At 58.0% G+C, this 57,671-nt stretch carries 55 protein-coding genes and 1 pseudogene (1 of these 56 only partly in view); 34 read left to right on the top strand and 22 right to left on the bottom strand.

Annotation, left to right across the window (positions count from 1 at the left end):
• The 11 genes from PspR84_RS09310 to PspR84_RS09260 all read right to left on the bottom strand — a co-directional run.
• A protein-coding gene (locus PspR84_RS09310) for a transglutaminase family protein (RefSeq protein WP_102901166.1) crosses the window boundary here: on the bottom strand, nt 1–201 show its 5' end (the start). The gene continues 603 nt to the left of window position 1, outside the view; 201 of the gene's 804 nt are visible here — the first part of the coding sequence; the start codon lies at nt 199–201; the stop codon falls past the left edge of the window.
• Nucleotides 198–1,148, bottom strand: a complete 951-nt coding sequence (locus PspR84_RS09305; protein ID WP_016982907.1) for an alpha-E domain-containing protein — start codon at nt 1,146–1,148, stop codon at nt 198–200. Before PspR84_RS09305 ends, PspR84_RS09310 begins: the two co-directional genes overlap by 4 nt.
• A gap of 12 nt (nt 1,149–1,160) precedes the next feature.
• Complete coding sequence (locus tag PspR84_RS09300) at nt 1,161–2,570, bottom strand: circularly permuted type 2 ATP-grasp protein (RefSeq protein ID WP_007914061.1); 1,410 nt, start codon at nt 2,568–2,570, stop codon at nt 1,161–1,163.
• 487 nt (nt 2,571–3,057) lie between these two features.
• Nucleotides 3,058–3,405: a ribonuclease E inhibitor RraB gene (locus PspR84_RS09295; RefSeq protein WP_007914059.1), complete on the bottom strand. Its 348-nt coding sequence runs from the start codon at nt 3,403–3,405 to the stop codon at nt 3,058–3,060.
• A gap of 209 nt (nt 3,406–3,614) precedes the next feature.
• Nucleotides 3,615–3,848 carry a hypothetical protein gene (locus PspR84_RS09290; protein ID WP_093441755.1) on the bottom strand — a complete coding sequence of 78 codons (234 nt, stop codon included), beginning with the start codon at nt 3,846–3,848 and terminating at the stop codon, nt 3,615–3,617.
• Nucleotides 3,849–4,020: 172 nt separating this feature from the next.
• Nucleotides 4,021–4,896 carry a polyamine aminopropyltransferase gene (gene speE / locus PspR84_RS09285; RefSeq protein ID WP_016982904.1) on the bottom strand — a complete coding sequence of 292 codons (876 nt, stop codon included), beginning with the start codon at nt 4,894–4,896 and terminating at the stop codon, nt 4,021–4,023.
• A 239-nt stretch (nt 4,897–5,135) separates the two neighbouring features.
• Nucleotides 5,136–5,327, bottom strand: coding sequence for a PLDc N-terminal domain-containing protein (locus PspR84_RS09280; protein ID WP_007914053.1), 192 nt, complete (start codon nt 5,325–5,327; stop codon nt 5,136–5,138).
• Between the two features lie 71 nt (nt 5,328–5,398).
• Complete coding sequence (locus PspR84_RS09275; RefSeq protein WP_160057015.1) at nt 5,399–5,929, bottom strand: hypothetical protein; 531 nt, start codon at nt 5,927–5,929, stop codon at nt 5,399–5,401.
• Between the two features lie 86 nt (nt 5,930–6,015).
• Nucleotides 6,016–6,534, bottom strand: a complete 519-nt coding sequence (locus PspR84_RS09270; RefSeq protein ID WP_160057013.1) for an ankyrin repeat domain-containing protein — start codon at nt 6,532–6,534, stop codon at nt 6,016–6,018.
• A 97-nt stretch (nt 6,535–6,631) separates the two neighbouring features.
• Nucleotides 6,632–8,470 carry a long-chain-acyl-CoA synthetase gene (locus tag PspR84_RS09265; RefSeq protein ID WP_160057011.1) on the bottom strand — a complete coding sequence of 613 codons (1,839 nt, stop codon included), beginning with the start codon at nt 8,468–8,470 and terminating at the stop codon, nt 6,632–6,634.
• A gap of 105 nt (nt 8,471–8,575) precedes the next feature.
• A complete protein-coding gene (locus tag PspR84_RS09260; RefSeq protein ID WP_160057009.1) occupies nt 8,576–8,809 on the bottom strand; it encodes a hypothetical protein in 234 nt (77 codons plus the stop codon).
• Nucleotides 8,810–8,860: 51 nt separating this feature from the next.
• Between PspR84_RS09260 and PspR84_RS09255 the strand changes: the two genes are divergently transcribed.
• Complete coding sequence (locus tag PspR84_RS09255) at nt 8,861–9,139, top strand: DUF3509 domain-containing protein (RefSeq protein ID WP_008080936.1); 279 nt, start codon at nt 8,861–8,863, stop codon at nt 9,137–9,139.
• A gap of 442 nt (nt 9,140–9,581) precedes the next feature.
• Nucleotides 9,582–10,577, top strand: a complete 996-nt coding sequence (locus tag PspR84_RS09250; protein WP_160057007.1) for an IS110 family transposase — start codon at nt 9,582–9,584, stop codon at nt 10,575–10,577.
• Between the two features lie 33 nt (nt 10,578–10,610).
• Here PspR84_RS09250 and mtnC read toward each other — a convergent pair whose 3' ends face one another.
• From mtnC to aroC, 5 genes are all read right to left on the bottom strand, one after another.
• Nucleotides 10,611–11,294: an acireductone synthase gene (gene mtnC / locus PspR84_RS09245; RefSeq protein ID WP_160057004.1), complete on the bottom strand. Its 684-nt coding sequence runs from the start codon at nt 11,292–11,294 to the stop codon at nt 10,611–10,613.
• A gap of 4 nt (nt 11,295–11,298) precedes the next feature.
• Nucleotides 11,299–11,844, bottom strand: coding sequence for an acireductone dioxygenase (locus PspR84_RS09240; RefSeq protein ID WP_039763876.1), 546 nt, complete (start codon nt 11,842–11,844; stop codon nt 11,299–11,301).
• Between the two features lie 94 nt (nt 11,845–11,938).
• The gene (locus tag PspR84_RS09235) at nt 11,939–12,565 is read right to left on the bottom strand and encodes a methylthioribulose 1-phosphate dehydratase (RefSeq protein ID WP_129391306.1); all 627 of its coding nucleotides are present in this window, start codon (nt 12,563–12,565) and stop codon (nt 11,939–11,941) included.
• On the bottom strand, nt 12,562–13,707 hold the full coding sequence (locus PspR84_RS09230; RefSeq protein WP_160057002.1) for an MFS transporter: 1,146 nt from the start codon (nt 13,705–13,707) through the stop codon (nt 12,562–12,564). Before PspR84_RS09230 ends, PspR84_RS09235 begins: the two co-directional genes overlap by 4 nt.
• Before the next feature lie 31 nt (nt 13,708–13,738).
• The gene (aroC, locus tag PspR84_RS09225) at nt 13,739–14,830 is read right to left on the bottom strand and encodes a chorismate synthase (RefSeq protein WP_007914036.1); all 1,092 of its coding nucleotides are present in this window, start codon (nt 14,828–14,830) and stop codon (nt 13,739–13,741) included.
• Nucleotides 14,831–14,960: 130 nt separating this feature from the next.
• Between aroC and PspR84_RS09220 the strand changes: the two genes are divergently transcribed.
• Together PspR84_RS09220 and PspR84_RS09215 are read left to right on the top strand one after the other, a co-directional pair.
• Nucleotides 14,961–15,914, top strand: coding sequence for an alpha/beta fold hydrolase (locus tag PspR84_RS09220; RefSeq protein WP_160057000.1), 954 nt, complete (start codon nt 14,961–14,963; stop codon nt 15,912–15,914).
• A gap of 99 nt (nt 15,915–16,013) precedes the next feature.
• Entirely contained in the window at nt 16,014–16,805 is a 792-nt protein-coding gene (locus PspR84_RS09215) for a hypothetical protein (protein ID WP_150794495.1), read from the top strand.
• A gap of 89 nt (nt 16,806–16,894) precedes the next feature.
• Here the strand turns inward: PspR84_RS09215 and prmB are convergent, their stop codons facing one another.
• On the bottom strand, nt 16,895–17,803 hold the full coding sequence (gene prmB, locus PspR84_RS09210; protein ID WP_160056998.1) for a 50S ribosomal protein L3 N(5)-glutamine methyltransferase: 909 nt from the start codon (nt 17,801–17,803) through the stop codon (nt 16,895–16,897).
• A gap of 238 nt (nt 17,804–18,041) precedes the next feature.
• Here prmB and PspR84_RS09205 point away from each other — a divergent pair, with 238 nt between their 5' ends.
• The 3 genes from PspR84_RS09205 (at nt 18,042) to PspR84_RS09195 (ending at nt 19,715) form a co-directional block, all read left to right on the top strand.
• Nucleotides 18,042–18,632 (top strand): cysteine hydrolase family protein, encoded by a 591-nt coding sequence (locus PspR84_RS09205; protein ID WP_007914026.1) that lies wholly within the window; start codon nt 18,042–18,044, stop codon nt 18,630–18,632.
• 130 nt (nt 18,633–18,762) lie between these two features.
• Nucleotides 18,763–19,083 (top strand): hypothetical protein, encoded by a 321-nt coding sequence (locus tag PspR84_RS09200; protein WP_007914024.1) that lies wholly within the window; start codon nt 18,763–18,765, stop codon nt 19,081–19,083.
• A gap of 74 nt (nt 19,084–19,157) precedes the next feature.
• Nucleotides 19,158–19,715: a Smr/MutS family protein gene (locus tag PspR84_RS09195; RefSeq protein ID WP_127926454.1), complete on the top strand. Its 558-nt coding sequence runs from the start codon at nt 19,158–19,160 to the stop codon at nt 19,713–19,715.
• 142 nt (nt 19,716–19,857) lie between these two features.
• On the opposite strand, the gene PspR84_RS09190 is transcribed toward PspR84_RS09195, so the two are convergent.
• Nucleotides 19,858–20,478, bottom strand: coding sequence for a hypothetical protein (locus tag PspR84_RS09190; protein ID WP_238785241.1), 621 nt, complete (start codon nt 20,476–20,478; stop codon nt 19,858–19,860).
• Nucleotides 20,479–20,727: 249 nt separating this feature from the next.
• On the opposite strand from PspR84_RS09190, the pseudogene PspR84_RS29590 reads away from it, so the two are divergent.
• From PspR84_RS29590 to PspR84_RS09180, 3 genes and pseudogenes are all read left to right on the top strand, one after another.
• A pseudogene (locus PspR84_RS29590) lies at nt 20,728–20,977 on the top strand (site-specific integrase); the annotation flags it as partial.
• Nucleotides 20,978–20,999: 22 nt separating this feature from the next.
• Entirely contained in the window at nt 21,000–21,545 is a 546-nt protein-coding gene (gene folE / locus PspR84_RS09185) for a GTP cyclohydrolase I FolE (protein WP_019826593.1), read from the top strand.
• Between the two features lie 104 nt (nt 21,546–21,649).
• Nucleotides 21,650–22,021 (top strand): glutathione S-transferase N-terminal domain-containing protein, encoded by a 372-nt coding sequence (locus PspR84_RS09180; protein WP_160056996.1) that lies wholly within the window; start codon nt 21,650–21,652, stop codon nt 22,019–22,021.
• A 161-nt stretch (nt 22,022–22,182) separates the two neighbouring features.
• Here the strand turns inward: PspR84_RS09180 and PspR84_RS09175 are convergent, their stop codons facing one another.
• A complete protein-coding gene (locus tag PspR84_RS09175) occupies nt 22,183–23,349 on the bottom strand; it encodes a PLP-dependent aminotransferase family protein (protein ID WP_160056994.1) in 1,167 nt (388 codons plus the stop codon).
• Nucleotides 23,350–23,431: 82 nt separating this feature from the next.
• On the opposite strand from PspR84_RS09175, the gene PspR84_RS09170 reads away from it, so the two are divergent.
• From PspR84_RS09170 to PspR84_RS09135, 8 genes are all read left to right on the top strand, one after another.
• On the top strand, nt 23,432–23,878 hold the full coding sequence (locus PspR84_RS09170; protein ID WP_160056992.1) for a MarR family transcriptional regulator: 447 nt from the start codon (nt 23,432–23,434) through the stop codon (nt 23,876–23,878).
• Between the two features lie 291 nt (nt 23,879–24,169).
• Nucleotides 24,170–25,519, top strand: coding sequence for an NCS2 family permease (locus PspR84_RS09165; protein ID WP_160056990.1), 1,350 nt, complete (start codon nt 24,170–24,172; stop codon nt 25,517–25,519).
• An 88-nt stretch (nt 25,520–25,607) separates the two neighbouring features.
• A complete protein-coding gene (locus tag PspR84_RS09160) occupies nt 25,608–26,237 on the top strand; it encodes a LysE family translocator (protein ID WP_038366975.1) in 630 nt (209 codons plus the stop codon).
• A gap of 230 nt (nt 26,238–26,467) precedes the next feature.
• Entirely contained in the window at nt 26,468–30,013 is a 3,546-nt protein-coding gene (locus PspR84_RS29585; RefSeq protein ID WP_238785239.1) for a calcium-binding protein, read from the top strand.
• A gap of 172 nt (nt 30,014–30,185) precedes the next feature.
• The gene (locus PspR84_RS09150) at nt 30,186–32,036 is read left to right on the top strand and encodes a hypothetical protein (protein ID WP_160056988.1); all 1,851 of its coding nucleotides are present in this window, start codon (nt 30,186–30,188) and stop codon (nt 32,034–32,036) included.
• A 230-nt stretch (nt 32,037–32,266) separates the two neighbouring features.
• Complete coding sequence (locus tag PspR84_RS09145; protein WP_160056986.1) at nt 32,267–33,997, top strand: hypothetical protein; 1,731 nt, start codon at nt 32,267–32,269, stop codon at nt 33,995–33,997.
• A 93-nt stretch (nt 33,998–34,090) separates the two neighbouring features.
• Nucleotides 34,091–35,941 (top strand): hypothetical protein, encoded by a 1,851-nt coding sequence (locus tag PspR84_RS09140; protein WP_160056984.1) that lies wholly within the window; start codon nt 34,091–34,093, stop codon nt 35,939–35,941.
• A 49-nt stretch (nt 35,942–35,990) separates the two neighbouring features.
• Complete coding sequence (locus PspR84_RS09135) at nt 35,991–37,865, top strand: hypothetical protein (RefSeq protein ID WP_160056982.1); 1,875 nt, start codon at nt 35,991–35,993, stop codon at nt 37,863–37,865.
• 166 nt (nt 37,866–38,031) lie between these two features.
• Here PspR84_RS09135 and uraH read toward each other — a convergent pair whose 3' ends face one another.
• Nucleotides 38,032–38,385: a hydroxyisourate hydrolase gene (uraH, locus tag PspR84_RS09130; RefSeq protein ID WP_160056980.1), complete on the bottom strand. Its 354-nt coding sequence runs from the start codon at nt 38,383–38,385 to the stop codon at nt 38,032–38,034.
• A 420-nt stretch (nt 38,386–38,805) separates the two neighbouring features.
• On the opposite strand from uraH, the gene puuE reads away from it, so the two are divergent.
• The 8 genes from puuE to PspR84_RS09090 all read left to right on the top strand — a co-directional run bounded on the left by puuE (nt 38,806) and on the right by PspR84_RS09090 (nt 46,976).
• A complete protein-coding gene (puuE, locus tag PspR84_RS09125; protein ID WP_034151757.1) occupies nt 38,806–39,732 on the top strand; it encodes an allantoinase PuuE in 927 nt (308 codons plus the stop codon).
• Nucleotides 39,729–40,244 (top strand): 2-oxo-4-hydroxy-4-carboxy-5-ureidoimidazoline decarboxylase, encoded by a 516-nt coding sequence (uraD, locus tag PspR84_RS09120; RefSeq protein WP_034151758.1) that lies wholly within the window; start codon nt 39,729–39,731, stop codon nt 40,242–40,244. Before puuE ends, uraD begins: the two co-directional genes overlap by 4 nt.
• Before the next feature lie 87 nt (nt 40,245–40,331).
• Complete coding sequence (alc, locus tag PspR84_RS09115; RefSeq protein WP_007913974.1) at nt 40,332–41,327, top strand: allantoicase; 996 nt, start codon at nt 40,332–40,334, stop codon at nt 41,325–41,327.
• Nucleotides 41,328–41,474: 147 nt separating this feature from the next.
• Nucleotides 41,475–41,978 (top strand): ureidoglycolate lyase, encoded by a 504-nt coding sequence (locus tag PspR84_RS09110; RefSeq protein ID WP_034151759.1) that lies wholly within the window; start codon nt 41,475–41,477, stop codon nt 41,976–41,978.
• 51 nt (nt 41,979–42,029) lie between these two features.
• Nucleotides 42,030–43,343, top strand: a complete 1,314-nt coding sequence (locus PspR84_RS09105; RefSeq protein WP_160056978.1) for a urate hydroxylase PuuD — start codon at nt 42,030–42,032, stop codon at nt 43,341–43,343.
• 166 nt (nt 43,344–43,509) lie between these two features.
• Nucleotides 43,510–44,868 carry a nucleobase:cation symporter-2 family protein gene (locus PspR84_RS09100; protein ID WP_160056976.1) on the top strand — a complete coding sequence of 453 codons (1,359 nt, stop codon included), beginning with the start codon at nt 43,510–43,512 and terminating at the stop codon, nt 44,866–44,868.
• 162 nt (nt 44,869–45,030) lie between these two features.
• Nucleotides 45,031–45,816, top strand: a complete 786-nt coding sequence (locus PspR84_RS09095) for an outer membrane protein OmpK (protein ID WP_122843380.1) — start codon at nt 45,031–45,033, stop codon at nt 45,814–45,816.
• Nucleotides 45,817–46,190: 374 nt separating this feature from the next.
• Nucleotides 46,191–46,976: an outer membrane protein OmpK gene (locus tag PspR84_RS09090; protein WP_095119997.1), complete on the top strand. Its 786-nt coding sequence runs from the start codon at nt 46,191–46,193 to the stop codon at nt 46,974–46,976.
• A gap of 88 nt (nt 46,977–47,064) precedes the next feature.
• Here the strand turns inward: PspR84_RS09090 and PspR84_RS09085 are convergent, their stop codons facing one another.
• Together PspR84_RS09085 and PspR84_RS09080 are read right to left on the bottom strand one after the other, a co-directional pair.
• Nucleotides 47,065–48,222 (bottom strand): patatin-like phospholipase family protein, encoded by a 1,158-nt coding sequence (locus tag PspR84_RS09085; RefSeq protein ID WP_160056974.1) that lies wholly within the window; start codon nt 48,220–48,222, stop codon nt 47,065–47,067.
• Nucleotides 48,223–48,257: 35 nt separating this feature from the next.
• Complete coding sequence (locus tag PspR84_RS09080; RefSeq protein WP_095050911.1) at nt 48,258–49,190, bottom strand: lipid A biosynthesis lauroyl acyltransferase; 933 nt, start codon at nt 49,188–49,190, stop codon at nt 48,258–48,260.
• A 117-nt stretch (nt 49,191–49,307) separates the two neighbouring features.
• Between PspR84_RS09080 and minC the strand changes: the two genes are divergently transcribed.
• The 8 genes from minC to PspR84_RS09045 all read left to right on the top strand — a co-directional run bounded on the left by minC (nt 49,308) and on the right by PspR84_RS09045 (nt 57,447).
• Nucleotides 49,308–50,045 (top strand): septum site-determining protein MinC, encoded by a 738-nt coding sequence (minC, locus tag PspR84_RS09075; RefSeq protein ID WP_026000431.1) that lies wholly within the window; start codon nt 49,308–49,310, stop codon nt 50,043–50,045.
• A gap of 169 nt (nt 50,046–50,214) precedes the next feature.
• The gene (gene minD, locus PspR84_RS09070) at nt 50,215–51,027 is read left to right on the top strand and encodes a septum site-determining protein MinD (protein ID WP_007913953.1); all 813 of its coding nucleotides are present in this window, start codon (nt 50,215–50,217) and stop codon (nt 51,025–51,027) included.
• Entirely contained in the window at nt 51,027–51,281 is a 255-nt protein-coding gene (gene minE, locus PspR84_RS09065) for a cell division topological specificity factor MinE (RefSeq protein WP_003223146.1), read from the top strand. The genes minD and minE overlap by 1 nt, the downstream gene beginning before the upstream one ends.
• A gap of 90 nt (nt 51,282–51,371) precedes the next feature.
• Nucleotides 51,372–52,007: an RluA family pseudouridine synthase gene (locus tag PspR84_RS09060; protein WP_016982865.1), complete on the top strand. Its 636-nt coding sequence runs from the start codon at nt 51,372–51,374 to the stop codon at nt 52,005–52,007.
• Nucleotides 52,008–52,184: 177 nt separating this feature from the next.
• Entirely contained in the window at nt 52,185–53,474 is a 1,290-nt protein-coding gene (locus PspR84_RS09055) for a M18 family aminopeptidase (protein WP_034151767.1), read from the top strand.
• A 166-nt stretch (nt 53,475–53,640) separates the two neighbouring features.
• The gene (locus PspR84_RS29460) at nt 53,641–53,817 is read left to right on the top strand and encodes a hypothetical protein (RefSeq protein WP_162835980.1); all 177 of its coding nucleotides are present in this window, start codon (nt 53,641–53,643) and stop codon (nt 53,815–53,817) included.
• A gap of 77 nt (nt 53,818–53,894) precedes the next feature.
• Nucleotides 53,895–56,048 carry a mechanosensitive ion channel family protein gene (locus tag PspR84_RS09050; RefSeq protein WP_160056972.1) on the top strand — a complete coding sequence of 718 codons (2,154 nt, stop codon included), beginning with the start codon at nt 53,895–53,897 and terminating at the stop codon, nt 56,046–56,048.
• A 64-nt stretch (nt 56,049–56,112) separates the two neighbouring features.
• Nucleotides 56,113–57,447 carry an amidohydrolase gene (locus PspR84_RS09045; protein WP_160056970.1) on the top strand — a complete coding sequence of 445 codons (1,335 nt, stop codon included), beginning with the start codon at nt 56,113–56,115 and terminating at the stop codon, nt 57,445–57,447.
• The last annotated feature ends 224 nt before the right edge of the window (nt 57,448–57,671 follow it).

Genomic DNA, 57,671 nt, shown 5'->3' with positions numbered 1-57,671 from the left:
GTGCGGTTCATCCATGGTCAGCACATGCAGGATATTGCCGAACGGATCGAGTTGCGCACGCACCGGGCGCGGCAGGTCGAGCTGCCAGCTCAACACGTGCTGACGCTCGCTGTCGTGGGGTGTCAGCCGCAGGTACTGGATGCTCGCCCGCACCTGATCTTCGTAGTGATAGGTGGTTTCGTGGCTTATGGAAAGTCTCATGCAGCCTCCAGGTATGAACTGTGAATGGCGTTACCCAACTGGCGCACCAGCGGGATGAATTCGGTCAGCCAGGCGTGCAGGCCTTCCTCGAGAATTTCGTTGATGCCGGTGTAACGCAGGCGCGCGTCCATCTCTGCCGCCAGACGTTGCGCCGGACGACCGTTGGCACCGGGCAGTTGCGCGAGGATCTGATCAATCTCTTCGGTGCAGGCACGCAGTGAGCGCGGTACATCGGCGCGCAACAGCAGCAACTCGGCGACGTGACGGGCGCCGGGCGCATCGCGGTAGATTTCGGTGTAGGCCTCAAAGGAAGACAACGCACGCAGCAAGGCACTCCACTGATAATAGGCGTGGGCAGTGCCGTCGCTGACCGCTTCGGCCTGATCACCGGCCATTTCATAACGGGCATCGAGCAGTCGCAAGGTGTTGTCCGCGCGCTCGATAAACGTCCCGAGACGAATGAAACGAAACGCATCGTTGCGCATGATCGTGCCGTACGACGCACCACGGAACAGGTGTGAACGTTCCTTGATCCACTCGCAGAAACGGCTCATTCCATAGCGACTGAGACCCTGTTCGGCGATCCCGCGAATCTCCAACCATGTCGAATTGATGTTCTCCCACATATCCGCCGTGATGCGCCCACGCACCGCATGGGCGCTGGCCCGCGCCGCGCCGAGGCAGCTGTAAATGCTCGCCGGGTTGGCGGCGTCGAGGGCAAAAAAGTGCAGCAGGCGTTCGGCATGCAGCGCGCCGTGACGCTCCAGATAATCGTCGAGGGTGCCAGTGATGAGCAGCGGCATGGCGAGTTCGTGCAGACCGTCACCACGGCCGTCCTGCGGCATCAGCGACAGCGAATAACTGATGTCGAGCATCCGTGCGAGGTTTTCCGCCCGCTCCAGGTAACGCGACATCCAATACAGATCCGAGGCAGTTCTACTTAACATGGCAAGCTTCCTTCAATCCTCGACCACCCAGGTGTCCTTGGTTCCGCCGCCCTGGGAGGAATTCACCACCAGGGAGCCTTCGCGCAGTGCCACACGGGTCAAACCGCCAGGCACCACGCGGGTTTCGCGCCCGGACAAGACAAATGGACGCAAGTCGATATGGCGCGGGGCGATGCCGTTTTCGACAAAGGTCGGACAGGTCGACAGCGACAGCGTCGGTTGCGCGATGTATGCGTGCGGCTTGGCTTTGATGCGCTCGCGGAAGGCGTCGATTTCGGCCTTCGTCGATGCTGGCCCCACCAACATCCCGTAACCACCCGAGCCTTGGGTTTCCTTGACCACCAGATCTGGAAGATTGGCCAGGACATGGGAAAGTTCAGACGGGTTGCGGCATTGCCAGGTCGGCACGTTCTTCAGGATCGGTTCTTCGTCGAGGTAAAAACGGATCATGTCGGTGACAAACGGATACACCGATTTGTCGTCCGCCACGCCGGTACCGATGGCGTTGGCCAGCACCACGTTGCCCGAGCGATAGGACGACAGCAGCCCCGGCACACCAAGCATCGAATCAGGATTGAACGCCAGTGGATCGAGGAACGCATCGTCGAGGCGGCGGTAGATCACGTCCACCGCTTTCGGGCCGTCAGTGGTGCGCATGAAAACCTTGTCGTCACGCACGAACAGATCCGCACCCTCGACCAGCTCCACGCCCATTTCCCGCGCCAAAAAAGCGTGCTCGAAGAACGCACTATTGAAGCGCCCCGGCGTCAGCACCACCACGCTTGGGTCATCGATCGGACTTGAGCTTTTCAGGGTATCGAGCAACAGGTTCGGGTAGTGATCGATCGGCGCAATGCGCTGGGCGGCGAACAGCTCCGGGAACAGGCGCATCATCATCTTGCGGTCTTCGAGCATGTAGCTAACGCCGCTCGGCGTGCGCAGGTTGTCTTCGAGCACGTAATACGTGCCGTCGCCATCACGCACCAGATCGACGCCGGAGATGTGCGAATAGATATCGCGGTGCAGATCCAGGCCTTGCATCGCCAACTGGTATTGCTCGTTGGCCAGCACCTGTTCGGCGGGAATGATCCCGGCCTTGATGATGCGCTGCTCGTGATAGAGGTCGGCGAGAAACATGTTCAACGCTTTGACGCGCTGGATGCAGCCGCGCTCGACGATCCGCCATTCACTGGCAGGGATGCTGCGCGGAATGGTGTCGAAAGGAATCAGGCGCTCGGTGCCCTGCTCGTCGCCGTAGAGCGTGAAGGTAATGCCGGCGCGATGGAACAGCAGATCGGCCTCGCGTCGCCGTTGAGCCAGCAGTTCGTCAGGCGTGTCGGCCAGCCAGCGGGCGAACTCCCGATAATGCGGGCGAACCTGGCCGCCGGCATCGTACATCTCATCAAAATAGGTGCGGATCATGCCGTACTCCTTGTCACCCGGACATACAGGCCTTCGCAAGGCCCGTGCCATCGGCATAAACGCTTTGATTTCAATCGGTTGGAAATACACGCCGCAGGCACCGCACCATTCCTGTGCGGCAAATGCCCCAACCGGATTGCCCCCGCTTCATTGCGACGCACTGCATCGCCTATCACCAGCATAGTCAGAGTTGATTTCACTGCCCGGCGCTGCCTGCGGATAATCCGCGCATTCGCTGCAAAACTTCCGCGTGCACAGCGCCGCGAAGTCGCCAGCTCAACTGATCTGGACTGCCCTCGCAGCCCGCCCCGCTGTAACCCTGACCGGTTTCCTCTCCTTGTCGGTCTTCCCTTTTAGCCACCCTCTCCGGTGGCTCTTTTTTGCCTCGGTTTCTTGTTTCAGGGTTTTGCCACGGCGCTTTGCGTACGCCGGAAACGACAACGGCCAACCCGAAGGTCAGCCGTTGTTCAACCATTGAAATCAGAGATCAGTTCAAACGGTGGCGATTGCGCACCTCCTGCTTCACGCCCCAGCCTTCGATGATGCCGCCCAAAGGTTCAACCACGGCAGAGAATCCCTGCTCGAAGTCGCCGATATCGTCATACGTCGCGTACATCACTTTGCTCAATTCCAGCGCCCACGCACCGTCATCACGCACGCTGACCTGAGCATTGATGGATTCACCGCGAAATTTGCCTGCCGCCCTGCGCGCCCGCTCCTCGTCCGGGAAAATTGCGTAGAACTCGATGGGATGGAATCGGGAAAAATCGAAACCGCCTTCTTTCATGCGGCGCAGAACATTGCTGCTGATGTCTTCTTGATAGGCTGTGCTCATGAATCGTCCCCCTCGCATAGATGGATAGACTTTCCGTATTCCCGCCCCGGGCCTCTGGCCAAAGTACTACGGCAACGTGGTTGCACGCGGGAACAAGCATGTAGCTGACAAGACCAGACCTTAGCGATCCGTTCGCTGATCTCGCTTGCAGAGTAGCCCCAAGTTAGAGCCGCTGCCAAGGCCTGGTGTGAAAGGTGTCAGGAAGAATGTCAGACGGGAGTAATGCTGCGGATTTCGATGCTGTTCTGGGTTTTCAGGTTTTTCACGCCCGCATCGGCGGTGCGCCCTTCCAGATCGTTCAGGTCCAGTTCGGCGGCGACGGGCAGAAGCCGTGCCTTGATCAATCGAGCGGCCTCATCGTCGCTGGGACATTCCGCGCGCTCGAACACCTCATCGACAATTTCACCATGATCGTCCACGAAAGTGACTTTCCACTTTTGCATCGGTGCCTCCTCGATCAAACCCGCAAATGGGCTTACACCTATCTCGACTGTGTACGCCGAAAGTTGGTTCAAAAGGATTACAGCGGGCAAAGATGAAAAAAACGACATCTATCGTGGGGGGCAAACAAATGTGGGAGCGAGCCGGCTCCCACAGGGGAGTTGCAGTGTTCTTTTAGTCGTTGCTTGGCTTGTTGATCGCCTGCAGCACGTATTGCGGCAAGGCGAAGGCGCCGATGTGGATTTCCGGGTTGTAGTAGCGGGTAACGATGCCGCTGCCGATGAAGCGCTGTTGCAGGGTTTCACGGCTGAGCTTGCGGTAGGCCGGGTTGGTCGAGCCCCACGCAAATGTCATCGAGCCGCCGATGTAGGTCGGTACGGCCGCCTGATAGAAGTGCCAGTCCGGGAACAGGCTGTTGAGGCGACCGGCGGTGGTTTTCACTTCGTCGATCTGCATGAACGGCGTGCCGTTCTGGGTCACGAGGATGCCGCCCTCGTTCAGGCAGCGGTGGCAGGCCTGATAGAAGTTTTCCGAGAACAGCACTTCGCCCGGGCCGATCGGGTCGGTGGAGTCGGAGATGATCACGTCGAATTTTTCCGTGGTGGTGGCGACGAAACGCATGCCGTCGTCGATCACCAGGTTCAGACGTGGATCGTCGTAGGCGCCGCTGGAGTGGTTCGGCAGGAACTCTTTGCACATGTCGACCACGGTGCCGTCGATCTCGACCATGGTGATGTGCTCGACACCGGCGTGCTTGGTCACTTCGCGCAACATGCCGCCGTCACCGCCACCGATGATCAGCACGCGCTTGGCACTGCCGTGAGCGAGGATCGGCACGTGGGTGAGCATTTCGTGGTAGATGAATTCGTCGGCTTCGGTGGTCTGGATCACGCCGTCCAGCGCCATGACACGGCCCATACGCGGGTTCTGGAAGATCACCAGGTGCTGGTGTTCGGTGCGCACTTCGTGCAGCAGTTTTTCCATGCGAAAACGCTGGCCGTAGCCTTCGTAGAGGGTTTCCAGGTACTCGCTGGTTTTGGTGACGGTCATGGTCAAGTGCTCCGATGAATGCGCGGGCGCCAATCGTGGGGACGATTGCCCGGGAAAGGCGCGCATTCTACGTTGCCGAAGATGACAGGTCGAACCTCACTTCATCGGCAAACCATAATCCCTTGTAGGAGTGAGCCTGCTCGCGATAGCGGTTTTTCAGTCACTGACTCATTGACTGGAAAATAGCTATCGCTAGCAGGCTCACTCCTACAGGGTATTGCGGTGTTCTCGGGATCGGGTCAGATCCGCACGTTGCCGCGCGGCCCGGCGATCGCCCAGATGATCAGGCCCAGCACTGGCAGGAGGATGATCAGCAACACCCAGACGATTTTCATCCCGGTGGTCGCGCCGCTTTTCAGCACATTGATGATGGCCCAGATGTCGAGGGCAAGGATGATCAGGCCAATCAGACCGTTGAACGTGGAACCCATGGTGTCGCTCCAGAATAGTGGCATGCACTTTTAGGATAGACGGTCGCGCGCAGGGTTCCCTTTTATTACGTTCAGACGTGAACGGCGATCTTCAAGGCTTCCAGCGAAGGCGCGGCGGCGATGCCGACTTCGGCGCACAGTTCCAGCACCCGAGGCACGTCGTTGCCGAAAACCAACACCATTTGCAATTCGTCGTCGAGCAATTGGCTGAAGTTCATCAGCGTGTAGCCGCCGTTTTCCTTGTTCATGCTGCTCATCTGCACCTGGATGCGGTTGAGTGCGACCAGCGCTTCGGTCTTGGCCAATTGCTTGGGCTTGAGGTTGAAATCCACGCCTGGGCCGAACGAGGCGACGATCTGCGCGAACAGGTCGCCATAGGTGTCTGCCTGGAACAGCACGGTTTCCGGCAAGCTACCGACCACGACCCACTCGCCCAGCGGGATCGGGAAGGTGTCGTCGTAGTTGATGTCGGGGTTGGCTGCCAGAAAAGCATCGGCATCGGCGTAGGCCTGTGCCGCTTCGTCGGCGACTTTCACGATCTCGTCCTCGCCCATGCAGCCGGAGCTGATTTTGCTGATGAGTTCGACGAGTGCAGCTTTCATGAGGGCGGATCCTGTGGCGAAGGTGAATTTCGAGGGCGCGAAGGATAGCGCATTCTCTCCTTCGCCACAGTCCATCAGAAGGGATTTCAACCCGACAGCTTTTCCAACTGAGCAGTGGTATCAACCGCGCCCATCGTCCGGGCCGCGTCGAGTGCAGTCACGCCATTGGCGTCCTTGGCCTGCGCGTTGGCGCCTTTGCTGATCAGGTATTCAACGATTTCAACACGGTTGAACATCGCTGCCATCATCAGCGCCGTACGCCCGTCAAATGACGAGCCCTCAATCTCGGCACCCGCCTCGACCAGCGCCTTGACCACTGCCAGATCACCTTTGAACGCCGCACCGGCAATCGGACTCTGGCCGTTGCCATTGCGCATTTCCGGGTCGGCCTTGTGTTTAAGCAGCACTTGCACCGCATCCACATGGCCGTAGTAGCTGGCCAGCATCAGCAATGTGTCGCCCTTGCTGTTTTTCAGGTTCACCGGCAAACCGGCCGTGACCAGACGATCAAGCATCTCGGCATCACCGTCGCGCGCCTTGTTGAAAACCTGCTCGGTGAATTCGGCAGCTTCTTCAGGGGTCATCTGGCGGCTTTGGTCGGACATGGTGCAACTCCACTTTCGGTCAATCGGAAAGCCGACAGTTTCCCGAGCGAGACGCTGGCTGTCACCCCCTTTTTCTCAAGTCGCGCCATAGCCAGATTCAATAACGATGCTTGCCCTGATGAATTTCCGCCAACACTTCGTCGGTGACTCGTACGTAAGTCTGCGTGCCGGGCAGCCAAGCGTAAATCGGGTCATCGCTGGTCTGGCCGGGGTCGAAGCCTTCATTTTTCAATCGGGTTTTCTGGTATTTGAAGGTACCGGTGGTTTCCATTTTTACCTTCACCCGCAGGAACAACGGCACCGCGTAGGCCGGCATACGTTCGCGGGCAAAGGTCAGCAACTCGGCGAAATCCAGCGTCGCCAGGGACTCCGCCGGCGTGATAGCCGCCATCCCGGCACGGCCGTTGGTATTGCGAATTTCCACCCCATAGGCCACCGCTTCGGAGATGTGCGGGTGTTGCAGCAACAGGTTTTCGACTTCAGTGGTCGAGACGTTTTCGCCCTTCCAGCGATAGGTATCACCGAGTCGATCAACAAATTGTGCGTGGCCGAAACCGATGTTGCGCAGCAGATCACCGGTGTTGAAAAAGCGATCGCCTTTGCTAAACACGTCGTGAAGGACAACTTTGGCGGTTTTTTGCGGATCGGTGTAGCCATCCAGCGGCGCCTTTTCGTCGATTCGCGCCAGCAGCAAGCCCTGCTCGCCCTTGCCGACCTTGCGCATGAAACCGTCGGCACCGCGCAGCGGCTCTCCGCTGTCATGATCGTAAGCCACCAGCTCCCAAGCCATCAGCGAGAAGCCAATGGTGTTGTCGAAGTTGAGGATGTTGGTAAAACCAATGTTGCCGTCGCTCGCCGCGTACAGCTCACAGATGTGCTCGACGGCAAAGCGCGTCTTGAACTCAGCCCAGGCGCCGGGGCGCAAGCCATTGCCGATCATCTTGCGCACCTCGTGGCGGCTGTCATCGGCGCTGGCCGGTTGATCGACCAGATAGCGGCACAACTCGCCGACGTAACCGATGGTCGTCGCGCGATAACGACGCACGTCGTTCCAGAACTGGCTGGCGCTGAACTTGCGACGAATCGCGAAGCCCGAGGCGCCGTTGACTGCCGAGCCCCAGCACACGCAAAGACCGGTGGCGTGATACAGCGGCAAGGTGCAGTAGACGACATCGTCGGGGCCCATGTTGAGGGCGATCATGCCGAAACTGGCGGAGCTGCGCATCCAGCGCCCGTGCTTGAACACCCCGGCCTTGGGCAGGCCGGTGGTGCCGGAGGTGTAAATGTAGAAACACGGATCGTCGAAAAACACCTGCTGACTGCTCGGCGGATTATCACTGGCGGCGTCGGCACTGGCGCTGATCAGATTGACGTAGCCTTCGGGCGCAATGCCCGGATGGCTATAGGTGTCCTGATCGGCGACAAACCAGGTGCGCGGCGTGGTAATCGCCACTTGCTCGCGAATCGCCGCATACGCCGGAAGCAGTTCTTCGCCGACGACAATTGCCACCGGCGCCACCAGATTCACACTGTGGATCAGCGTGTCGCGAGTCTGCGAGGTATTGAGCAGAGCACTGACCGCGCCGACCTTGGCCAGCGCCAGAATGGTCACCAGCAACTCCGGGCGGTTTTCGATAAACACCGCGACCACGTCGCCCTTGCCGATGCCCTGCCCGTTCAGATAATGAGCAATGCGGTTGGCCCACTGATTGACCTGCGAATAGGTCAGCGATACATCGCCCTGCAATAACGCCGGCCCCTCGGGATTGCGCAGTGTCGCTTGCTCGAACGTCCAGCCAAGGCCACAGCTTTGGGTCGGATCCGTGACGTTGGCCACCTTCATGCCCTTGACCACCCGAGGGATAGCTTTGGCGATCATCGGCAGTTTGCGGAGCATCATGCCCCAGGTAATCGTGTCGCTTGGCGCGTGGCTCATAAAAGCTCCCCGTCCGACCTTGGCGTGCAGGTCGATGTTTTTATTTTTCGGGCTTTGGCTTGCAGTAACCGACGCGTGCGAGCGCGGGTCGAGATCGAAAATACGTCAGCGCTTCTCAGACTGTACACGCGGTTTTTGCAATGTTTTGTATCCGCTGATCGGCCGAGGGCGGCGATGATCATCGGGTAAGCGATTGGTTCCGTTGTTTCGATAACGATCCCGCAAAATGCAGGATGCACGATGGCCATTCATGCAGTTTGCACGACGACCTGAATTTTCATTATTTATAACTAATTGATTTATAACGATAATTTTATTTTTAAATGCTGGCACAATCACTGCAACCTCCTTTGCATGCTTGCCATTCAAGTGCATACGGAGCTGAAAGACATGAGCCTGATCCAAGAAAAATTTACCTCCCTGTTCTCCAACTTCGACGTCACCACTGCGCCACGTCCCGATGGCGGGATCCTGCTGACTCTGCGCAGCAGCGACGGCAAAGTGTTTAAACGCGCACTGACTTATCAACAACTGCATGCCGGCGACCAACTGTCGTGGGCGATCAGTGCAATTCGCCGCGACCTGGCTGAACAGGCCAGTGAACTGCCGCAAATTGCCATGCTGCAGAGCCAGCAGCGTTTTGCCCTGCCGACTTATCACTCGCTGTAACTTCTAAAGCGCTTTAAACAAAACAGGCCGTGGAGCTCTCGCTTCACGGCCTGTTTTTTTATGCGCGATCTCCATCGCGATCGCGAACTCTTTGTAGGAGCTGCGGAACGCTGCGATCTTTTGATCTTTTTTTTAAGATCAGAATCAAAAGATCGCAGCCTTCCGCAGCTCCTTGTATGTTGCCCTCACACCAGTCAATTGAGATCTAAGCTCGCTGGTGCGGACATACGAAGATGTGTTTCTGGGGGAGACCGATCGCTCCTAAAGGCAGGACTTGCTCCTGACCTTGTCTGTAGAGAGGTCCCCCCGCCTCATTGCCCACCACGAAGAGTATCGAGAAGCCGACAAGTCGGACTTCGCATTACAAGGTTGCAGTGGCATGAAGTTCGAGGTCAGGGGAACCAGGATGCATTTCTAACCCAGTTCACTCGGAGTTGAAAGCATGAGCATGCATGTCGGTTTGGATGTGGGGTCTCGCACGACCGCCATGGGCTGGCGCAACGACGGCCGTTTTGCAGGGGCCTGCAACATCGACCAAACACCCGCCGGGCGCAAAGCAGCGGTCAACAGGTTGCTCGAGCTCAAGCCTTTATCCGTAGTGATGGAGGCCACCGGCATCTATTACCTGGATTTGGCCATGGAGCTCACCGCGGCGGGTTTGCCCGTTTCGGTTATCAACCCGAAGAGCTTTCATAACTTTGCCAAGCTGATGCTGAAAAACAGCAAAACCGATGCGATCGATGCCCAGTTGCTAGCCGAATACGGCGAACGCATGAGCCCAAAATTGTGGACGCCGCCCACGACCATACAGTTGGAACTGCGGGCTATCGGAAGGCATATCAATCGTTTGACGTGTCATCGCACCCGAGCCAAGAACGAGCTGCATGCGCTGAAAGCTACTCAAACAACCGTGAAAATGCTGATTGAAGACGAAGAAGAAGCCATTGAAGCTTTTGACAAGCGAATCGAGCGTTTCAGGCTCGCAGGTCGGGCGCTGATCGACAACTGCCCGACGCTAAGCGCCCAGTTTGGGCACATGATCGCAGCGCCGGGCATGGGCGAAATTTCAGTATTTGCGGCACTGGCTGAATTGACGACCTTGCCAGTGACACTTAAGTCCGCGCAGGTCAGCCGACATGCAGGACTCGATGTGCGGCTTACGCAATCAGGTACCAGCATCGATAAACCTGGGCGGATAAGTAAGGGCGGAAACACCTACCTACGTTCAGCGATGTACATGCCAGCGCTGACTGCCATACGTTGCGACAGCAACGTGAAAGCCTTTTACGAAGCGTTGATCGGGCGAGGGAAGAGAAAGATGCAGGCTATCGTCGCCGTCATGCGCAAATACCTGACCGGCTTGTGGGCCTGCATGCGAGCCGGCGAAGATTTCAATACGGCCAAGCTTTTTTGCGCAAAAGATCTCGCAAAAGCTTGACCGTGAACAGAGTATCTACAGGGATTGTGTGGGTTAGAAGGCTTCGGGTTCGATGCCGGTGAAGGTGTCGACGGTGATGTGGCTGCCCAGCTCGCCGCCTTCGCGAGCCAAACCGCAGGTTTGCAGGCCGGCAGACTGCGCGGCGTCGAGTTCTTCGACGATATCCGAGAGGAACAGGATTTCTTCGGGTTCGACGCCAATGGCTTTCTGGATATTGGTGTACGACTGCGAATCGCGCTTGGGCCCCGACGTCGTGTCGAAATAGCCGCTGAACAGCGGTGTCAGATCCCCCGCCTCCGAGCAGCCGAAAATCAGCTTCTGCGCCTGAATCGAGCCCGACGAGTACACAAACAGTTGATAACCCGCCTGATGCCATTGCTTGAGCGCTTCAACGGCATCCGGATAAACATGCCCTTTCAACTGCCCGGCGTGATAACCCTGGGCCCAGACCATGCCTTGCAAGGCCTTGAGCGGAGTGGCTTTGCGATCTTCCTCGATCCAGCTCAAGAGGATTTCAACAACCCGTTCAACATCCGCCTGCGGTGCATTGCTGTCACGGCGCACGGCATCAAGTTGCTCGGCGACATCGGCACGCTCGGCGTTCTGACGGACAAAGTCCGGCAGGTGTTTAGCGGCATACGGAAACAGCACGTCGAAGACGAAACTCACCGCGCTGGTGGTGCCTTCGATGTCAGTGACAATGGCTTTGATCGACATCGAATCAGTCCTCCAGTCGCGGGAAACGACCGGCGATGTCTTCGCCGGTGAAATTGGCAACCCAGCCTTCAGGGTTGTTGAACAGACGGATCGCGACAAAGTGCGGATGCTCGCCCATGTCGAACCAATGCTTGGTGCCGGCCGGCACTGAAATCAGGTCGTTCTTCTCACAGAGCACGGCGTAAACGTAATCGTCGATGTGCAAGGTAAACAGCCCACGGCCAGCAACGAAAAAGCGTACTTCGTCTTCGCCATGGCGGTGTTCTTCAAGGAACTTGGCGCGCAGTTCGGCTTTTTGCGGGTGATCACTGTTCAGGCTGATCACGTCGACAGTAATGTAACCGCGCTCGGTCATCAGCTTGTCGATCTGCTCTTTATAAGCGCTGATCACTTCTTCCTGGGTGGCGCCGGGCTGGATCTTTGCGGCGGCTTGCCAGCGGTCGAAGCGCACGCCCTGTTCGGCCAGGGTCGAGGCGATGTCTTCAAAGTGGGTCAGCACTTTGTTGGGAATCTCGGGGCTGGAGACGTGATAGACGGACAGGCTGCTCATTGGGGCAATTCCTCGGTATCAGCCTTGCCGTCCGGTTCTTGCAGACCGGTCGGGCACAGCATTTCATCAGGCAAATGGGCTGCTTCTGGTGAAGTCAGCCTTGGCGGTTCATGACGCTGCGGGTTTTCAACTCGCATTCAAACAAAAATTCAAAAGCCTCGATCTGTCGCAGCGCGTCGTTCATCTGCGCACCCCAGGTGTAGAGGCCGTGGCCGCGAATCAGATAACCGACGCAATCGGGATGGGCGTCGAGCCAAGGCTGCACCTTGGCGGCGAGGCGCGCAATGTCCTGATCGTTGTCGAAAATCGGCACGCGCACCCGCGATTCGTGGGTCGAGATGCCGCTGAAGGCTTTTTGCAGTTCGTAGTCTTCGAACTCGATAAAGTCTTCCGGGGTCAGGCGCGACAACACCGTGGCGTTCACCGAATGAGTGTGCAGCACTGCGCCGATCTCCGCCCGCCAGCTGTAGAGCTGGGTGTGCAGCAGGGTTTCGGCGGACGGTTTTTTACCCGGCTCCAGACTGTTGCCGGAAAGGTCCGTGGCGAGCACATCGTCCAGGCCCAACTGGCCCTTGTGCTTGCCGGATACGGTCAGCAGCGCTTCGCTCGGCGACAGGCGCGTCGAGTAATTACTGCTGGTGGCCGGCGACCAGCCGCGACCATAAAGAAAGCGCCCGGCGTCGACGATTTGCTGGGCGAGTTGTTCACGCGTAAGGCTCATGGCCTGTCCTCTTGCATACGTGTGGCAATGATAACGGCAGCAGCGAGCGCCGCGAGACTGGCAATACTAAAGGTCAATGTCGCGCCGAGGGCATTCCAGCTGTAACCGGAATACAACGCGCCGAGCGCACCACCGGTGCCGGCCAGTGCTGCGTACAACGCCTGGCCCTGCCCTTGCTGGCGGGCGCCGAAGCTACGTTGCACGAACGCGATGGCAGCGGCGTGAAAACTGCCGAAGGTCGCCGCGTGCAGAATCTGCGCGAGCAACAGCACCCACAGAAACTCGGCGAACGAACCTAGCAGCAACCAGCGCAGCGCCGCCAGCAGAAAACTCGCCATCAGCACGCGGCGCAGGGAAAACCGCGCAAGAATCCGGCTCATGGCCATGAACATCAGCACTTCGGCGACCACGCCCACGGCCCAGAGCATACCGATGGTGCCGCGTGTGTAGCCGAGTCGTTCGAGGTGCAAGGTCAGAAAGGTGTAATACGGGCCGTGGCTCATTTGCATCAGCGCCACACAGCCATAGAACGCCAGCACGCCGGGATTGCGCAGTTGCTTGAGGAAGCCCTCACTGCTCGGCCGATTGCCTTGCGGCGGTTGCGCATTCGGCACCCACAGGCTGCTGAGGACGATGCCGGCCATGATCAACACCAACGCCGCCGGATAAATGTCGAGGCTCAGCCATTCGAACAGCCGCCCCAACACAACCACGGTGATAATGAAACCGATCGAACCCCACAAACGAATCTGGCTGTAACGCGAGGTCTGCCCTTGCAAATGCGCCAGGGTGATGACTTCAAACTGCGGCAGCACCGCGTGCCAGAAGAATGCGTGCAGCGCCATGACCATCGCCAGCCAGGCGTAGGTCTTGCTGACGAAAATCAACGAGAAGGTCAGTAGTGTGCACACCGCGCCAAAGCGCACGATGGCCAGGCGTCTGCCGGTGTAATCGCCGAGCCAGCCCCAGATGTTCGGCGCCACGCAGCGCATCAGCATCGGAATGGCGACCAGCTCACCGATGCGCGCCGGACTGAAGCCGAGATGGTCGAAGTACAGCGCCAGAAACGGCGCTGTCGAACCGAGCAAGGCGAAATAGAACAGATAGAAACTGGACAGCCGCCAGTAAGGGAGCGCCGTCACGGTTATGCCGCGACAGCTTTAGAACCTGCCATCAAAGCTGACCCAGCACCGGCGTGCTCACGCGCACATCGGCGTTCTGGCCACGGTGACGCAGCAGGTGATCCATCAGCACAATGGCCATCATCGCTTCGGCGATCGGCGTGGCACGAATGCCGACGCAAGGGTCGTGACGCCCCTTGGTGATCACGTCCACCGGATTGCCGTGGATGTCGATCGATCGACCCGGGGTGGTGATGCTGGAAGTCGGCTTCAACGCCAGATGCGCAACGATCGGCTGACCGGAGGAAATACCGCCGAGAATGCCGCCGGCGTTGTTGCTGAGGAAACCTTCCGGAGTCATTTCATCGCGGTGTTCGGTGCCGCGCTGCGCGACCGAGGCAAACCCAGCGCCGATTTCCACGCCTTTCACTGCGTTGATGCTCATCAGTGCGTGGGCCAGTTCAGCGTCGAGGCGGTCGAAAATCGGCTCGCCCAGACCTGGCATGACGCCTTCGGCGACCACGGTGATTTTTGCGCCGACCGAGTCCTGGTCGCGACGCAATTGATCCATGTAGGCCTCAAGCTCAGGAACCTTGTCCGGATCCGGGCTGAAGAAGGCGTTCTCTTCCACCGAATCCCAAGTCTTGAACGGGATTTCGATCGGACCGAGCTGGCTCATGTAGCCACGAATGACGATGCCTTGGGTTGCCAGATATTTCTTGGCAATCGCACCGGCCGCTACGCGCATCGCGGTTTCGCGGGCCGAACTGCGGCCACCGCCACGGTAGTCGCGCTCACCGTATTTATGGTGGTAGGTGTAGTCGGCGTGGGCCGGACGGAACAGGTCCTTGATCGCCGAGTAGTCCTTGGACTTCTGGTCGGTGTTGCGGATCAGCAAGCCGATCGAGCAACCGGTGGTGCGCCCTTCGAACACGCCGGAAAGGATTTCGACTTCGTCGGCTTCCTGACGCTGGGTGGTGTGGCGGCTGGTGCCTGGCTTGCGGCGATCAAGGTCGCGCTGCAGGTCTTCGAGGGAGATCTCCAGGCCCGGCGGGCAGCCGTCGACAATGGCGACCAACGCCGGACCATGGCTTTCGCCAGCGGTGGTGACAGTGAACAACTTGCCGTAGGTATTGCCGGACATGCAGGACGCTCCGTGAAATCAAACCCAAATTCGTGATGCGCGCCAGTATACGCAGGCTAACCGAGTAGTTCATCCTCGAACCTTAGTGGTGCTGGCGAGTCCAACCGGCACCTTGGCGAATGATGGCGTGATGATGCTGCGAGTTTTGATCTTGAGTCTTACCCTGTTTACGGGCTTTGCCCAAGCGACGGTCCTACAACGCCCGGTCACTTTGGATACCGGCACCGGCGAACTTTTCGGTTCGCTGCTGCTGCCAAAATCTGACAACCCGGTGCCGGTTGTCCTGATTATTTCTGGCTCGGGTCCTACGGACCGTGACGGAAACAACCCCGACGGTGGGCGCAATGACAGCCTCAAGCGCCTGGCCTGGGTGTTGGCCAAACACAACATTGCCAGCGTGCGTTACGACAAACGCGGTGTTGCCGCGAGTCTCGCTGCGACGCCGGATGAGCGCAATTTGTCGATAGAAGCCTACGCGGCGGACGCGGTGGCATGGGGGCAGAAGCTCAAGGCCGATCCGCGTTTCGGCAAATTGATTCTGCTCGGGCACAGCGAAGGCGCGCTGATTGCCAGCCTCGCTGCGCCGAAAGTCGATGCAGCGGCGGTGATTTCTCTGTCCGGCAGCGCCCGTCCGGTCGATCAGGTGATCCGCGAGCAACTGGCCCGCAGCCTGCCGCCACCGCTGATGCTGCGCAGTAACGAACTGCTCGACAGCCTCAAGGCTGGCCACACCGACGACAATGTTCCGCAGCCGTTGCAGGTGATTTTCCGCCCGAGCGTGCAGCCGTATCTGATTTCACTGTTCCGCCAGGACCCGGCAAAAGCGTTCGCGCAATTGAAGATGCCGGCGCTGATTGTTCAGGGCAGCAACGATATCCAGGTTGGCACCGAGGACGCGAAACGCCTCAAAGCCGTCAAACCGGACGCCGATCTGGTGGTGATCGAAGGCATGAACCACGTCATGCGCATCGTGCACAACGATATGAAGCGGCAATTGGCTTCGTACAAGGATCCAAATTTGCCGCTGGCGGCGGAACTCGGCGCGAAGATCATCGAGTTTATTGACGGACTTCGCACCCGTTAAGCGCGGTTTACCCTCTAGTCCTGCAAAAAACGGCCGATAAGCCTTTGTCGCCAGCGCAATGGCTGGCGACAAGCAGGGCTTGGACAGGATCTCGCCGTTATGACTGATACCCCGACTTCACCCGACACCACCGCTGAAAAAGACGCACCGCCAGCGGTCGAGCTGCCGTGGGCGGATGTCCACGTCGAGCACCACAAGATGCTCCGCCTGGCCCCGCTGCAGACCGACCGCAACACCGGCGGTCGCCCTTTGCGCTTCGTCGAATTCGGCTATGCCGAGCGCAACAGCAAAGAAAAAAGCCTGATGCGCATGGCCATCAAACTGCCCGGCCAGCGTGTGCGCAAAGAGCAGAATCAACTGGACGTGTGGGTTGATCACACGACCAAGCGTGTGCACTTCGGCCCGGACAGCGGCTTGCAGATCGAACCGATGAACCGTGGCATTGGCCGCTATATGGCCGCGCAAGGCATCAATTGGGCGAAAAAGCGCTGGCCGACCTACACCGTCGACGGCATGGATTTGAACAACAAGGACGCGCTGAACGAAGACACGCGTCTGCGTCGCGATCATTTCCTGCGTGTGCATGGTTTTGATGTGGTCTATGCCGATGCCCAGCATTTGAAGGGTAGCGTCAAGGAAGTGCAGGTTGGCGATCTGCTCGGTGACTGGAACAGCGAAAAGCTGCAGATCGTCGAAATTCTTGAAGCGGCGCAGATGCTTCAGCAAGCGGAGCAAAATCTGGCCGAGCAGGAAGTGAAGCTGAAGAAGCAGGAAGACAAGGTCAGCAAGTTCAAGCGTGAAGACGCCGGGCTGCGTTTCACCATCACTTGTCTGGTGGCGTTTGCAGTGTTTCAGGCAGGGTTGTTGATCTGGATTGCCACGCACCGGTAGATCAAAAGATCGCAGCCTTCGACGGCTCCTACACGGGATGGTGTACCCCCTGGAGCTGCCGAAGGCTGCGATCTTTTGCTTTTAACGGGTCAGACGCGGGAAGCGAACAAGGCCTGATGATCGCGGCACTGCTCCGCCGTCAGCATGAACACGCCATGCCCGCCGCGCTCGAACTCGAGCCAGGCGAAATCGACTTCCGGGTACAGCGCGTCAACGTGTACCTGGCTGTTGCCCACTTCAACGATCAGCAAGCCCTTCTCGGTCAGATGATCGGCCGCTTGAGCCAACATCCGTCGAACCAGATTCAGACCATCATCGCCACACGCCAGACCCAGCTCGGGCTCATGTTGATATTCGTCCGGCATGTCGGCGAAATCTTCCGCATCCACGTAAGGCGGGTTCGACACGATCAGGTCGAAACGCTGACCCGGCAAACCATCAAATCCATCGCCCTGCACGGTGTACACGCGCTCATCGACACCATGACGCTCGATGTTCTGATTGGCCACTTCCAGCGCTTCGAACGACAGATCCGCCAGCACCACTTCGGCGTCCTGGAACTCGTAGGCGCAGGCGATACCGATGCAACCGGAGCCGGTGCACAGGTCGAGAATCCGCGCAGGTTCGGTGCCGATCCACGGGGCGAAGTGTTTTTCGATCAATTCGCCAATCGGCGAACGCGGGATCAACACACGCTCATCGACGATAAACGACATGCCGCAGAACCACGCTTCACCCAACAGATAAGCGGTGGGAATGCGTTCTTCGATGCGGCGCTTGAGCAGTCGCTGCAGGTTGACCAGCTCGTCGTCTTCCAGCGCGCAATCGAGATAGCTGTCGGCGATTTCCCACGGCAGGTGCAAAGCTCCCAGCACAAGCTGCCGGGCTTCGTCCCAGGCATTGTCGGTGCCATGGCCGAAAAACAGATCCTCCCCATGGAAGCGGCTGACGGCCCAACGGATATGGTCACGCAGGGTACGAAGGCGGGAAGTGATCACGGCGCAGAACTCCAGAAAAAACGACTGGCGATTCTACCAGCCAAAACGCCTGACGACGACGCGGGAAAAACATCGCGCGACAGTAGGAGTTTTCTGTTTTTTGCATCAGCTATTGAACAGAACGTGTAACTTGACAAGGCTGCAGGCCAATAACGACGGTGCCTACGATGGTAGCGATTCACAGAACCGCTCAGCCAGAGGACAATGTCGCAAAAGCCCCACCCCAAGGAGCCCCAGAATGTCCGTTCCAAAAACGATGTTTCAACTCAGCGGTCGCGGTTACGCAGCGGCCACACTGAGCCATGCCACCGTGGTCATCATCGATGCCCAGAAAGAGTATCTCAGTGGCCCGCTGGCCCTGAGCGGCATGGACGCGGCCGTCGCGAACATCAAACAAGTGGTTGCCGCAGCCCGTGCAGCCGGTCGGCCGATCGTGCACGTGCGTCATCTCGGCACCGTCGGTGGCCTGTTCGACCCACAGGGTGAACGCGGCGAATTCATCCCGGGCCTCGAGCCACAAGGCGATGAAACCATTATCGGCAAACTGCTGCCGAGCGCCTTCCATGGCACCGAGTTGCTCGATCGTCTGCAAAACCTTGGCTCGCTGGACTTGATCGTCTGCGGGTTCATGAGCCACTCCAGCGTCAGCACCACCGTGCGTGCGGCGAAGAACCTGGGTTTCCGTTGCACCCTGGTGGAAGACGCCTGCGCCACCCGCGACTTGCCGTTCAAGGGCCGCGTGCTCAGCGCCGCCGTGGTGCAGGAAGCGGAAATGGCGATCATGGCGGACAACTTCGCCACCCTCGCACTGACTCAAGACCTGATCTGATCTGCTCTGATGAGCGGCTCAGCACGCCGCTCATCCGCAAATTCCTCTCATTTGCCGCAAATGCCATAGCCTCAGGAACAACCCGGTCAACTCCCGGTCGAAGGGCCGATACCCATTGAGGAAGGTCGGAATGAAGTTATCCGATGGATTTGACGCACGCCGCTTGCGGCCCAAAGGCCAAAGCAACTGGCGTTTTCGATTCGGCGCGGCGATCGCGGCCATTCTGGCGACGTTTGGCGTGCTGCTGGCGATGGCCGGGGCGGCCAGCCTGCTCGGGCGCCCACCAGCGCTCGGTGACTTGAATGCCACGCCAATGGGCTCGGCAATCATTCTGGCGGTCGGTTTGCTGTTTCTGTATTTCGGTGTTGCTCTGTGGCGCCGCTGCCGCCGTCGCGCGCGGCAATCGCGGGAACTGAACATGTCCCCGCACCTGATGAAAAAACACGACTGAATCACCGGCCTGGCTTTTTGCCGGGCCGTTTTGTTTCGACTTGGGTAAACTGGCCGCCCTTCGCGGAGGCTGACATGCAAGACGACGATTTTTCCCTGTTCAAAAGTGCGATCCAAGGCGTCAAGCCGATCAAGCACGACCGCGCCGACACCGGCAAACCCAAGGCTGACCGCGCACAGATTGCCAAGCTGCGTCAGTCGGCCACCGTGCGCACTGACACCGCTACCGTTGATGGTCTGTCCGATCAGTTCGTGATAGACGTCGGCCCGGAAGACGAGTTGATGTGGGCTCGTGACGGGGTGCAGGAAAGTCAGATGCGCAAACTCAAGGTCGGCCAGATTCCGTTCGAGGGCAGCCTCGATTTGCATGGCATGAGTGTGGAAAAAGCCCGGGAAACCCTTTGGGCGTTTCTTGCCGAAGCGACCAAATTCGAAATCCGCTGCGTACGCGTCACCCACGGCAAGGCTGTGCGTCTGGACGGCAAGCGGCCGATGATCAAAAGCCACGTCAACACCTGGCTGCGCCAACATGCGCAGGTGCTGGGTTTCTGCTCGTGCCAGGCCAAACACGGCGGTGCCGGCGCGGTTTACGTGATGCTTAAACGCACGATGATGGAAGGTCGCGACGAATAATCCGCCCCCTCTGAAGCCCCGCATCGTTAGTCACGATGCAGGGCTTTCACTTTGCTGAAGCTGTTCGAATGGCGTTGCTGAACGGCAGCTCTCGGCAGTCGGCTTTGCACCCACTGCCAGCGCCCTTCGCGATAAGCGGGATTCAATGAGTGACAGGCGACAGCGCATCGTTCGCTGACGATGAGGGCACATAAACCGAATTGCTCTGCTCATGTTCCTCGTGGTGAGCCTTTTCGATACGGTACGCAAGTTCTTCTTCAAGGTTTTCATAGTCGACGTTTTTGCCGTCTTCGTCGCGCAGACCACCATAGTTGAACACGACAAGATGCTTACGAAAGCCTTTACCCTTGCGCGCACTTGGCATCTTGAAAAAGATCTTCCACCGGCTGTCGTTAAAGTTCGGCAGGGTGTCAGCCTTTTCGGCAACGATATGAAGTACGGTATTGAGCTGCATCTGAGCTATCCCGCTGTACGATTCGACCTCTGTGGCTTCAATCGATGTGTAGGGGACTAACCCATCAGCATTGAAAAACCAGATGCCTTTGTCCTTGAGGATCATCAAGGTTTGCGAACCCGCGTTGCGATTCAGCCACGCCATGCCCAAATACCATAACGAACACACCAGCAGCAGCGCAGCGATTCCATTGGAGTCCATACGGAACCCCTGGATGGCCATGACCAAGAATAAAACACCACCCAATAAAGCCCTCACAGGCACGCGGCGACGCTCGGTAAACGCCATATCATTGATTGTACTTTTCATGATTTTCCTTTGGCTAACGGGCGCGAAAATCGCATCCAGGTAATGCAAAAGGCCCTTTCGGGCCGTCGTTTCAATGAACCTTTCACTCAACGCTTGTTGCCTTCCACATGCCAAGGCTCAGCCTCGACACGCAGCCGCTCTGCGCGTTCTTTACACGGTAAAGGTGACCTGCGGCCCGCGATTTTACTCGATAAAATCGCTGAAGTGAGAGATCGGGTCTGGCGCTCTGGGTGTCGGTGAGCGTTTCAGGCCGCGCTGACCGAATTGGGGATTCGCGCCCGCCGGCAATACAACTGCCGACACACATACGCTACCATGTGCCTCATGGCGGGTATGAACCCTGCGTTTATTGCCACTCAGCTCGGTCATAGCGTTCAGATGTTGCTATCGACTTACGCACGATGGACCCCATTCCAGCACTGACTGGGGTGAACTCGGCAAGCTCGAAAACAGCTTGATTGGTACAAAATTGGTACAGACAGAAACAGTACCCCTCTGAAACCCTTATGGAATCAGCCCCTGTGACACTGGAACAGAACTACACCGCGATTCTCGGCCAATTGGGCGAGGACGTCTCCCGCGAGGGCCTGCTCGACACGCCAAAGCGTGCCGCCAAAGCCATGCAGTACCTCTGCCGCGGTTATGAACAGACGCTCGAAGAGGTCACCAACGGTGCCCTGTTCAGCTCCGACAACAGCGAAATGGTGCTGGTCAAGGACATCGAGCTGTACTCGTTGTGCGAACACCACCTGCTGCCGTTCATCGGCAAGGCGCATGTTGCGTACATCCCGAGCGGCAAAGTGCTGGGCCTGTCTAAGGTCGCGCGGATCGTCGACATGTACGCCCGTCGCCTGCAGATCCAGGAAAACCTCAGCCGTCAGATCGCCGATGCAGTGATGCAAGTCACCGGCGCGCTGGGCGTAGCCGTGGTGATCGAGGCCAAGCACATGTGCATGATGATGCGCGGTGTCGAGAAGCAGAATTCGTCGATGATCACTTCGGTGATGCTCGGTGAGTTCCGCGAAAACGCAGCGACTCGCAGCGAATTTCTCAGCCTGATCAAGTAATTCGCAGTACGAAAAAAACCGGCATTCATCGCCGGTTTTTTTTCGCCCGGGAAAAATCGGGTAAGCTGCGCGCCTTTCTTTATTTGCACCGTGAGGCTTTCAACGTGTTCGTCAAAGCGCTTCGTGTCGGCCTCGGCCAACTGGTTATCTTCATCGACTTCATCACCCGTCCGGGCAAGAAACAGCGCCCTGCCGAAACTCAGGCACAGGTCAACGCCGCTGCGAAGGGTCTGACCCTGTATCAGTTCCATGCCTGCCCGTTCTGCGTGAAAACCCGTCGTACGCTGCACCGCCTGAATGTGCCGGTGGCGCTGAAGGATGCGAAGAACAACGAGCAGGATCGTCAGGAACTGCTGGAACAGGGCGGCCGAATCAAGGTGCCTTGCCTGCGGATTGAAGAGAATGGCCAGACCACCTGGATGTACGAGTCCAAGGTGATTATTGATTATCTGGATAAGCGCTTTGCTGCTGTCTGAAGATTATTTGGTGGGTTGATTGACGCCTTCGCGAGCAGGCTCGCTCCCACCCTTTGGAATGCATTTCCACTGTGGGAGCGAGCCTGCTCGCGAAGAGGCCCTCTCAGCCACCGCAAATCCCAGACAAAAATAAACCGGCCCTCGAACCGGTTTATTTGTTTTCAGGCCGCTTTCTCTAGCTGCGCCTGCCGCACCACCGCCGCCAATCGCTTCAATCCCTCATCCAGTCGCGCCGGATCGATGTGGCTGAAGTTCAAGCGCAAATGCCCATGATGTTTATCTGGCTCGGGAAAAAACGGCTCCCCCGGCATAAACGCCACATCATTGGTCAACGCCTCGTTAAGCAACGTTCGCGTGTCCAGCGGTTGCTTCAGCGTCAGCCAGAAAAACAACCCACCCTGTGGCATGTTCCAATCCGCCAGATCAGAAAAATGCGTTTCCAGAGCCGCTTGAAAGGCATTCCGCCGCTGCCGATAGAAGCCGCGCAACTCACTCAAATGCTGCTGATACTTTTCAGTACCAATCCACTGCAACGCCTGCCATTGGCCGATGCGATTGGTGTGCAGATCCGCCGATTGCTTGAGTTTGAGCAAGTGCGGAAAAAGATCGGGACTGGCGATCAGATAGCCGACACGCAAACCCGGCAGCAGGGTTTTCGACACGGTGCCGGTGTAGATCCAACTGGACTTCTGCAGACGCCCGGCAATCGGCTTCGCGCTGCCACCGTCGAAAGTCAGTTCACGGTAAGGCTCATCTTCGATCAGGGTGACGCCAAACTCGTCGAGCAAAGCCGCTACCGCTGCACGCTTTTCTTCGCTGTAGCGCACGGCGGACGGGTTCTGGAACGTCGGAATCAGGTAGATAAACGCTGGGTGATGTTGCTCCAAACGCTCGCGCAACTGCGCCAGGTTCGGGCCGTCGGACTCCTGCGGCACGGTCAGGCAATCGGCGCCGAACAGCTGGAATATCTGTAGTGCGGCGAGATACGTCGGCGCCTCCAGCAAAATTTCCGTGCCCTTGTCGATGTACAACTTGGCCGCCAGATCGAGGGTTTGCTGGGAACCGCTGACCACCAGCACCTGACTCGCCTGACACTCCAGTCCAAGCGCCCTCGCCTCCGCCGCCAACGCTTCGCGCAACGCCGGTTCGCCTTCGCTCATGCCGTATTGGCCAAGAGACAGCGGCATGTCGGCCCATTCAACCTTGGGCAACATGGCTTCAGCAGGCAAGCCGCCAGCGAACGACATGACCTCCGGGCGCTGGGCGGCGGCAAGGATTTCACGGATCAAAGAACTTTTAAGGCGCGAGACACGTTCGGAAAAGGCCATGGAGGTCACCGGTAGCGAGGCGGACGAAAAATGAGTCAAACTGGTTGACTGAAATTACGACAGCTTGAGCGAGTACGTCAACATGATTGACCTTAAAAACCCATCCAGTCAGCAACAGGCGATGGAAGCGTTTTTCTTCGGCTATCAGGCCTTCACCGCCAAGGCTGATGAAATGCTCGAGCGCCGTGGGCTGTCGCGGGTGCATCAGCGCATTGTGTTTTTCATCGCGCGGTATCCGAATTTGAGCGTGAAGGAATTGCTGGGATTACTCGGCGTGAGCAAGCAGGCGCTGAACATGCCGTTGCGGCAGTTGCAGGAAATGCATCTGGTGGACAGCGTGGCGTCGGAGGCCGACAAGCGTAAACGCCTGCTGGAGCTGACGGCGGAAGGCGCGAAATTTGAACAGGCGTTGCGCCGTGAGCAGGTGAAATTGCTGGAGCGGGTGTTTGCCGAGGCTGGTGAAGCGGCGGTGAATGGCTGGTTGGCGGTGAATCTGGCATTGGGGAAAAGTCAGACGGCTCTCGATTGAATGGCACTGCTTCTTCGCGAGCAGGCTCGCTCCCACAGAGGAACGCATTTCAAATGTGGGAGCGAGCTTGCTCGCGAAGGGGCTATCAAGGGCGATATATCCCTATCGACGGAACTTTCGTAAACAAAACCAAAAACAATATTTGCTTTATTTGTACACAAAAGCATAATCCACAGCGTGCGAGTTCCTGACCGCATGGTCAACAAATTCGCGTATGCCTCAAAGGGCCGCTGCCACCCCTCATGGGTCCGGCCCTGGAAATAACAATAAAACTCTTGAGGAGTACTCGCTGTGGAAAGCCGCAAATCCGAAGCATCGACGCTGGACCTCTCGCCACCATTACGCAGTGGCTTGCTGGAACGTCTGTTTAAACTCAGCTTGCATGGCACCACGGTGAAGACCGAGCTGATTGCCGGTCTGACAACCTTCATCACCATGGCCTACATCATCTTCGTCAATCCGAACATCATGGCCGATGCCGGGATCGATCACGGTGCAGCCTTCGTCGCCACCTGTATCGCCGCTGCACTGGGCTGCCTGTTGATGGGCCTGTATGCCAACTGGCCAGTGGGTCTGGCGCCGGGCATGGGTCTCAACGCGTTCTTCACTTACACCGTGGTCGGCACCATGGGCTACAACTGGGAAACTGCGCTGGGTGCGGTGTTCGTCTCCGGTGTGCTGTTCATGATCCTGACTTTTTCGCGGATTCGTGAGTGGCTGCTCAACAGCATTCCGGTCAGCCTGCGCTTTGCGATGGGTGCTGGCGTTGGTTTGTTCCTCGGCCTGATCGGTTTGAAAACTGCAGGCATCGTCGTCGATAGCCCGGCCACACTGATCAAACTCGGCTCCCTGCGCGAACCTGGCCCGCTGCTCGCGGCCATCTGCTTTCTGATGATCGCGATCCTCAGCTATCACCGAGTCTTCGGCGCAATTCTCATCAGCATCATCACCGTGACCCTGGCCGGTTGGGGCCTGGGCATCGTGCACTACGAAGGAATCATGTCGACCCCGCCGAGTCTGGCTCCGACGTTCATGGCCATGAACGTCGCCGGCGTATTCAACGTCAGCATGATCAGCGTGGTATTGGCCTTCCTCTTTGTGCACATGTTCGACACCGCCGGTACCCTGATGGGGGTCGCCCAGCGCGCCAATCTGGTGAACGCTGACGGCCGCATCGAAAACCTCTCCCGGGCGATGAAAGCCGACAGTGCCTCCAGCGTATTCGGTGCCGTGGTTGGAGTTCCTCCAGTAACAAGCTATGTGGAAAGTGCTGCCGGTGTCGCCGCTGGTGGTCGGACTGGTCTTACCGCAGTCACCGTAGGTGTGCTATTTATAGCGGCAATGTTTTTCGCACCGCTGGCCGGCATGATTCCCGCTTATGCCACCGCCGGTGCACTGATCTACGTTGCGATGCTGATGATGGGCGGCATGGCCCACATCGAATGGGAGGAAGCGACTGACGCTATCCCGGCCATCGTCACCGCGATCATGATGCCACTGACCTTTTCGGTCGCCGACGGCATCGCGCTGGGCTTCATCACCTATGTGGCGTTGAAGGCCGGGACCGGCAAGTACAAGGAAATTTCCGTGAGCCTGTGGGTGCTCTGCGCGATCTTCATCGCCAAGTTCATCTTCCTGTAAGCGCTACGCGGTTCAGGCTTCAAAACAGCCTCACCCTGACGGGTGGGGCTTTGTGCATTTTTCAATACAACAAAAAAGGAGGAAAGTGATGAGTCTGGAAACCTGGCTGCTGTTCAGCGGTGCTGCGCTGGTGGTGATCCTGATTCCGGGGCCACTGTCGTTGCTGATGATCAGCAACAGTCTGAATTATGGATTGCGCCGCTCGTACCCGGCATTTCTCGGCGGCGTATTCGCCTCGATCTGTTTGCTCAGTGCTTCGGCGCTGGGGCTGGGTGCCTTGTTGCTGGCATCGGAGCAATTGTTCAGCGCCTTGAAAATCGTCGGCGGGCTGTACCTGTTCTATCTGGCCTGGCAGAGCTGGCAGCAATCGCGCCAGCCATCGGTGGGCGCCGTCGTACCGCAAGCGGCAGCCGTTCCACGCTTTCGCGCATTGTTCGGACGCGCGTTTGTACTGGGTGCCAGCAACCCGAAAGACATCCTGTTTTTTGCCGCCTTCCTGCCACAGTTCCTTAGCGCCGAACAGCCCTTCCTGCCGCAGCTACTGGTGATGATCGCCACCTGGACCCTGCTGGATCTGCTGTGCAAGCTGGCCTACGGTCTCGGTGCCCACGGCGCTGCGCGTTACTTGCGCAGTGGCAAAGGACAAAGCTGGTTCAACCGGATCAGTGCCGGTTTATTCGGAGGCGCTGGCGCTGCATCGTTGCTCAGCAGTCACTGAAACGCGTGAATCACTGATCATTGTTTACCTGAAGCCATCCTGACTGCAACGCACAAGTCTGGATGGCTTTCGCAGCGACCGCTCGCGTTGCTCGTGACATATCCCCGCAATAAAAACCCCATCTCTGACGCGCAATACACAGCAACAACCCGTTGATGTACATCGTTCGAAAAGCGACCGTACTATCACGACTCGCGCAAACAAAAACCTGCCAGAACAAGGAAGTTCAAATGGCCACCATGATACGTAAAGCGTCATTGGAAACTGCGGAAATCACAGACGCTGTCGTCATCACTGACATGCGCTTTGAAAGTAATGAGCGTCATGCTTCGACCATTGACCTCAAACGCAGCCCTGATGAAACAACCAGCATAAAAGCCAAAAGCAAAGTAGATCAGTTGCAACTTGCCGACTCCGTATTCGGCCCGCTACAAATCGGCAACATTTCCATAACCCGAGCGTCTCTCGATGCCTTGGGTGCAACGTTTGCCGGCCAGCCGCTCAATGGCAAGAACACCTTCTTCAGGGTTCCCAAGCGATCTTTCATCAACGCGTTGCAATTCAGCGCTGTCGATATTGAACACTACATGAAGTCCTCAACGGGCCAGGACAGTTATTTATTGACGACACTGCTGTTCGAAATGGCCAGCGAACGTCCACTCAGCGCCCCTCACCTGATAAGAGAAAGTTCGAACGCCACTACAGACAAAGGCAGCTATCGCAGCAAACTGGTAAAACTACTGGGCTCCGCACAAAAACTTGACCTCTATCACGCAAACTTGCCCAAACATAACCCCCGCTGGGTGGGTGTGACAAAAAGCTATGCAACGCTCGGCTCAAGTGTCGGCATTCAGGGTTTCGGGATCTTCATGGGTTTGCGCGGCGTGGTGGATGCCATCAAAGCTGACAATACTACTGAGGTTGTAATCAACAGCGTGGGTATTGGCACGGAAGTCGGCTCCATCGCGGTTGACATCGCCGTCAGCAAAATTGCATCCAATATGCTCTCGGCCGGGCAAGGTGCCCTGCTGGATTTTGCCAAGACCCGGTTTGCGCTGAGGCTCGGCCGTTCCGGCGGTTTGATCGGCGGCGCACTGACATTGCCGTTCGATATCTTCACCGCCGTCAGATCGATCAATGCCGCTGAAAATGCAACCGGCAAAGAAGCCATGGATCATTACGTGAGCGCTGGATTGAGTATTACCAGCGCAGCCATGACGATCATCCTCGGCACCGCTGCGTTGGCAGGGTTTTCATTTGCAGGCCCGGTGGGGCTGGCGGCGGGAGCGATCCTGGCCATCGGATCGCAAATTTATGGCGCAGTGCGTGTGGTGGACGACATTGATGACTACATCGAACTGACCCTGGACGAACGCTGGCGTACAGGCTGGTTTTCGTTCTGCATGATGGATCCTGACCAAGCCGTGCAGAACCGCTATCTGCTGGCAAAAACCAGATTTCAACACGCGAAGCAATTGAAAGAAACAGCCAGAAAACTGCTGGATGGCCAGTTAAAGGACACCACCGAAGCCATTGTTAATGGCAAATTCGAAGTCCACCTCAAACCATCGCGGGTGCGCAAGCGCAACTGGTGGACCAAACAAGACAGCTGGGAAACGGTACAAATCCCCGAAATCAGGGGCGGCGATGATGTCATTGACGCCCGTGACGGTGTGACCAAGGACACGCCTGGGGCAGAACTGGGAACATCTGCCGAACACAAGGGCATTCTTTGGTTCATCAGCGATGGTCAGGATTCGATCAAGGGCGTCGAGGACAAGCCAAACAGCTTTCATTACCGATCGGGAAAAAAAGAGCTGACGGGGGGTGAGAAAAACGACCGCTTCGTGTTTGAGGGTGCAGGGGACCTTTTAGTACAGGATGTGCAGCTATCTGAATACTCGACATTGAAAGGAGGCGCAGGCATCGACACCCTTGTCCTGGCCGGAAACAACTACACCCGCCATACCGATAAAAAAGGCTATGACGTCGATCTGCTCGCACAAACCCTGCAGATAATCATCAACGACCCGTCTACCGAAGGGGCTGAAAAATATACGCTCCACAGCCTTCTTGAAAGTATCGAAAATGTTGAAACCGTAAGCGGTGCAATCAGTGTCGTAACTGGCTCAGAACAACGCAACGTTATTAATTCGCGCGGCGAGGACACTGTTAATGCGGGGGCTGGAAACGATCAAATCCATCTGTCATACCCGGGAGCAACAGCCTCCGGCGAAGCTGGCATTGACGAATACATCATTGACCATAAACCAGGCCGGATCTCCATCATAGAAGACGGAGCAGAGGAAAGTATCATCCTGCTCAACTGGAAATATGAACTGATCGATAGCTGGATAATCGAGAATGGCTCGCTGTTTATCAGTTCACGGTTCGCATTCGCGGACAACCCCAAAAGCGTCGTGGCCATCCAGAACGTCTATAAGAAAAACGAAAACAAATTCGTACTACAGAACAGCAAACTGACGTTCATGACCAGCGACGGCTACTCTTTAAAACTGCCTGATGCACATGACCTTCCCGAGAGTATCGACAATGACCACAAGCTCGAAATCGAGGTCGTCGTTGTAAAAAAAGGAACACCCGAAAGACCGCTTATCCTCCACGCTCCCGAGTGCTCGATCGAACATCAACGCGAGGCGAGTTACTACCTCCCAAGGTCCAGGAAAAATACTACATTCTGGTCGGTAAAGCGTGCCGAAGCGGTAGTCCGCCTGCATCTGGACTACGACATCAGTGAACTGACCAAGGTCGAAGCGCACTTTGGCTCCGGCGAGTGGAAAGCCAATCGAGAATTCTTTGTCGGATGTGACCTGCGTTATCACTTTGGCCAAAACACAATCAAGTTCAGGGATTTCGCCTATGCGGAAGGCGGATCTGACCCCCGAAACATGACCAGAATCCTGAGAACCATGGCCGCACGCCCCAACTACCGGGTTGTGCTCATTTTTAAAGGTGGCGTCACTGTCAATGCCGGACTGACACCCGAAACCGATGTGTGCCCCCTTGCAAGCCACAATCCGTATGGCTTTGATCGCTGGACAACGCCGCTTTCACTGCCGCTGCCACGTCGTGCGGATCAGACCTCTTTTGAATTACCGGACAGCAAACCCTTCAAATTCGACAGGGCGGGGTGCGGCTCGCTTTTTTCCTACCCCGAACAAACCTCGATCCAGAATCTTGAAGGTGCTGGCGCCACGTACCTGATACATCTGGTTGCCGATATAGCGATCAGACTCTCGACACCAGGAGCACTCGCGAACGCCCCAGAGCGATTGCCTTACTCGTCGACTTGGGATCTCGATGCGACAGCACTTGGCAAAGTCGAGATCAGGCTGGAAAACAACCAGTTGCACGTCGGCACCTGCATTATTCATCTGCCCGAATACGAAAGCGAAGACCTGATCGATCAAGTTCGCGTCATCACCGAAAAAGGTGTCGTCCATACCGTCGATCTTTCCTTCGACAGGGTTTACCTGGACGGCCTGGATGCACGGTTCTTTGAAGAGCCCGACTCGGCAAAAACATTGCCCGAAGCCTTCGCGGCAATGGCCAATAAAGAGATCAAAGTGAGAAATATCGTCCTTGCCGACAACCGGCCCGGAGCGCTGAGTTACAGCTTCCCCGCGCACGGCTGGATCCTGCGCAGCGACAAATCTCGCGTTGAATATTCCGCACTGCACGTGATCAACCGCTGCAGCCATCAAGATCTCACCCTCTTCACGCCGCCGCCCTTGATGAATGTGCCTGTCGCTTGACACGCCGTATACCAGGCGAACCCGATACCACGCGCGCACTCCGAAGTTGAAGTAACCAAACTTCTCCATCGTTTTCCCGACCCGGATTTTCCGGGATGTAGACGAGTGCGCCTGAAAAATGCGGCGAGGCACTTGCGTGCGTTGCGCATCATCCCTCAACGAGTAATTTCACATGGCGAAACCACCCAAGAAAGTCCCAGTGACAGCAGCAGCCGATACGACTGTTACAACAAGACCTGCGCAGTCAGGCTCGGGTAGCCGGGTTACCACAAACCTACCTGATACCCCGCTGTCTGGCGTCGACTCAACCACGGGGTCACAGCCCCCCGGCACCTCCACCAATCGGCCGCCAGCCGTCATCGTCAATGAAATCCCCGATACCTACAGGGCCGCCCGTAGCGCAATCGCCTGGCCTCAGGATCGATTGCACGAACTGACGCCAAGCGGAGAAAACACCGGCTTGTTCACCGGGCCGGATCAGCGAATCTACGCGCAAATCGGCAACGAAGGCCGGTTCGTCGTCGAACGAGACTTGCAGGGCAACTACTACGTTCCACTGACTTTTGCGCCCGGAATTCCCGGCCCGGTACTGACCAGGATTGAAGGCCAGGCCAGTTGGCACATCCAGCGTCCCGGCTGGCAATCGACACAGACCCGGCCCGGTACGCCTGCCACGCCATTAACCCTCTCCTACCTGGCGCACGATGACGCAAAAACGCTGACCCGAGCAGAACTATCAACGGGTGGAATCCGTTACAACAAACTCAAACACACCTTCGTCGATACGGCAGAAGGCACGGTCATGGTGCGGAAAAACCAGCAAGGCGATTATCAACTGACCTCTGCAACGAGCAGAGACTTGCCTGATGTATTTTTTGAACAGATTCCCGGAACGGTGCTCTGGCGCTTGAAGAATCCAGGCTCGCCAACCATTGAAAATCCTGCTGCGAGCAGGTCTCGGCCGCTAGCCGAGGCGGACGAACCGCAACCCGGCCCGAGCAAACGCGCGCGGGTCGAAGAGCCTAAAGATCCAGTGCCATCGCCAACTTTCGAACCGCCCCCCCCAGCCGAGCAGACACCGTTCTTCTGGCTACCATGGGGCCATCTGAACAAACCCGTGCAGGTGGAATCCGTCCAGCTCGGCTGGTTTCATTATCCGATAGTGCCCATTGGCTCCAACCGCAACCCCAAAGTGTACTTTGTACAGCATCCTGACTTTACGCCAGCGGGCTTCGACACCTTTGAGCAAATGCTGCGTACAGCGCCCTCGCTGCAGCCTGTTGCAACATTTCGCATCGGCAACGACCCGGGAGAAATAAACCCCGGAAAGCGTTTTTTTGATGAACCGATATCCCGGTCAGTTGCCAATGCGTTCCCCGACTTTTCTGATGCCACTGCCTATACCGTCGCCAGAAAACTGTTTGAACTCGCCGACAACTCACCGGAGATTACCGGCACCGGACTGGTCAATATTCAGGCGGTCCTGCATCAGTGGAAGCAACGACCGTTTCCCACCGCCCCTGCGTATGCCGACCCGCTGAACATGCTGTCTGTGGCGCCGTCCATCGACTTCAACGGAAAAAAACTGATCCGGATGCCCTTCCAGGTCGACGGCGAACTGCAACGACTCACCTTCAATCCACAGCGCTTTCCCATCGAATGGAATCACTACAAAACCTACCCGACAGATCTGAACCTCAGACGCCTGCTCGGCGCCCTGTTGGTGCGCAGCGGCTACGACGTCTTTCCCCTGACTTATGAGCATCGCATGCCAACCCTGGTATTTCGGCGCGAGACCCATGACCAGATTTATTTCATGAAACTGGGTGCGGTGGAACATGTCGGCTTGTCCCACACGCCCGGCAATGAACTGGCAGAACCGAACTTGCCGGCGCGGATTGGCAACGAGGCGTTTGCTGCTCTGACAACCGCGACGATAGAAAACAAAGTGATCTGGCTCATCGGTGGAGTATTGAAGGTCGATTCCACTCCGGATTCGGTGTTCGTTATCAGAGAGCGCTGAGTTGTCTCTGACACTCGCACCGCGCCTGCCGGAGCGAGTGGCAATCCTCCAGACGTCTCGTAACACCGTGCAGCACTTGCCCTCATCACAATACATATATACCGCACGCCAAGGACTTCTTTTGCCGACCATGATCCCTTCGGAGTCACTGGCCAGGCGACCGCAAAGTGGCGACCTGAACATCTGCCCCTATGCAAACGACTGGATCAACCATCCAAAGGAGTCATTCAATGGCCAAGCCACCCAAGAAAATTCCGCGCACGCTTCCACCCGACTCACACGTGACATCAGTCGAACATTCAAACATTGCTCACGAGGCCAATACTGGTGAAAACGTTCATCCTGCTCCTGGCACCGCCAACGTGCCTGCCTTAGCCGAATCGTCATCTGCCAATGCCTTGCCGGCGGCACCGGAACCGCGCCCCACTGTCACTATCCATCACTTACCGCCTGAAGCTTCCCAACGCCCCTCAGTCATCGTCCACCACCTTCCTGAGGTTTCAACGCTTGCAAACGCCGCGGAGTGGGTCGCCCTGCACTTCAGCGAAAACCAGCAGGCCGCCGTGGCAAGTACCTCCACGAGAGAGCGAGCGCAGCACCCGGTCTTCATCAACGCCGAATCGGCAAGCCGACTGAAGTTGCAGCCAGACACCGAAGAAGGTTTTCGATACGACAAGCGCAAGAAAGCCTATGTCGAAATGCCCGGCGGTATGGTCATGGTGGGCAGAACCCCGGACGGCTGGCGACAGACTCACGCCGGGGAATCGACCCCTACGGGTGAGAGGGTTGAACAGATTCCCGGCACAAAGCTGTGGCGTGAAACCGACGTGACGCGACCCCGTCATCAAGCTGCGACCGATTCAGTGACCACCGAAACGACTGACGCCGTGCCCGGTCCGAGCAGGCCCCCGCGCCTCGACGAACATACCCATGTTGCAACGGACACAAGCACACTGGTCGAACATCTTTTCTCCCAACAGAACGTCGCGCTGGATCTTTCCGCAGGTCAGTGGAAAAACTGGGGAAGAGCCACAAAACCCGGCTCAGGCGAGTCAATTGAAATCGACGGGCAGCACTTCCAGATCGTTGCTCAAGGTTTACGCGCCGATACCGCACTAGTCTATTTGCAGCACCCCGGATTTTCACTGGACAGCTATGACGCTTTCGAAAACATGCTGCGTCATGAACCTTCGCGTCAGCCGAAATGGGCGCTGAAAATCCAGGGCCACTGGAAGGTTCTGGACAACCATGCACCGTTCGAAATGTCCGCCAGGCAATATGTTTCCACCGCTTATAACTATCTGTCGGAACAGTCGACCAGCAACGTCGCCAGAGCGGTATTCGATCGGGTCTCCCTGCCTGAGGGAGTAAACGCCCATGGACTTTCGGTGATGGCGCTGACCTTTCGCCACTGGGTAGATCGGGTGAATAACGAGCCACCGATGCACAACCTGTCGGACCCGTTGGTGATGCTGCCAAAACTGCCGACACCGCCCGGCCACCTGCCAAGCGGTGGCTTGCTGACCTTGCCTGCGTACAATTCAGCCGTGCTGCAGCGCCTGGATTTCGATCCACAACGATTCCCTCAGGAGTGGGCTCCTTACGCAGCGACGCCGACGCCAGGCAACCTGCGTGCATTACTGGTGAACGTGCTGCAACACAACGGTTACAGCATCAATCCGACCACGCGCAGACTCAGCGAAGGCGCATTGATTTTCCACCGTCCAGGCGTTGCTGCTGTATTCGTGTTGAAGCTGCCGCCCATCGCTGGAAACCAGGTTCCTCGCACCACTCCCGCTGGATCCGAACTTACCGATCCCGCCTATCTGACCAGACTCAGCACTGCGCAAAAACACAAGCTGGACAGCCATCTGGCCCATACCGAACTGATCTATCTGGTGGGTGGCATACAACATATTTCCCCTGACAACCCGACGCTGTTCATTGTGAGAGAGGGCTGAGCCTGCGCCGAACATCTGAGCGGCGCGTCCGCAACCGCCTGTGGACAAGCCACAGCCTGAGCACCCCACCTTTCCAATAGCGAGATTCACTTAATGGTCAAACCACCGAAGCGTGTGGCCGGGGTTACTGCGCCCGATTCACATCCCAATACCGGTAACACTTCCCACAGACTCCCGGGCGAAAGCCAGGCAAGCGCGGGTTCCTCCACAGGTCTGCCGGGCATCTCAATGGACCAGCCGTCGGTACAGGTCCACGAGATTCCTGCACCTCAATCACGGCTTGAAGCCGCGCTGCAATCAATCACCTGGCCTGCCGATCAAGTACATCTGCTACAACGTCTCGATCCAGACAGCGGACTGTTCACCAGTCCGGATGGCAAGTTGTATGCCCACGTGGAAAATGAAGGACACCTGCTGGTCGAGATTCAATACGATGGCCGTTACCAGATCCCCTTCAACTTCGCCCCGCACTTGCCTGGCCCCTTCCTGATCAAGACAGAGCGCCAGCCTGTCTGGACTTTCGAACGACCGAACTGGCTGGCACACAATACAGAAAGCGACAGGCGAAATGCTGCCGCCGAGGGTTTCCTGACGGAGCAACCGATCTACCTCGCCCCCGATGATGCAGCCCTGCTCTCTCCTCGCCTGCAAACACCGGATGGAATCCGCTACGACAAGCACCGCAAAACCTATATCGATACCACTGAAGGAACCGTCATGGTGCGTAAAAACGCCAACGGTGAGTATCAGCAAACCTCCGCGACCGTGCGCGATGCATCCGCATTATTGTTCGAACAGATTCCGGGGACGCGACTGTGGCGGCGCAAAACCGAGCAAACCGATTCTGTACCGGAGCGGTCGCCACAGGAAAAACGCAAAGCCTCAACCGATACACCGGAGCCCACGGCCGGCTCCAGCAAACGACTGCATCAGGAAGAAGGGACAGACGCCACCCACGCGCTGACCGAGAGTTTGCTGTCGGCCAATCCCGACGCAATCAACCTGAGTTTCGGGTTATGGCGAAACTGGGGACACAGTATTCGCCCACGATCAGGCCAGCATATCGAGATAGACGGTCAGTATTACCGAGTGATGCAACAGGACTTGAATGCCAACCCGCGACTGGTCTACCTGCAACATCCGTTATTCTCACCCGCCCTGTACGACACCTTCGAATACATGCTGCGGGATAACCCGTCGATGCAGCCGAAATGGGCGGTCAAACGAAACAACCAGTGGACGGTACTGGACAGCGTCGCGCCCTTTGAGATGCCGATCACTCAGTACATCTCCAGAACCTTCAAATATCTCTCGGATCAATCGGTCAACTCACTCGCCCGAGCCATGTTCAATCAGGCGAACCGATCCGAAATCATCGTTGCCCCCGGCTTGGCGCTGATGAATCTGGTGTTTCGTTACTGGGCCAACAGGGGTCAGCGCAGAGCGCCGCGTCGAGAACTGGCTGACCCGTTACTCATGTTGCGCCCTGTTTCCGGACCGGAAGAAACCCTGGCGATTCCCTCCTCACTGGGGGAGGGCTTGATGCGACTGGATTTTGATCCCGGACGCTTCTCTCGGCACTGGAACGAGTACGCCGCAGCGCCAACTGCGCCCAACTTGCGAAGGCTGTTCAGCCAGCTTCTGGCAGATGAAGGATACGTGCTGACCTCCTCGACAAGCACGTTTGCCGAGAACGAATTGCTGTTTCACCGCGAGAAAATCGATCACGTATTCGTGCTGAAACTGCCCCCTCTTATTAACGGGAAGTTGCAGCGATTTCAGCCTGAGCATTTTCAACGCAGTGAGGTCGTGGTGCAAACATCCAGCAGCGAACCAAAGCCACTGTCGGCTTACAGCAAAGAAAAAAAGATCAGCTACCTGCTCGGCGGAACCCAGACAGATGTTCTGGGGCAAACCACGCTGTTCATTTTCAAAGACCAATGATCGAGCAGCGCAGTGAGCACAAAAACATCAATCGCTTAGAGGCACTTCAATGACCAAACCTACAAAGACCACGGTTCGCCCTCCGTCGCCCGACAACTCAACTATCAACAGGTCTGAGGCTGGCAATGGCAGCCTGAAAAATACCGGTACTTCTGAGACTTTCGCGCCAGGTTCGAATCGACCGTCCGACACTTCCACTCCCCACACATCTGGCAGCGAAGTGGTTGGCGATCCACGTGTTGTGGTGAGTTACCTAACGGATCCGGTGCTCGCCGAAGCCAATGCCAGACTGGCGGAGATATCCCTGCCGGTATTACAAACCCATCTGCTGAAGCCACACAAATCCGTCGACGGCTTATTCGTGGCCCCGGGCGGTCAGATTTACGCGCATCTGGAAGACGGCCGTCATTACCGGGTTGAACTCAACACCGCCGGTGATTACCAGATTCCCTGGCCTGCAGCGCCAGGCGTTACGCCACCGATTCTGAAAAAAATCGACGGCCAGCCACGTTGGCGAGTCGAGGCACAGTGGTACACGGCTCAATCCAGGCAGAGAAATCTGTCAGCGCAGCAACGGACTGCCGAACTGCCACAAGAAATCATCCTTGTCGACCCGCACCTGGCGACCCTTCTCCCTGCCGCGCGCGAGTCCCTGGACGGCATCCGCAAAGGACCGCGCGGGAAAACCTATGTCGATATTGCCGACGGAACCATCCTGGTTCGCAGGAATGAACAAGGCGAATACAAACTGGCTTCTGCAACAACGATCAATGTGCCGGATATAACCTTCGAACAGATTCCGGGGCAATTCGTCTGGCGCCGTAAACTGAACACCGCTACAGATCCACAACCGGGCAGTTCCCGTGCCCTCACCCACTCGGAAAAACCCGGCCCGAGCCCAAGTAAACGCCCTCGACTGCCAGAAGACAGTGATCCTCTCAATCCCTTCGTACTCATGGGCATCAGTGAATTATGGAAAGGCTGGGGAACCACGACGAAACCGTCAGCCGGCGACTCCATCGAAATCGCCGGCAAGCACTTTGCGATACTTGACCAGCCGACTCACGCCGTTGACGCCTTTGCCTTCATCAAGCCCCCACTGTTTTCTGCTGCTCGTTTCGATGCTTTCGAACAGTTGCTGCTGACCAATCCTGAGTTACAACCCAGGGGTGCGGTGAAGTTGGCGGACAATACGGGGCACGGCGGTGAAGCATGGAGAATCATCGAGAGTCGGCCATTTGAAAAAAGCCTGACTCAATATGTCAGCGATCAGTTTCCCTACCTTTCCGATCACTCGGCAAGTAAAGCCGCACGGGAGATGTTCCACCGGGCCAGTCACTCCGACAAAATAACAGGGCCCGGGATCAGTGCATTGTTCGAGACTTTCAAGTACTGGGAAAACCGCTCTGTCTTCGTCGGCGATAACAGAGTCGTTCGCCAGGACTTGAGCGACCCGTTGATGCTCCTCTCGCCGCTTGCGGCCGACGTACATGGCTACATGCGTATGCCGCTACCGTCCACTGAAGGTCTGCAAAGAATCGACTTCAACCCGAAACTGCTCTCCGGTTCGCAACATCACAGGGGTGGCCGAACAACGCGAACACTTTTCAAAGATCTTCTTAGCGCACACGGCTACAACATTGCCCATGATTTTGGCGCCAACCTGGGGAATGCCTTGTTGATCAAGCGAACGGGGGTTGACCCTGTTTTCATCATGTTCATGGACAGGATTCAAAACAACACTGTTTTTCTCCCTGATCCCATTGCCTGGCTGAAAAAAAGAGTCTTTGTCGACAACATGGACACCCACATCAAAGATGACCTGATGGAGCATTTACACACGGACAGGATCATTTTTTTGCTGGGCACCAACGAGCCTCTTCCTACTCACGAACACAACCTTATCGTCACCCGACACAGCTGAATGCCCCTTACAGGAAGCGGAGCAACGCGCTCCGCAGTTCTCTGGAGCGTACGCAGGCAGATCGACACAAAATGCTGGAATAAAAAAAAGCCCGCAGTGTGGGCGGGCGAAAGACCAAAGAAGCTATATGCGCAGTCGCTTCCCGGTGGGGGCAGCTGCTTGGGGGTCAGCTGCCCCGGTACGTGGAATAGCTGTACGGCGAAATCAGCAATGGCACGTGGTAGTGATCCTGTTCGGCAGAGATGCCGAAGCGCAGCACGACCACGTCCAGAAATGCCGGCTCCGGCAACTGCACGCCACGAGCGCGGTAGTAATCGCCGGCGTGGAACTGAACCTGATAAACGCCGGTGCGATAATCATCGCCTTGCAGCAACGGTGCATCGACCCTGCCGTCGCTGTTGGTTATCGCACTGGCGACCAATTCCAGTTGCAAACCTTCAACGCGGTACAGCTCGACCTTGATCGAACTGCCCGGGCAACCGTGTGCAGCGTCCAAAACGTGTGTTGTCAAACGTCCCATTGATTCTGCGCGCCTGCCTGCATGGAGCAGTCAGACTTCGCGCCTCCCGAAGTCAGTTGAAAAGGAGACCGCACCGATTCGGAGCACGAAAAGCTGCGGCGAGCAATTGATTAAGACACTTTTCAAAAAAATTGTACACAATAAAAACGACATTTTTCATATCACCCCCGCCATTCGGGGGTTTCCTGCCGATGAGCCAGCGATACGCCTATTCATTGAACCTCCTATCCATTAGCTGACTGGTCAGGCAGGTTTCTTGCAGGCTCACGCCAATCGCAGTAAAAGATGACAGTCGGTGAGAAATGCGAAAATTCAGGCTTACAAATTGCGAATAAAGTTGTATACAATCAGCCCATCGCTGTGACGCCAGCCAGCCAGGCCGCCACACAAATCTGTCAACGAAAAAGAAGGAAGACTGCAGTGAGCGCTGACTACCCACGCGACCTGATCGGTTACGGCAGTAACCCTCCTCACCCACACTGGCCGGGCAATGCCCGCATCGCCCTGTCGTTCGTACTCAATTACGAAGAAGGCGGCGAGCGCAACATTCTGCACGGCGACAAAGAATCCGAAGCCTTCCTGTCTGAAATGGTTGCTGCTCAGCCGCTGCAAGGCGCGCGCAACATGAGCATGGAATCGCTTTACGAGTATGGCAGCCGTGCCGGCGTCTGGCGGATCCTGAAACTGTTCAAGGAATTCGACATTCCGCTGACCATCTTCGCTGTCGCCATGGCCGCCCAGCGCCACCCGGACGTGATCCGCGCGATGGTCGATGCCGGCCACGAAATCTGCAGCCACGGCTACCGCTGGATCGACTATCAGTACATGGACGAAGCGCAGGAACGCGAGCACATGCTCGAAGCGATCCGCATCCTCACCGAAATCACCGGCGAGCGCCCACTGGGCTGGTACACCGGCCGCACCGGCCCGAACACCCGTCGTCTGGTCATGGAAGAAGGTGGTTTCCTCTACGACTGCGACACCTACGACGATGACCTGCCCTACTGGGAACCAAACAACCCGACCGGCAAGCCGCATCTGGTGATCCCGTACACCCTCGACACCAACGACATGCGCTTCACGCAAGTGCAGGGTTTCAACAAGGGTGACGACTTTTTCGAATACCTCAAAGACGCGTTCGACGTGCTCTACGCCGAAGGTGCCGAAGCGCCGAAGATGCTCTCGATCGGTCTGCACTGCCGTCTGATCGGCCGTCCGGGTCGCATCGCTTCGCTCAAACGCTTTATCGAATACGCCAAAAGTCATGAACAGGTGTGGTTCAGCCGTCGCGTCGACATCGCGCGTCACTGGCACGAAACCCAGCCGTACCAAGGGGCCGCCAAATGAGCCGCTTTCAAACCCTGCAACCGTCGAGCCTGAGCCGCGACGCTTTCGTCAACGCTTTCGCCGACATCTACGAACATTCGCCATGGGTAGCCGAGAAGGCCTACGACCTGGGCGCGGACGCTTCGATCGACGAGATCGAAACCCTGCACCAGCGCATGAGCGACATCCTGTTGAGCGCCGATCACGCCAGTCAGCTGGCCCTGATCAACGCTCACCCGGACCTGGCCGGCAAAGCCGCCGTCCAGGGCCAACTGACCGAAGCCAGCACCAATGAACAAGCTGGCGCCGGTATTCACCAATGCACGGCCGAAGAGTTCCAGCGCTTCACCGAGCTGAACGACGCCTACAAAGCCAAGTTCAAGTTTCCCTTCATCATGGCGGTAAAAGGCAGCAACCGGCATCAGATCCTCGCGGCGTTCGAAACGCGCATTCACAACTCGCAAGATACCGAGTTCAAATGCGCGCTGGCGGAGATCAACAAGATCGCCCTGTTCCGTTTACTGACCCTATAGCGAGCCTGACCCGAGTACATCAAACGCGGAGAGTACCCAGGGTCTCGCAAGCATCCCCAGCCACTTATTTAAAGGCAGACAAGAAGAATGAAAGCTTACGCCGTACCTTTCGAAAAATTCGTCAACCTGGCCGATGCCCGTCTGGGCACCAAAATCATCTCGGTCACCGATGACTGGTTCGCAGACGCCAATCGTCTGTTCCAACCGACCCCGGCCGTATGGAAGGAGGGCGTGTTCGATGACAACGGCAAGTGGATGGACGGCTGGGAATCGCGCCGCAAGCGCTTCGAAGGCTTCGACAGCGCAGTGATCCGTCTGGGCGTACCGGGCTCGATCAAAGGCGTGGACATCGACACTTCATTCTTCACCGGCAACTTCCCGCCATCGGCCTCTCTGGAAGCGTGCTTCCTGGCCTCGGGCGAGCCTGATGAAAACACTCAGTGGACTGAAGTGCTGTCGGCCGTCGAGCTGCAGGGCAACAGCCACCACTACCACGAAATCAGCAACGACCAAGCGTTCAGCCACCTGCGCTTCAACATCTACCCGGACGGCGGTGTCGCCCGTCTGCGCGTGTACGGCATCCCGTTCCGCGACTGGTCGGCGGTTGGCGACAACGAGCAAGTCGATCTGGCAGCAGCCCTCAATGGTGGCCGCGCCCTCGCCTGCTCCGACGAACACTTCGGCCGCATGAGCAACATCCTCAACCCGGGCCGTGGCATCAACATGGGCGACGGCTGGGAAACTGCACGTCGTCGCACGCCAGGCAATGACTGGGTAATCGTCGCGCTGGGTCACCCGGGCGAGATCGAGAAGATCGTCGTCGACACCCTGCACTTCAAAGGCAACTACCCGGACACTTGCTCGATCCAGGGCGCGTTCGTGAAAGGCGGTACTGACAGCCAGATCGAAACCCAGTCGCTGTTCTGGCGCGAACTGCTGCCAAGCCAGAAGCTGGAAATGCACGCCGAACACACCTTCGTCGAGCAGATCAAAGCGCTGGGCCCGATCACCCACATCCGTCTGAACGTGTTCCCGGATGGTGGTGTGAGTCGCCTGCGCGTTCTCGGCAAGGTCGCGAAGTAATGCTGAGCCTGTAGGAGCTGCCGCAGGCTGCGATCTTTTGATCTTAAAAACAAAGTCAAAAGATCGCAGGCTTCGCCAGTTCCTACAGGGATCGCGCAAGACGCACTGACAAGTTGAACAACACAGAATTCGGATAAGAAGAACAGCATGCGCACACTAACGATTGAACCGCTGAGCAAAGAAGCCTTCGCCCCTTTCGGTGACGTCATCGAAACCGACGGCAGCGATCACTTCATGATCAACAACGGTTCGACCATGCGCTTCCACAAACTGGCGACGGTCGAAACCGCTCAGCCTGAGGACAACGCGATCATCAGCATCTTCCGCGCCGACGCGCAGGACATGCCCCTGACCGTTTGCATGCTGGAACGCCACCCGCTGGGCAGCCAGGCTTTCATTCCGCTGCTCGGCAACCCCTTTCTGATCGTGGTCGCGCCAGTTGGCGATGAACCTGTATCAGGCTTGGTCCGCGCCTTCGTCACCAACGGCAGGCAGGGCATTAATTACCATCGCGGCGTTTGGCACCATCCGGTGCTGACGATCGAAAAGCGGGATGACTTCCTGGTGGTTGATCGCAGTGGCACAGGCAACAACTGCGATGAGCATTTTTTCAAAGAGGATGAGCGTTTGATCCTCGCCCCCCACCAATAAGAGAAGGTCTGATCACTCGACAACAAGAGTGACAGGCGAGAGGTAAAGACTGTGGAAGCACATCTGTTGGAATGGCTGAACCTGAGCGTGCGCTGGGTTCACATGATTACTGGCGTGGCCTGGATCGGCGCGTCGTTCTACTTCGTCTGGCTGGAGAACAACCTCAACCGCGTCAACCCGAAAACCGGCCTGGCCGGTGACCTGTGGGCGATCCACGGTGGCGGTATCTATCACCTCGAAAAATACAAACTGGCCCCGCCGGCGATGCCGGAAAACCTGCACTGGTTCAAATGGGAAGCCTACTTCACCTGGATGTCGGGTATCGCGCTGCTGTGCGTGGTGTTCTACTCCAATCCAACGCTCTACCTGCTGGCTCCGGGCAGCACACTGAGCGGCCCTGAAGGTGTGGCCATCGGTATCGGCTCGCTGTTTATCGGCTGGTTCATCTACTCCTTCCTCTGTGATTCGGCCCTGGGCAAACGCCCTGCTCTGCTCGGCTTCATTCTGTTCGTGCTGATCATCGGCGCGGCGTATGGCTTCAGCAAAGTGTTCAGCGGTCGTGGCGCGTACCTGCACGTCGGCGCGATTATCGGCACCATCATGGTCGGCAACGTGTTCCGCATCATCATGCCGGCGCAACGCGCACTGGTCGCGGCGATTGCCGAGAACCGTACGCCGGATCCGGCGCTGCCAGCCAAAGGCTTGCTGCGTTCGCGTCACAACAACTACTTCACCCTACCGGTGCTGTTCATCATGATCAGCAACCACTTCCCGAGCACCTATGGCAGCCAGTACAACTGGTTGATCCTGGCCGGGATCGCGGTGTTGGCGGTGTTGGTGCGTCACTACTTCAACACCCGTCATGACAGCCACAAGTTTGCCTGGACCCTGCCGGTTGCGGCGGTGGGCATGATCAGTCTGGCGTACGTCACCGGCCCGATGCCGATGTCGACCGCTCCGGAAGTGGCCAAGGCGCCAGCGAAAATCGAATACCAACCGCTGCCGGAAACGGCACTGGGCGGTGGCGCGAAACCAGCTGAAGCGGCGGCACCTGCTGCACCCGCAGAGGCACCTGCAGCACCGGCACAGGCGTCGAATGCTGGCCCGGGTTTCGACAAAGTGCACACAGTGATCCAGGAACGCTGCGCGGTTTGCCATTCGGCCAAACCAACCAGCCCGTTGTTCAGCGCGGCGCCTGCCGGTGTGATGTTCGACACTCCAGAGCAGATCCGTCAGAACGCGGCGCGCATCCAGGCGCAAGCCATCACCACGCAGATCATGCCACTGGGCAACATCACGCAGATGACCCAGCAGGAACGTGACCTGATCGGTGCATGGATTGCCCAGGGAGCACAGACCAACTAAGCAACAAAGCTTCGCGAGCAGGCTCGCTCCCACAGAGATCGCGCATTTCCTGTGGGAGCGAGCCTGCTCGCGAATCGCCATAACGCGGTTTACCTGATGTAAAGAAACAGCTGTGAGCAACCCGGCAGCTGTTCAATCACAAGAATAAAAAGATCCGAGGTGTTGCATGTCCGAGCTGTCCAAAGCGCGCATCCCCGACGCACCCGCCATTCAGCGATTGCCCCTTTTGCAACTGATCCTGGTCGGTTTGCAACATGTTCTGCTGATGTACGGTGGTGCCATCGCGGTGCCGCTGATCATTGGACAGGCCGCTGGCCTGAGTCGTGAAGAAATAGCCTTCCTGATCAACGCCGATCTGCTGGTCGCCGGCATCGCTACCATTGTGCAGTCCATGGGCATCGGCCCGATGGGCATTCGCATGCCGGTGATGATGGGCGCCAGTTTTGCTGCAGTCGGCAGCATGGTCGCCATGGCCGGCATGCCCGGCATCGGCCTGCAAGGCATCTTCGGTGCAACGATCGCCGCCGGTTTCTTCGGCATGCTCATCGCGCCGTTCATGTCCAAGGTCGTGCGCTTTTTCCCGCCGCTGGTGACCGGCACGGTCATCACCTCGATCGGTTTGTCGCTGTTCCCCGTGGCCGTGAACTGGGCCGGTGGCGGTGCCGCCGCCGCACAATTCGGCTCACCGATTTATCTGGCCATCGCCGCGCTGGTGTTGGGCACCATTCTGTTGATCCACCGCTTTATGCGCGGTTTCTGGGTCAACATCTCAGTACTGATCGGCATGTGCTTCGGCTACCTGCTGTGCGGCGCGATCGGTATGGTGGATCTGAGCGGCATGGCCAACGCGCCATGGGTTCAGTTCGTCACCCCGCTGCATTTCGGCATGCCGAAATTCGAACTCGCGCCGATCCTGTCGATGTGTCTGGTGGTGGTGATCATCTTCGTCGAGTCCACCGGGATGTTCCTCGCGCTAGGTAAAATCACCGGCCAGGAAGTCTGCCCACGCATGCTGCGTCGCGGCTTGCTGTGTGATGCCGGCGCCTCGTTTGTGGCGGGTTTCTTCAACACGTTTACCCACTCCTCTTTCGCGCAGAACATCGGTCTGGTGCAGATGACCGGTGTGCGCTGCCGCTCGGTGACCATCGTTGCTGGTGGCTTGCTGATCGTGTTGAGCCTGCTGCCGAAAGCGGCGTTTCTGGTGGCGTCGATTCCACCGGCGGTACTCGGCGGCGCAGCGATTGCGATGTTCGGCATGGTCGCGGCGACCGGCATCAAGATTCTCCAGGAAGCCGACATCGGTGACCGCCGCAACCAGTTGCTGGTCGCGGTGAGCATCGGCATGGGCTTGATCCCGGTAGTGCGTCCGGAGTTCTTCGCGCATCTGCCACTGTGGATGAGCCCGATTACTCACAGTGGCATCGCCATGGCAACGCTCAGTGCGCTGACGCTGAACCTGCTGTTCAACATTCTCGGCGGCAAAGAGCGCGCAGCGATCAACGACTGCCATGCGCACCAGCATTAACTGAAAAACGCTATCCCCCTGTAGGAGTGAGCCTGCTCGCGATGTCGTTATCAGATTCAACAGATTCGTTGACTGATTCACCGCTATCGCGAGCAGGCTCACTCCTACAAGGGCGCGCAACAGCTCTGCGCCTCAAACAATAAAAACAAGAGGGAGCAACAGATGATTCGCACGCAAACCAGCGTTCTGTTGAGTGGCGGCCTGCTGGCCGCGAGTCAGGCCATGGCCGGCGATTTACTGCTGTGGCAGACCAACAGCCTGAGCTACCTGTACGGCAAGAATTTTGCGATCAACCCGTCGATCCAACAGACGCTGACCTTCGAGCACGCCGACAAGTGGAAGTACGGCGACAACTTCCTGTTCGTCGACAAGATCTTCTACAACGGCAAGGAAGACGCGAACAAAGGCCCGCACGCGTTCTACGGTGAATTCACCCCGCGTTTCTCGTTCGGCAAGATCTTCGACCAGAAGCTCGAGTTCGGCCCGATCAAAGACGTGCTGCTGGCGATGACTTACGAATATGGCGAAGGCGACAGCGAGGCCTATCTGATCGGCCCCGGCTTCGACCTCAAGGTGCCCGGCTTCAACTACGTCACCCTGAACATTTTCCGCCGCCAGACCGAAGGCCCACGCCCCGGCGACGGCGTCTGGCAGATCACCCCCGGCTGGTCCTACAGCTTTCCTTTAGGCAATTCCGATGTGCTGATCGACGGCTACCTCGATTGGGTGGTCGACAACGATGAGAACTCGCGCGGCACCTACCACGCCAACCTGCACATCAATCCGCAGATCAAATATGACCTCGGCAAAGCCTTGGGCTGGAGCCACAAGCAACTGTATGTCGGCACCGAATACAGTTACTGGAAAAATAAATACGGCGTCGAAAATACGCACAACTTCGACACCAATCAGAACACCGCCAGCCTGCTGGTCAAGGTGCACTTTTAAGATGGCCCGCAACCGTGCCCCATGCCTGTCGTCGGTGCTCTGTTGCGGGGCACTTGAGACCTGGCCGTTGAGTCAGTATTCTCCGCGGCCTCATGAATTCGGTCTAAAAAAAAGCCCGGATTTAATTCCTGACCGAAAAGCCAACTTATCCCGGCCCCGGTCAGTACCGAGGCATCCCGAAAACACACTCAATCGACTGTTTTTCAGCAGCCGAGCGGGTGTTTTTTTGCTTTTCGAAAGCCTTGGCTCGGCTCTTGCTAACAGCAACGAAGCTGACCGATCGGATGACTTTTGCAGCAACGAAAAAAGGCGCCACACCAGAGCGCCGATCTTAAAAAAAATAAACGTGGAACACCTACTTTGGGAGCAACCGAATGAAACGTATGTGCACCAGCCTGATGCTCGCGGGATCGATGTTGGCCGGCGGCCAGGCCATGGCCGAGGGCCTGCTGCAGTGGCAGAACAACAGCCTGACCTACCTCTACGGCAAGGACTTCCAGGTCAACCCGCGCATCCAGCAGACCGTCACTTTCGAACACGCCGACGCGTGGACTTATGGGGACAACTTCTTCTTCTTCGACAAGATCTTCTACAACGGTGGCAAGGACTTCAGCAACGGTCCGAACACCTACTACGGTGAGTTCAGCCCGCGCATCTCGCTGGGCAAGGTGCTCGACCAGAAGATCGAGTTCGGCCCGATCAAAGACGTGCTGGTGGCGATGACTTACGAGTTCGGCGAAGGCGACACCGAGTCGTACCTGATCGGTCCAGGCTTCGACCTGGCGATCCCGGGCTTCGACTACTTCCAGTTGAACTTCTACCAGCGTCACACCCAAGGTGCTCGCGCCGGTGACAACGTCTGGCAGATCACCCCGGTCTGGTCCTACACCATCCCGGTCGGCAAGTCGGACATCCTGATCGACGGCTTCATGGACTGGGTCACCGACAACGACTCCAACTCCAAAGGCGACTACCACGCCAACCTGCACTTCAACCCACAGGTCAAATACGACTTGGGCAAGGCGCTGAGTTTTGGCGAGAAGCAGTTGTATGTCGGTGTGGAATACGACTACTGGAAAGACAAGTACGGCATCGACGACACCGGTGCGTTCAAGACCAATCAGAGCACCACGAGTTTCCTGGTGAAGTTCCACTTCTGATAAAAATCAAAAGATCGCAGGCTTCGCCAGCTCCTACAGGGATAGCGCATTCCAATGTAGGAGCTGCCGAAGGCTGCGATCTTTTGCTTTAAAATGACAATCCCAAAAACCGGCACAACTCCTCACGTTTGGCCAACGCATCGCGCCGCCCCAAATCAATCAACTCGCTGCAATACCCCGCCTCGAACAGCAGATAACTCAACACCCCTGCCCCACTGGTCTTGGTCGCCCCCGGCCCGCGCAAAAACAAACGCAACGCCGCCGGCAATTCCTGGCGATGCCGCGCCGCGATCTCATCGATCGGCTGACTCGGCGAAATCACCAACACCTCCACCGGTGCCACACCCAATTCGCGAGTCGGTGTGCCGGCGGGTACCAAGTGGCTGAACTGGTTGAGACGCTGCAGCAACTCGATGTCGCTCTCCAGGCTGTCAATGAACGTGCTGTTGAGCATGTGCCCGCCAATCTGCGCCAGAGTCGGCTGTTGCCCCGTGTAGGCGCGCTCCAGCGGCTGCTGCGGATCAAACCCGCGCGGGTTGCCGCTGACACCGACCACCAGCACCCGGCTCGCGCCCAAATGCAATGCCGGGCTGATCGGTGCCGATTGCCGCACCGCGCCGTCGCCAAAATATTCATCACCGATTTTCACCGGCGCGAACAGCAACGGAATCGCCGAACTGGCGAGCAAGTGATCCACCGACAGTTGCGTCGGCACACCAATACGCCGATGCCGCAACCACGCATCGATCTTGCCGCCGCCCTGATAGAACGTCACCGCTTGCCCGGATTCGTAGCCGAACGCGGTCACCGCCACCGCATGCAATTGCTTGCGCGCGATCGATTCGGCGATGCCGGGCATGTGCAGTTTTTCATTGAGCAGTTCGCGCAGCGGCGAACTGTTGAGCAGGGCCACCGGCAGTTGCCGACCGATGCCGAGCAAGCTGTGACTGACAAAGCGGCTGGCCTGACGGATAACGCCGGGCCAGTCACTGCGCAGCACGCGATGACTGCGAAAGCCCTGCCAAAAAAAGGTGAGACGCTCGATCGCGGCGCGAAAATCCGTGGCACCACTGGCCAGGCTGACCGCGTTGATCGCCCCGGCCGAGGTGCCGACGATCACCGGAAACGGATTGTCCGCGCCCAATGGCAGCAACTCCGCAATTGCCGCCAGCACCCCCACCTGATACGCCGCCCGAGCCCCGCCGCCGGAAAGAATCAAACCTGTGACCGGTTCAGCTGGGCTCATCGCAACACTCCATGGTGCTTAAAAGGATGGGTGAATCAACCGCGTTTGGCGTACAGCTTTGGCTCGCCCGGTGGACGGCTCTTGAAGCGACGGTGCGCCCACAGATATTGCTCGGGGCAGGCACGCAAAGCGCTCTCGACCCACTGGTTGATGCGGATGCAGTCGGCTTCTTCGGTTTCGCCAGGGAAATCTTCCAGCGGCGGATGAATCACCAACCGATAACCACTGCCATCGGCCAGACGTTCCTGCGTGAACGGCACGACCAGCGCCTTGCCCAGACGGGCAAATTTCGTTGTCGCCGTAACAGTCGCGGCTTGAATGCCGAACAGCGGCACGAAGATGCTCTGCTTGGCGCCGTAATCCTGATCCGGCGCATACCAGATCGCCCGACCGGAGCGCAGCAGCTTGAGCATGCCGCGCACGTCGTCACGCTCCACCGCCAGCGAATCGAGGTTGTGCCGCTCACGGCCCTGACGCTGAACATAGTCAAACAACGGATTCTTGTGCTCGCGGTACATGCCGTCGATGGTGTGCTGCTGGCCGAGCAACGCCGCGCCGATTTCCAGCGTGGTGAAATGCGCCGCCATCAGGATCACGCCTTTGCCTTCGCGCTGGGCCTTTTGCAGATGCTCCAGGCCTTCAACGTGGGCCAGCTTGGCCAGACGTTCACGCGACCACCACCAGCTCATGGCCATTTCAAAGAAAGCGATGCCGGTGGAGGCGAAGTTCTCCTTGAGTAGACGTTTGCGCTCGGCGGCGGATTTTTCCGGGAAGCACAGCTCAAGATTGCGCTTGGCGATGCGCCGCCGGTCGCCGGCCACGCGATACATCAAGGCGCCCAAAACTCGACCGATGGTCAGCAACGCCGGATACGGCAACTGCACGATCAGCCATAAAAGCCCCAGACCGCACCAGAGCGGCCAGAAGCGTGGAGCAAGAAATGCTTTTCGAAAACGCGGGCGATCCATTAAAGCTTCCGTAAATACAGTGGCCGCGCATTCTACATCGTTCGACCCGGCTTGCGGCTCGCGGGCGTTCTCGTTATAAGTCTCGGCACTTTTAGTGACAAGCCGTTGTATGCCGACATGAGCCAAACCGAACCGTTAGACCAAGATCCCGTATTCCAGCTCAAGGGCAGCATGCTGGCCATTACTGTGCTGGAACTGGCCCGTAACGACCTCGAAAGCCTCGATCGGCAACTGGCCGCCAAAGTCGCCCAGGCGCCGAACTTTTTCAGCAATGCGCCGCTGGTTCTGGCGCTGGACAAACTGCCGCCGAGCGAAGGCGCCGTCGATCTGCCGGGCCTGATGCGCGTCTGCCGCCAACATGGCCTGCGCACCCTGGCGATTCGCGCCAGCCGCATCGAAGACATTGCCGCCGCCATCGCCATCGACATTCCGGTATTGCCGCCGTCCGGCGCCCGTGAGCGGCCGCTGGAAACCCCGGAAGCCGAAGTCAAAAAGAAGCCGGAAAAACCGCCGGAACCCACCGTCAAACCGACCCGTGTCATCACCACGCCAGTACGTGGTGGCCAACAGATATATGCCCAGGGTGGCGATTTGGTCGTGGTGTCTTCGGTCAGTCCGGGGGCGGAACTTCTCGCCGATGGCAACATCCATGTATACGGCCCGATGCGTGGTCGGGCGCTGGCCGGCGTGAAGGGTGACACCAAGGCACGGATTTTCTGTCAGCAATTGAGCGCTGAACTGATCTCCATCGCCGGTCATTACAAGGTTTCCGAAGATTTGCGCCGCGACCCTATGTGGGGCTCGGGCGTACAGGTCAGCCTGTCGGGCGACGTGTTGAACATCATTCGGCTTTAACGGATACTGCCGCATTTTCCAAGCATCTCTAAAACGTAGCGAAAACGGCTCAAACGAAGTAGGAAAAAGGCTCAACGCCGAATTCCAGCCAAGGCTGTCCGACTGCAGTAGTTTTCAAGAGATGTTTTTCAGGGGCTAAAAAGTCCTTCTTCCTTAGGGGTGAAACACCTTGGCCAAGATTCTCGTGGTTACATCCGGCAAGGGTGGTGTGGGTAAGACCACCACCAGCGCCGCTATCGGTACCGGCCTCGCTCTGCGCGGCCACAAAACAGTGATCGTCGACTTCGACGTGGGCTTGCGTAACCTTGACCTGATCATGGGTTGCGAGCGCCGCGTGGTGTATGACTTCGTCAACGTGGTCAATGGCGAAGCCAACCTGCAACAAGCGCTGATCAAAGACAAGCGTCTGGAAAACCTCTACGTACTGGCCGCCAGTCAGACCCGCGACAAAGACGCGCTGACTGTCGAAGGCGTGGAAAAAGTCCTGATGGAGCTCAAGGAACAATTCGAGTTCGTCGTCTGCGACTCCCCGGCCGGCATCGAAAAAGGTGCGCACCTGGCCATGTACTTCGCTGACGAAGCGATCGTCGTGACCAACCCGGAAGTGTCCTCGGTACGAGATTCGGACCGCATGCTCGGCCTGTTGGCCAGCAAATCGCGTCGCGCCGAACGTGGCGAAGACCCGATCAAGGAACACCTGCTGATCACTCGCTACCATCCAGAGCGTGTTGAAAAGGGCGAAATGCTCGGCGTTGAAGACGTCAAGGAAATCCTCTCGGTAACGCTGCTCGGCGTGATCCCGGAATCCCAGGCGGTGCTCAAGGCATCCAACCAGGGCGTGCCGGTGATTCTCGACGACCAGAGCGATGCCGGTCAGGCTTACAGCGATACCGTCGACCGCCTGTTGGGCAAAGAAAAAGCCCACCGTTTCCTCGATGTCGAGAAGAAGGGATTCTTCGAGCGCCTGTTTGGAGGTAGGTAATGAACCTTTTTGACTTCTTTCGTGCCAACAAAAAGCCAAGTACCGCCTCGGTAGCGAAAGAGCGTCTACAGATCATCGTGGCGCATGAGCGCGGCCAGCGCAGCACGCCGGATTACCTGCCAGCCTTGCAGAAGGAACTGGTCGACGTGATCCGCAAGTACGTCAACATCGGCAACGACGACGTACATGTTGCACTGGAAAGCCAGGGCAGTTGCTCGATTCTGGAACTCAACATCACCCTGCCTGATCGCTGAGTCGATTTGGCAGGAACGACGGCGGTTCAGGGCCATCCCATGCGGGAATGGCCCTGAACCGCCGTTGGCATTTGTTACGAGGCTGTTTTAATGCCGCTGTCCAACATCCACATCCTCCATCAGGACGCCGCCGTACTGGTGGTGAACAAACCGACGTTGCTGCTCTCGGTGCCCGGTCGCGCCGACGATAACAAGGATTGCCTGATTACCCGTTTGCAGGAAAACGGCTACCCGGAAGCGCGCATCGTCCATCGCTTGGACTGGGAAACCTCCGGCATCATTTTGCTCGCGCGTGACGCCGACACTCATCGCGAACTGTCGCGCCAGTTTCACGATCGCGAAACCGAAAAGGCCTACACCGCACTGGCCTGGGGTCAGCCGGAACTCGACAGTGGCAGTATCGATTTGCCCCTGCGGTATGATCCGCCGACCAAACCACGCCACGTGGTTGATCACGAATTCGGCAAGCATGCGCTGACCTTCTGGCGTGTGCTGGAGCGCTGCGGCGACTGGTGTCGCGTTGAGCTGACACCGATCACTGGTCGTTCGCATCAATTGCGCGTGCACATGCTGTCGATCGGACATCCGCTGCTTGGTGACGGGCTCTACGCCCATGAGCAGGCGCTGGCGGCATGGCCACGTTTGTGCCTGCACGCAAGCATGCTCAGCTTCACCCATCCGCAAACCGGCGAACGCCTGCGCTTCGAGTGTCCCGCGCCGTTCTGACAGACCACACTGCCCCCTGTGGGAGCGAGCCTGCTCGCGAAAGCGGTTTCACATTCAGCATTGATGTTGATTGATCAATCGCTTTCGCGAGCAGGCTCACTCCTACAGGGATCCGGTGCAGATTCAATTCCCCGGCCGATGCGTTAAACTCCCGCCCATTGCTGTCTGGAGTTTCTTATGCGCGAAGAGTTGAACCAAGGCCTGATCGACTTTCTCAAGGCCTCCCCTACCCCGTTCCACGCCACCGCCAGTCTGGTGCAGCGTCTGGAGGCTGCCGGTTATGTGCGCCTCGACGAGCGCGAGCCATGGACCACCGAGCCGAACGGCCGCTATTACGTCACCCGTAACGACTCTTCGATCGTCGCGATCAAAATGGGCCGCACTTCGCCACTGCACGGCGGCATCCGCCTGGTCGGCGCGCACACCGACAGCCCGTGCCTGCGGGTCAAGCCGCAACCGGAGCTGCAGCGTCAGGGCTTCTGGCAACTCGGCGTTGAAGTCTACGGCGGCGCCCTGCTCGCACCGTGGTTCGACCGTGATCTGTCGCTGGCCGGCCGCGTCACCTTCCGCCGCGACGGCAAAGTCGAAAGCCAATTGATCGACTTCAAGGCACCGATCGCGATCATTCCCAACCTGGCCATTCACCTCAACCGTGAAGCCAATCAGGGCTGGGCGATCAACGCGCAGACCGAGCTACCGCCGATCCTCGCGCAATTTGCCGGTGACGAGCGCGTCGATTTCCGCGCCGTGCTCACCGATCAACTGGCCCGCGAACACGGCTTGAACGCCGACGTCGTGCTCGATTACGAGCTGAGTTTCTACGACACGCAAAGTGCTGCGGTTATCGGCCTCAACGGCGATTTCATTGCCGGTGCGCGCCTCGATAACCTGTTGTCGTGCTACGCCGGCCTGCAAGCCTTGCTCACCGCCGAAACCGACGAAACCTGCGTGCTGGTGTGCAACGACCACGAAGAAGTCGGTTCCTGCTCGGCCTGCGGTGCCGACGGCCCGATGCTCGAACAGACCTTGCGCCGTCTGCTGCCGGAAGGTGACGAGTTCGTCCGCACCATCCAGAAATCCCTGCTGGTCTCGGCCGACAACGCCCATGGTGTACACCCCAACTACGCAGAAAAGCACGACGCCAACCACGGCCCGAAACTCAACGCCGGCCCGGTGATCAAGGTCAACAGCAACCAGCGCTACGCCACCAACAGCGAAACCGCCGGCTTCTTCCGCCATCTGTGCATGGCCGAAGAAGTACCGGTGCAAAGCTTCGTGGTGCGCAGTGACATGGGCTGCGGCTCGACCATCGGCCCGATCACCGCCAGCCACCTCGGTGTGCGTACTGTCGATATCGGCCTGCCGACCTTCGCCATGCACTCGATCCGCGAACTGTGTGGCAGCCACGACCTGGCGCATCTGGTCAAAGTGCTGAGCGCGTTTTACGCCTGCCGCGAATTGCCGTAACCATTCGGGACCACTTGTTCGCTGTAGGAGCTGCCGAAGGCTGCGATCTTTTGATTCTGTTTTTAAGATCAAAAGATCGCAGCCTTCGGCAGCTCCTACTCAGATCAATAGCGGTCGGCAGAAACCGACCTAGACTTACATCATTCATTTCGACAAGGCAGTCTCCATGATCTCGATGTCTTCGTTCCACGCCATGCTCATTCCCATCCTGTGCGGAATGATCCTGCTGGCGATCGGTTTCAACTTCCGTGACAAGAACGCCGGGGTGTTTGCCATGTGGATCGGCATGCTCACGATCCTCGCCACCGTGGTGTACAAGATCCTCGCCAAACTCAACGAATAAATCCGCGCCCGGCTCGCATTGCTTTAGTGGGCCTCGTACACTCCAGCGAATCCGCCCCTTGCGAGGTTGACCGCCTAGTGTTCGCTCGTCTTTTTGCTTTGCCCAGCCTGTTCTTCGTCTGCCTGATGACGCTGCTGCCGCTGGCGCCCGCCCACGCGGTCGGTTTGCCCGGTCTGCTCAACACCAACAAAGCCCAACCGGAAGCCCAGGAACCGCTCGGCCAGTCCCTCGACGAAGTCATCAAGTCGCTGGAAAACGACAAGCAACGCGCACAGTTGCTGACCGATCTGAAGAAGCTGCGCGACGCCACCAAAAAGGCTCAGGCCAGCCCTGAAGAAGGCGTGCTCGGCTTGATCGGCGGCACCCTGTCCAACTTCGAAAAACAATTTACCGGCGCCGACAGCCCGCTCAACCGCTGGGGCAACGAGTTCGACCTGGCCAAGGACGAACTGAGCGCGATGATGCTGCCGGCCAACGAGTGGCTGCCGATCATCTTCGGCTTCGCCATGATCCTCGCGGTGTGGAGCCTGCTCGCCGCCGCACTGATCTGGCTCAGCCATCGGGTGCGCATGCGCTTCGGCCTTACCGAAGAATTGCCGCAACACCCCAAGGCCCTCGACATGTTGCGCTTTGCGTTACGCAAGCTCGGGCCGTGGCTGATCGCGTTGGTGATGACCGTCTACATGAGCTACGCGCTGCCGTCGTCACTGGGCAAAAGCCTGGCGATGGTGTTGGCCTATGCGCTGGTGGTCGGTACCTGTTTCTCGGCAATCTGCGTGATAGCGTTTTCCCTGCTCGATGGCCCGCACCGTCATCGCGCGCTGTACATCCTGCGTCATCAGGCGTTCCGGCCGCTGTGGCTGATCGGCAGCTTCGCCGCGTTCGGCGAGGCGTTGAACGATCCACGCCTGATCGAAAGTCTGGGCGTGCATCTGGCGCACTCCGCCGCCACTATCGCCAATGTCCTCGCGGCGCTGTCGACCGGACTGTTCATCCTGCGTTTCCGCCGACCGATCGCGCACCTGATCCGCAACCAGCCACTGTCGCGACGCCTGACCCGCCGTGCCCTCAGCGACACCATCGAAATCCTCGGCACCTTCTGGTACGTGCCGGCGCTGGTGCTGGTCGGCATCTCGCTGTTCGCCACGTTCGTTTCCGCCGGCGACACCAGCACCGCCTTGCGCCAGTCACTGATCTGCACCGTGCTGCTGGTGATGTGCATGGTGATCAACGGCCTCGTGCGCCGGCATTCCTTGAAACCGCAACGCGGTCCGAAACGCCACGCGCTGTACTCCGAACGCCTGAAAAACTTCTTCTACACCCTCGCGCACCTGGTGGTCTGGCTGGTCTTCATCGAACTCGGCCTGCGCGTCTGGGGCCAGTCGCTGATCGGTTTCGCCGAGGGCGAAGGGCATGACGTCAGCGTCAAACTGTTCAGCCTGATCGGCACGCTGATTTTCTCCTGGCTGATCTGGATCCTCGCCGACACCGCCGTGCACCACGCCCTCACCCGCTCGCGCAAAGGTCTGGCGAATGCCCGCGCGCAAACGATGATGCCGCTGATCCGTAACGTGCTGTTCGTAGCGATCTTCATCATCGCGCTGATCGTCGCCCTGGCGAACATGGGCATGAACGTCACGCCACTGCTGGCCGGTGCCGGTGTGATCGGTCTGGCCATCGGTTTCGGTGCGCAGTCGCTGGTCGCGGACTTGATCACCGGCCTGTTCATCATCATCGAAGACTCGCTGGCCATCGATGACTACGTCGACGTCGGCGGCCACCTCGGCACCGTCGAAGGCCTGACCATCCGCACCGTGCGCCTGCGCGACATCGACGGCATCGTCCACACCATCCCGTTCAGCGAAATCAAAAGCATCAAGAACTACTCACGGGAGTTCGGCTACGCGATCTTCCGCGTGGCGGTGCCGTACAACATGGAAATCGACGACGCGATCAAACTGATGCGTGAAGTCGGCCAGAAGATGCGCACCGATCCATTGCAGCGGCGCAACATCTGGTCGCCGCTGGAGATTCAGGGTGTCGAGAGCTTCGAATCCGGCAGCGCGATTCTGCGCGCGCGATTCAAGACCGCACCGATCAAACAATGGGAAGTGTCCCGAGCCTTCAACCTGTCGCTCAAACGCCACCTCGACGAAGCCGGGCTCGATCTGGCGACGCCGCGCATGAGCGTGCAAGTAATCACTGCCGGTGGCGGACAACCGAAGGAATAGCACTCAGGCGCGCGGTTGCAGTCACAGGCAGGGAAGCCCGACAACAATAATCAAGGAGTAACCGATGCAACTGACGCGCATTGCCCAAGCCGTTCTGCTCAGCCTGTTCGCCAGCCACGCTGGCGCCGCGACGTTGGAAAGCACCCGCACAACGATCGCCGAAGAGGCGCAAAAACTCGAACCGGAATTGCTGGAAACCCGCCGCGACATCCACGCTCACCCGGAACTCGGTAACACGGAAAAACGCACCGCTGAGTTGGTCGCCAAACAACTCAAAGCCATGGGCCTCGAAGTGAAAACCGGCGTCGCCCGCACCGGCGTGGTCGCCGTCCTCAAAGGCGCCCTGCCCGGCCCGACCGTGGCCCTGCGCGCCGACATGGACGCGCTGCCGGTCAAGGAAGTCGCCGACCTGCCGTTCGCATCAAAAGCCAAAGGCACCTACCTCGACAAAGAAGTCGACGTCATGCACGCCTGCGGCCACGATGCGCACACCGCGATCCTGCTCAGCACGGCGAAAGTTCTCACGGGTATGCGCGACACCCTGCCCGGCACCGTGGTGTTCTACTTCCAGCCCGCCGAAGAAGGCCCGAGCGACTTCATCCCCGACGGCAAAAACACTTGGGGCGCGAAAATGATGGTCGAGGAAGGCGTGATGAAATCGCCAAAACCCGACGCGGTCTTCGGCCTGCACGTCTGGGCCGGCGTCCCCGCCGGCCAGATCGCCTACCGCCCAGGCGCCACCCTCGCCAGCTCCGACGACCTGCGCATCAAAATCCTCGGCAAACAGACCCACGCCGGCCGTCCATGGGACGGCATCGACCCGATCACCGTCGGCGCGCAAACCATCGTCGGCCTGCAAACTGTAGTCAGCCGTCGCACCGATATCTCCTCGTATCCGTCAGTGGTCAGCATCGGCACCATCAACGGCGGCACGCGCTACAACATCATTCCCGAATCCGTGGACATGACCGGCACGATCCGCTCCTACGACTACGGCATCCGCCAGAAACTGCATGCTGACGTACGCCAGACCGTGGAAAAAATCGCCGAAAGCGGCGGTGCAAAAGCAGACGTGACCATCATCGAAAAATACGATCCGACCATCAACAACCCGGCGCTGACAGAAAAAATGCTGCCGACGCTGAAGTGGGCGGCCAAGGACGATGTGGTGAATGCACCGCTGGTGGGTGGCGCGGAAGACTTTTCGTTCTATGCCAAGGAAGTGCCGGGATTGTTTGTGTTTCTCGGCGTGACACCGCGTGATCAAGACATGAGCAAGGCCGCGCCGAATCATAATCCGGGGTTCTTTGTCGATGAGTCGGCGCTGGTGGTAGGCGTGAGAACATTGGCCTCGTTGGCGACGGATTATCTGTATGCCAATGCGGGCGCGGGCAAGTAGGAATGAGGTGACTGTGGGGGCGCTTTCGCGAGCAGGCTCGCTCCCACATTTGGACCGTGTGCAGCCTGCCAGAAATCGGGCAGCTGTCAGGCCGCCATCGCGAGCAGGCTCACTCCTACAAGGGATTGAGTACATCCGCAGGAACAGGTCGGCTGTCAGGCCGCCATCGCTGGCAAGTCAGGGATTGAGTCCAACCGGTAAACCTAAATCGCTTCGGCTTCTCA

This window comes from Pseudomonas sp. R84 (genome assembly GCF_009834515.1).
Classification (GTDB): Bacteria; Pseudomonadota; Gammaproteobacteria; order Pseudomonadales; family Pseudomonadaceae; genus Aquipseudomonas.
Note: the sequence above shows the minus strand (reverse complement) of the source record. Positions and strands in the feature narration are given on the sequence as shown.

Excerpts from the sequence above, each read along its gene's own strand:
- PspR84_RS09305 (WP_016982907.1), bottom strand. The coding sequence starts at position 1,148 with ATGTTAAGTAGAACTGCCTCGGATCTGTATTGGATGTCGCGTTACCTG.
- PspR84_RS09300 (WP_007914061.1), bottom strand. The coding sequence starts at position 2,570 with ATGATCCGCACCTATTTTGATGAGATGTACGATGCCGGCGGCCAGGTT.
- PspR84_RS09295 (WP_007914059.1), bottom strand. The coding sequence starts at position 3,405 with ATGAGCACAGCCTATCAAGAAGACATCAGCAGCAATGTTCTGCGCCGC.
- PspR84_RS09290 (WP_093441755.1), bottom strand. The coding sequence starts at position 3,848 with ATGCAAAAGTGGAAAGTCACTTTCGTGGACGATCATGGTGAAATTGTC.
- speE (WP_016982904.1), bottom strand. The coding sequence starts at position 4,896 with ATGACCGTCACCAAAACCAGCGAGTACCTGGAAACCCTCTACGAAGGC.
- PspR84_RS09280 (WP_007914053.1), bottom strand. The coding sequence starts at position 5,327 with ATGGGTTCCACGTTCAACGGTCTGATTGGCCTGATCATCCTTGCCCTC.
- PspR84_RS09275 (WP_160057015.1), bottom strand. The coding sequence starts at position 5,929 with ATGAAAGCTGCACTCGTCGAACTCATCAGCAAAATCAGCTCCGGCTGC.
- PspR84_RS09270 (WP_160057013.1), bottom strand. The coding sequence starts at position 6,534 with ATGTCCGACCAAAGCCGCCAGATGACCCCTGAAGAAGCTGCCGAATTC.
- PspR84_RS09265 (WP_160057011.1), bottom strand. The coding sequence starts at position 8,470 with ATGAGCCACGCGCCAAGCGACACGATTACCTGGGGCATGATGCTCCGC.
- PspR84_RS09255 (WP_008080936.1), top strand. The coding sequence starts at position 8,861 with ATGAGCCTGATCCAAGAAAAATTTACCTCCCTGTTCTCCAACTTCGAC.
- PspR84_RS09250 (WP_160057007.1), top strand. The coding sequence starts at position 9,582 with ATGAGCATGCATGTCGGTTTGGATGTGGGGTCTCGCACGACCGCCATG.
- mtnC (WP_160057004.1), bottom strand. The coding sequence starts at position 11,294 with ATGTCGATCAAAGCCATTGTCACTGACATCGAAGGCACCACCAGCGCG.
- PspR84_RS09240 (WP_039763876.1), bottom strand. The coding sequence starts at position 11,844 with ATGAGCAGCCTGTCCGTCTATCACGTCTCCAGCCCCGAGATTCCCAAC.
- PspR84_RS09235 (WP_129391306.1), bottom strand. The coding sequence starts at position 12,565 with ATGAGCCTTACGCGTGAACAACTCGCCCAGCAAATCGTCGACGCCGGG.
- aroC (WP_007914036.1), bottom strand. The coding sequence starts at position 14,830 with ATGTCCGGCAATACCTACGGCAAGTTGTTCACTGTCACCACCGCTGGC.
- PspR84_RS09220 (WP_160057000.1), top strand. The coding sequence starts at position 14,961 with ATGATGCTGCGAGTTTTGATCTTGAGTCTTACCCTGTTTACGGGCTTT.
- PspR84_RS09215 (WP_150794495.1), top strand. The coding sequence starts at position 16,014 with ATGACTGATACCCCGACTTCACCCGACACCACCGCTGAAAAAGACGCA.
- PspR84_RS09205 (WP_007914026.1), top strand. The coding sequence starts at position 18,042 with ATGTCCGTTCCAAAAACGATGTTTCAACTCAGCGGTCGCGGTTACGCA.
- PspR84_RS09200 (WP_007914024.1), top strand. The coding sequence starts at position 18,763 with ATGAAGTTATCCGATGGATTTGACGCACGCCGCTTGCGGCCCAAAGGC.
- PspR84_RS09195 (WP_127926454.1), top strand. The coding sequence starts at position 19,158 with ATGCAAGACGACGATTTTTCCCTGTTCAAAAGTGCGATCCAAGGCGTC.
- PspR84_RS09190 (WP_238785241.1), bottom strand. The coding sequence starts at position 20,478 with ATGAAAAGTACAATCAATGATATGGCGTTTACCGAGCGTCGCCGCGTG.
- PspR84_RS09175 (WP_160056994.1), bottom strand. The coding sequence starts at position 23,349 with ATGGCCTTTTCCGAACGTGTCTCGCGCCTTAAAAGTTCTTTGATCCGT.
- PspR84_RS09170 (WP_160056992.1), top strand. The coding sequence starts at position 23,432 with ATGATTGACCTTAAAAACCCATCCAGTCAGCAACAGGCGATGGAAGCG.
- PspR84_RS09160 (WP_038366975.1), top strand. The coding sequence starts at position 25,608 with ATGAGTCTGGAAACCTGGCTGCTGTTCAGCGGTGCTGCGCTGGTGGTG.
- PspR84_RS29585 (WP_238785239.1), top strand. The coding sequence starts at position 26,468 with ATGGCCACCATGATACGTAAAGCGTCATTGGAAACTGCGGAAATCACA.
- PspR84_RS09150 (WP_160056988.1), top strand. The coding sequence starts at position 30,186 with ATGGCGAAACCACCCAAGAAAGTCCCAGTGACAGCAGCAGCCGATACG.
- PspR84_RS09145 (WP_160056986.1), top strand. The coding sequence starts at position 32,267 with ATGGCCAAGCCACCCAAGAAAATTCCGCGCACGCTTCCACCCGACTCA.
- PspR84_RS09140 (WP_160056984.1), top strand. The coding sequence starts at position 34,091 with ATGGTCAAACCACCGAAGCGTGTGGCCGGGGTTACTGCGCCCGATTCA.
- PspR84_RS09135 (WP_160056982.1), top strand. The coding sequence starts at position 35,991 with ATGACCAAACCTACAAAGACCACGGTTCGCCCTCCGTCGCCCGACAAC.
- uraH (WP_160056980.1), bottom strand. The coding sequence starts at position 38,385 with ATGGGACGTTTGACAACACACGTTTTGGACGCTGCACACGGTTGCCCG.
- uraD (WP_034151758.1), top strand. The coding sequence starts at position 39,729 with ATGAGCCGCTTTCAAACCCTGCAACCGTCGAGCCTGAGCCGCGACGCT.
- alc (WP_007913974.1), top strand. The coding sequence starts at position 40,332 with ATGAAAGCTTACGCCGTACCTTTCGAAAAATTCGTCAACCTGGCCGAT.
- PspR84_RS09110 (WP_034151759.1), top strand. The coding sequence starts at position 41,475 with ATGCGCACACTAACGATTGAACCGCTGAGCAAAGAAGCCTTCGCCCCT.
- PspR84_RS09100 (WP_160056976.1), top strand. The coding sequence starts at position 43,510 with ATGTCCGAGCTGTCCAAAGCGCGCATCCCCGACGCACCCGCCATTCAG.
- PspR84_RS09095 (WP_122843380.1), top strand. The coding sequence starts at position 45,031 with ATGATTCGCACGCAAACCAGCGTTCTGTTGAGTGGCGGCCTGCTGGCC.
- PspR84_RS09090 (WP_095119997.1), top strand. The coding sequence starts at position 46,191 with ATGAAACGTATGTGCACCAGCCTGATGCTCGCGGGATCGATGTTGGCC.
- PspR84_RS09085 (WP_160056974.1), bottom strand. The coding sequence starts at position 48,222 with ATGAGCCCAGCTGAACCGGTCACAGGTTTGATTCTTTCCGGCGGCGGG.
- PspR84_RS09080 (WP_095050911.1), bottom strand. The coding sequence starts at position 49,190 with ATGGATCGCCCGCGTTTTCGAAAAGCATTTCTTGCTCCACGCTTCTGG.
- minC (WP_026000431.1), top strand. The coding sequence starts at position 49,308 with ATGAGCCAAACCGAACCGTTAGACCAAGATCCCGTATTCCAGCTCAAG.
- minE (WP_003223146.1), top strand. The coding sequence starts at position 51,027 with ATGAACCTTTTTGACTTCTTTCGTGCCAACAAAAAGCCAAGTACCGCC.
- PspR84_RS09060 (WP_016982865.1), top strand. The coding sequence starts at position 51,372 with ATGCCGCTGTCCAACATCCACATCCTCCATCAGGACGCCGCCGTACTG.
- PspR84_RS09055 (WP_034151767.1), top strand. The coding sequence starts at position 52,185 with ATGCGCGAAGAGTTGAACCAAGGCCTGATCGACTTTCTCAAGGCCTCC.
- PspR84_RS29460 (WP_162835980.1), top strand. The coding sequence starts at position 53,641 with ATGATCTCGATGTCTTCGTTCCACGCCATGCTCATTCCCATCCTGTGC.
- PspR84_RS09045 (WP_160056970.1), top strand. The coding sequence starts at position 56,113 with ATGCAACTGACGCGCATTGCCCAAGCCGTTCTGCTCAGCCTGTTCGCC.